The organism is Pseudomonas sp. 8209 (assembly GCF_028682105.1).
GTDB lineage: Bacteria > Pseudomonadota > Gammaproteobacteria > Pseudomonadales > Pseudomonadaceae > Aquipseudomonas > Aquipseudomonas palmensis.
In genome coordinates this window covers 1-57,671 of sequence record NZ_JANIAH010000004.1, presented here as the reverse complement: position 1 = coordinate 57,671, position 57,671 = coordinate 1, and the positions used below count along the sequence as shown (strand labels likewise).

The following is a 57,671-nucleotide window of genomic DNA, read 5'->3' as shown; positions in this document are numbered from 1 at the left end:
GGACGGATTGCGTCACCAACGGTACCCAGGTGGTAGGTGGCGTCCAGCTTGGCCTTGGAACCTTTGATGTCCTTGTTGAACACGTCGCCACGAGCGTTGTGAGTCTCGTTGTAGCCCAGGTCCAAGGACACGTCGTCGGTCAGGAAGTAACCGAGGCGAACACCAGGATTGGTGCCGTCGTTCTTGAAGTTACGCTCGCTGTCGTAGTACTGCTTGGTGACGTTGCCTTCAATTTCGACTGCGCCTTGGCCTTGTGCCAGAGCGCCGAAGGAAGTTGCGGCAACAAAAGAACCAATGGCCAAGCCCAAGGTGTTTTTCAATTTCATCCGTTAAATCCCCATCTGGTGATTGTTAAGTAGTCCCACCAAACCCGGGGGACAACTCGTCGACAAGTTTAGCAGACCTTGTCGATACGTTAGAGATATTTGCGACTCACTAAGTTTCGGTGAGGCCCGCAAATTTCTCGCGTAGCTTGTCGAGCGCACGCTTGTAGCGCATTTTCGTGGCGCTCAGGCCCATGTGCATGATGTCGGCGATCTCCTGGAACTCCAGCTCTGCGACAAATCGTAGCACCAGGATTTCGCGGTCGATCGGGTTCACATGAACCAGCCATTTATCCAGCCCGCCTTTCTCTTCCGGTTTGGGGGCCTTCTCTTCAGAGGCCTCCTCGAGCGGATCGAGACTTAGCGCATCCATCAAACGACGTTTGCGCCGCTCCTTGCGGTACTGGGTGATGCATTCGTTGTAGGTGATGCTGTAGAGCCAGGTCTTGAATTTCGACTTGCCTTCGAAATTCTTCAGGCCGTACAGCACCTTCAACATCACCTCCTGACAGACATCGTCAGCATCCCGATCGTTCCCCAGATAACGTGCACACACGTTAAAAAGGGTCCGCTGGTAGCGCCGCATGAGCTCTTCATAGGCGCGAGTAACATGAAAAAGCTCCTCATGCGAACGCGCCACCAACTCCTCATCAGTGAGCTCGCGGGGGTCGTAACGCATGGGCAGCGAGTGAACTTTATTCAAAACAAATCTGGCCGACAGTCAGGTCATTGTCGCCGCTCGCCCTGCCTGGGCGATTTTGCGGCGGCATACATTAGCAGGATTTGCCCGGTTAGCGGCTACTGACCCGCTGCTCCAGGAGGATCCGGTTCGACAGCGATACCAGTTCACCCTCGTCGGTGAGCACGGTCGTCTTGACCGTGCCGATCTCTTCGATCTGCCCCTCGACCTCGCCAATCTGGACCTGCTGGCCGACCTGATAGAGCTCACGTACGTAAATTCCAGCCAGGATCTGCCCGGCGATTTCACGGCTGCCCAGGCCCATGGCCAGCGCAACTGCCAGACCAACGGTAATCAACCCGATGACAATCACGTGGTTGAGCAGGTCGGTCTTGACCTCCAACTGGCTGATGGCCACCGAAATGCTGATGATGATGACCAGGCCCTGGGCGATACGCCCGACCCCTGCGGCGTATTCCAGGCCGATGCCCTCGGCGGCACCGCGCACCAGGCCGTTGACGATCTGGGCCAGCAGCACACCGGCCAGCAGCACCAGCGCACCGCCAAACACCTTGGGCAGGTACAGCGCCAGCATGTCCAGGGTCGCCGAAACACGTTCAAGCCCCAGGGATTCGGCGGCCGAAACCAGGAAGATCAGCAGCACGAACCAGTAGACGATCTTGCCGATCAGCGTCGAGATCGGCACCTGGATGCCCACCCGGCTGAGCATCTTGGTCAGGCCGGTGCCGCCCATCAGGCGATCCAGGCCAAGCTTGGCCAGCAGCTTGGACAACAGGGTATCGAGCAGCTTGGCAACCACAAAGCCCAGCAGCACCACCACCAGCGCCCCAAACAGGTTGGGGATGAAGTTGGCGACTTTGGTCCACAAGGCGGTCATCGCCGCCACCAGGCTCTGGGTCCAGAGATCAAGTTCCATAATCAATCAGCCTTATCAGCTTTACGGGCAGAAGCGTTACGACGCACCGGCGCGACATGCGCCGAGCCATTGTTCACTGCGATCATCAGCGCCTGGCTCCAACGGCCGAGCAGGCTGAACAGATCGCCCGCGCCTACCTGACGGTTGGCGGTCTTGAGGACCCGGCCCAGGCAGGCGTCGTCGTCGCGGTCTTTGCCGGACGGCGAGGCCTTGAGCAGGTCCCGCAGGGATTCTTCAAACGGATCGTGCATGGGCACCTCGCGCAATGTCTGTCAAAGACGAGACGCTCATAGGGCGGGTCACATGAACAATCTGCGCAAATGTTGTAGGAAATTTCAAGAAAGTGCCCCTATACCCAGCGAAGACGGCGAAACAGCCACCATTGGCCCAGGGCCAGCACGAGCACCAGCAAGCTGGCATAAAGGAAACCATAGGGATTTTCCGAACCCGGAATGCCCCCCACGTTGATGCCCAGCAAGCCGGTCAAAAAGCTCATGGGCAGGAAGATACAGGTGATGATTCCGAAGCGGTACATGGTCTTGTTCATGCGTTCGCTCAGGCGCCGGTCCTCGCTTTCAAGCACCAGCGCCACGCGCTCGCGGGTCAGTTCCAGCTCTTCAAGGTAGCGGATCAGGCTGTTGTTGAGCTCGTTCCAGTAGTCGGCATCGTCCGGCGCGAACCATGGCCATTTGTTGCGCGCCAGCTGCGCATAGATTTCCCGCTGCGGCGCCAGGAACCGACGCAGGCCGGCGGCGCGCCGCCGCATCTGCTGCAGGCTGCCGTGCTCAGGCGTATACCGTTCGTCGGATTCGAGTTTTTCTTCCTCTTCATCCACCACTTCGGACAGGTCCGACACCAGCGCCTGGACCTTTTCGGTCAGCAACTGGGCCAGGCTCAGCAACAGCTCGGAGGCCGTGGTCGGGCCACGCCCCTCGTCCAGTTGCTGAAGCAGCTCGTCGGTGGCCCGCAGCGGCCGCAGGCGCAGCGAAATCACCCGCTGCGCCTGGGCGAAGATACGCACCGACACCATGTCTTCGGGTTCGGCGCCCGGGTTGAGGTTGACCCCGCGCAGAAACAGCAACATCTGCGCGTCCGGTAAAGGCACCAGGCGCGGCCGGGTGTTTTCCTCCAGCAGCAGGTCACAGGCGAAGGGGCTCAGGCCGCTGTCATGGCGCAGCCAGGTCTGGGTTTGCGGGTGGCTGCGATCCCAGTGCAGCCACAGGCTCTGCTCCGGCTGCAACTGCAGATCGTCCAGTTCGGTTCGAGCGATCGAACGCGCACCGCCCTTGCCATCGAGTACCAGGGCATGCACCAGCCCCCACTGCGCGTTTTCTTCCTCGAACATCCCTACCCCACGCACCGTCAGCGAAAATTACTCGGGCATCTTCAACGGGCTGGGCGACACGATGACACCGTTGTTGTCAGCGTACACGTACTCCCCCGGCCGGAAGGTCACACCAGCGAACGTGACCACCACATTCAGGTCACCAATGCCGCGCTTGTCGGTCTTCATCGGGTGGCTGGCCAGCGCCTGCACACCCAGATTGGTTTGCGCCAGCGCATCCACGTCACGCACGCAACCGTAGATCACCAGCCCTTCCCAGCCATTCTTGGCGGCCTTCTCGGCAATCATGTCACCCAGCAGTGCCCGGCGCAGCGAACCGCCGCCGTCGACCACCAGCACCTTGCCCTTGCCATCCAGGTCGGCTTGCGCCTTTACCAGCGAGTTGTCCTCGAAGCACTTGACGGTGACGATCTGACCGCCGAACGAATCGCGGCCGCCGAAGTTGCTGAACATCGGCTCCAGCACCTGCACCAGGTCCGGGTAGGCGTCACACAAGTCGGGGGTAAGGTAATGCATGGGAAACTCCTGTCGATGGCCAATTGAATGGAAAGCGGATTTCACACGTTCACTGAAAAGACGAAGCCGGCGCACCGGCGTTTAACCAAGGCTACACGCCGACGGGCTGCGGGTCACCTGTCTCGGCCGGGGCCAGCATGGCCTGCGGGTCGCTCAGCCAGCGCTCCACCAGCGGCCACACCTGGGCCTGGGCCGGTTTGCTGACCAGCATATCGACATGACCGAAATTGTCGAAGCCTTCCTCGCGCCCCAGCCGCACGAAACGCTTGTGCTCGCTGCCTATTTGCTCGAACAACTTGCGACAGGCCCACACCGGGTCCTGGTGATCTCCGGCCCCAGCCACCGCCAGCACCGGCACGCGCACCTCGGCAAGCCCGGCCCACCAGTCGCTCTGCTTGTCGCCAAAGCGTCCGAACAGGCCGAACCAGCGCATGCTTTCCAGCGCCAGGCCGATGGGCTCATCTTCGGGCCCGCGCTTGAGCCGCGAACCTGACAGGTGTGCAAAGCGCCTGAGCAGCAGGCGCCCGCCCCACTCCACCGGTGGGATTTTCAATGGCCAGTAGGTTCGGCTGACCTGGGTGCCGAAAAAGGCCACACTGGCGACCTGCTCCTGGGCCAGGTAAGCCCCGCCCAATGCTGCCGCCAGCGTGGTACCGCCCAGCGAGTGGCCAAGCCAGTGCGGGGTGCGCCCGCTCACCTCGCACACGAACGCGGCAATTGCCGGCAGATCGTAACGGGCATAGTCCGCCACACGGTTGTGGCGGTAGTCGCGGTTGCGGGGTGACAGCCCATGGCCGCGCATTTCCGGTATCCACACGTCGAAACCGGCGCGTGCCAGGGTCGCGCCCAGGCCGATACCGCGCGGCGAGAACCAGAAGCGCCGGTTGGAAAAGCTGCCATGCAACAGGATGACCGGGGCACCGCGCACCTCGCTCTGGTCGGCCATGCCAAGGCGTGTCAGCGCCAGCTCGACCGTACGGTCGGGGCTGTTGCCGGCCTTGAGCCGATACACGTCTTCGCTGAGGTCGCCGCGCCGCTCGGCACTGAGCAGGGCAACGGGAAAAAGAGTACTGCTGCTTTGCATAGGTTACTTGCACAAAAAAGGGCGAGCCCATCACTGGATCACGCCCTGAAAATCCGTTGAAGCGGCCGCCCGACGCCTCCTGGCTGGCGGCCGCTCCTCTTCAGCGCATCAGGCCTGGGCCTGGCCCTCGGCCAGGAAGAACCAGGTTTCGAGCACCGAGTCAGGGTTCAGCGAGACGCTTTCGATGCCCTGCTCCATCAGCCACTTGGCCAGGTCAGGGTGATCGGACGGGCCCTGGCCGCAGATACCGATGTACTTGCCGGCCTTGTTGCAGGCCTGGATGGCGTTGGCCAGCAGCTTCTTGACCGCAGGGTTACGCTCGTCGAACAGGTGCGCAATGATGCCGGAGTCGCGGTCCAGGCCCAGGGTCAGCTGGGTCAGGTCGTTGGACCCGATGGAGAACCCGTCGAAGTACTCGAGGAACTCATCGGCCAGGATCGCGTTGGAGGGCAGCTCGCACATCATGATCACACGCAGGCCGTTGACGCCACGGCCCAGGCCGTTCTCGGCCAGCAGGTCGACCACCTGGCTGGCTTCGCCCAGGGTGCGTACGAACGGCACCATGATCTCGACGTTGGTCAGGCCCATTTCGTCGCGCACGCGCTTGAGTGCACGGCACTCGAGCTCGAAGCAGTCACGGAACGATTCGCTGATGTAGCGCGAGGCGCCACGGAAGCCCAGCATCGGGTTTTCTTCTTCCGGCTCGTACAGCTTGCCGCCGATCAGGTTGGCGTACTCGTTGGACTTGAAGTCCGACAGGCGCACGATGACCTTCTTCGGCCAGAACGCTGCGGCCAGGGTGCTGATGCCCTCGACCAGCTTCTCGACGTAGAAACCGACCGGATCGCCGTAGCCGGCAATGCGCTTGTCGACGCTTTCCTTGAGCTCGGCCGGCAGGCCGGCATAGTTGAGCAGTGCCTTGGGGTGCACGCCGATCATGCGGTTGATGATGAATTCCAGGCGCGCCAGGCCGACACCGGCGTTGGGCAGCTGGGCAAAATCGAATGCGCGATCCGGGTTGCCGACGTTCATCATGATCTTGAACGGCAGGTCGGGCATGGCATCTACCGAGTTCTGGCGAATGTCGAAGCCCAGCTCGCCTTCGAAGATGAAGCCGGTATCGCCTTCGGCGCACGACACGGTCACGCCCTGGCCATCCTTGAGCAGCTGGGTGGCGTTGCCGCACCCGACCACCGCTGGAATGCCCAGTTCACGGGCAATGATCGCGGCGTGGCAGGTACGCCCGCCACGGTTGGTGACAATGGCGCTGGCGCGCTTCATCACCGGTTCCCAGTCCGGGTCGGTCATGTCGGACACCAGCACGTCGCCTGGCTGGACCTTGTCCATCTCCGACACGTCCTTGATGATCCGCACCTTGCCGGCACCGATGCGCTGGCCGATGGCACGGCCTTCCACCAGCACGGTGCCGGTTTCCTTGAGCAGGTAGCGCTCCATGACGTTGGCCTGGGCGCGGCTCTTCACGGTTTCAGGGCGCGCCTGCACGATGTACAGCTTGCCGTCGTCACCGTCCTTGGCCCACTCGATGTCCATCGGGCACTTGTAGTGCTGCTCGATGATCATGGCCTGCTTGGCCAGCTCGCTGACTTCTTCGTCGCTCAGGCAGAAACGGGTGCGGTCAGCCTTGTCGACATCGACGGTCTTGACCGAACGACCGGCCTTGGCCTCGTCGCCGTAGATCATCTTGATGGCCTTGCTGCCCAGGTTGCGGCGCAGGATGGCCGGGCGCCCGGCTTGCAGGGTGCCCTTGTGCACGTAGAATTCGTCGGGGTTGACTGCGCCCTGCACGACGGTTTCGCCCAGGCCGTAGGCGCCGGTGATGAACACCACGTCACGGAAACCCGACTCGGTGTCCAGGGTGAACATCACGCCGGCGGTGCCGGTTTCGGAACGCACCATGCGCTGCACGCCGGCCGACAGGGCCACCAGCTTGTGGTCGAAGCCCTGGTGCACGCGGTAGGAAATGGCGCGGTCATTGAACAGCGAGGCGAACACTTCCTTGGCCGCGCGGATCACGTTGTCCACGCCGCGGATGTTCAGGAAGGTTTCCTGCTGCCCGGCAAACGAGGCATCCGGCAGGTCTTCGGCAGTGGCCGAGGAACGCACGGCGACAGCCATGTTCGGGTTGCCCTGGGACATTTCGGCGAAGGCGGTACGGATTTCGGTGTTCAGCCGCTCGGGGAATTCGGCTTCCATGATCCACTGGCGGATCTGTGCGCCGGTGCGGGCCAGGGCATTGACGTCATCCACATCCAGCGCGTCGAGGGCGGCATGGATCTGGGCGTTCAGGCCGCTCTGCTCGAGAAAGTCACGATACGCCTGAGCCGTAGTGGCAAAGCCGCCGGGGACCGATACACCGGCGCCCGCGAGATTACTGATCATCTCTCCGAGGGATGCGTTCTTGCCCCCCACATGCTCTACATCATGGACGCCGAGCTTATCGAGGGAAACTACGTACTCTACCAAGGTGATCTCTCCACTAACTGTGTTGGAAAAGCTCATGACGCCGGTCAGTTCGCTGTGACCGTACCGGGCGTTTGTGGCCTGGACCTGGAAAATAAGTGAGAATGCCGACCAGGGATGTTCGGCAAACCGAACGTATCATATCCAAGAATCGTCACCAGCTTAAGGCCCAAGGCGCAAATGAAACGATCTGCTTTCTTTATTTCCGACGGCACCGGCATCACTGCCGAAACGCTGGGACAAAGCTTGTTGGCACAATTCGAGAGCATCGGGTTCAACAAGTTCACGCGACCGTACATCGACACCGTGGACAAAGCGCGCACCATGGTACAGCAAATCAATACCGCCGCAGAACGCGACGGCGTGCGCCCGATCATCTTCGACACCATCGTCAACCAGGATATCCGCGAGATCCTGGCTACCTCCAACGGCTTCATGATCGACATCTTCTCGACCTTCCTGGCGCCGCTGGAACAGGAGCTGACCGCCCATTCGTCGTATTCGGTGGGCAAATCGCACTCGATCGGCGGCAACTCCAACTACATGGAGCGCATCGAGGCGGTGAACTTCGCCCTGGACAACGACGACGGTGCGCGCACCCACTACTACGACAAGGCCGACCTGATCCTGGTGGGCGTATCGCGCTGCGGCAAGACCCCCACCTGCCTGTACATGGCCATGCAGTTCGGCATTCGCGCAGCCAACTACCCGCTGACCGAAGACGACATGGAGCGCCTGCAGCTGCCACCGGCCTTGAAGAACCACCAGCACAAGCTGTTCGGCCTGACCATCGACCCCGACCGCCTCACTGCCATTCGCCACGAGCGCAAGCCCAACAGCCGCTACGCCAGCTTTGCCCAGTGCGAGTTCGAGGTGCGCGAAGTGGAGAACCTGTTCCGGCGCGAGAACATTCCCAACATCAACTCCACGCATTTTTCGGTGGAAGAGATATCCGCCAAGATCCTGGTGGAGAAAGGCGTGGAGCGGCGCTTCAAGTAAGCCGCCCGGCCGGCCTTGCCGGCGCAGCGGCCCACCCCGCCAAAAGAAAGCCCCGGCACAGGCCGGGGCTTCTTTTTACCTGCTACACACTCACGACGGCACCGCCGCCGACTGCCCGCTCAGCGCCAGGTCAACCAGCTCGCGGTTGGCCACCGCGTACATGGCGTAATCGGTGCCGGTGGCCGCACGCAGCTCATCGAGCATCGCGCGCCAGCGCTCCACCATCACCGCATGCTGCGCCAGCCACAAGGCTACCCGCGCATCCATGTCGGCAGGCGCATCGACCATCTGCAACACGGAGATGGTGATGGCGCGCTGCTGCAGGTCGATGTCATCGCGAAACGCTTCACGTGCCAGTGCCTGCCAGTTGTTCTCCACCGGCAGGTTGCTGATTTCCTGCAGGTACCAGGTCAGGTCCAACGCGCTGCCGACGGCGAAGAACGCCTTGGCCACCTCGGCCGGGTCCTGGCCGGTCACATCGGAAGCCTCGATGATCGGCAACAGGGTGTACAGGTGCGTAGTGCCAGCCACCATGCGCGCCAGCAGCTCCGGCACGCCGGCTTCGACGAAGCCCTGGTAGCGGGTCATCCAGCGCTCGCGGGTCGGCCCCTCCAGCAGTTCGTCCAGCTTGAGCCCCAGCGCCGCGATCTTGGGCCCGAAGTGGGCCACGTCACGCCCGGCATCCTGCTCGTTGCGACGGCTGCGCAGGAACCAGCGCGTGGCCCGGCGGCCCAGGCGCATCAGCTCGTCCATCAGCGTCAGCTGCACTTCGGCGGGCACCAGGTAGTCCAGCGCCTCGATCTGGCGGAACCAGTGCGGCAGGTGGAAGATGTCGCGCACGATCACGTAGGCACCGGCCACGTTCGCCGGGCTCATGCCCGTGGACTCCTTGAGCCGCTGCACGAAGGTGATGCCCATGTTGTTGACCAGGTCGTTGGCGATCTGGGTGCTGACGATCTCGCGCTTGAGGCGATGGCGGCGCATGGCCTCGGCGAACTTGTTCACCAGCGACGGCGGGAAGGCCGTCTCCATGTCGCGGGTCAGGTAGTCGTCATCCGGCACCAGCGACTGCAGCAGGGCTTCCTTGAGGTCGATCTTGCTGTACGAGATCAGCACCGACAGCTCGGCCCGGGTCAGGCCCTGGTTGGCCGCAATGCGCTCGGCCAGTTGCTCTTCGGTAGGCAGGAACTCGATGGCCCGGTCCAGCTTGCCGCGACTTTCCAGGTCGGCCATCAGGCGCTTGTACTCGGAAATCCGCTCACGCGCCCGGCGCGCCGCCAGCGACAGTGCCTGGGTCTGCTTGTAGTTGTTGCCCAGCACCAGCGCAGACACTTCGTCGGTCATGCTGCCCAGCAACTGGTTGCGCTGCTTCTCGGTCATGTCACCGGCCTGCACCACCTCGTTGAGCAGGATCTTGATGTTGACCTCGTGGTCGGAGCAGTCCACGCCACCGGCGTTGTCGATGAAGTCGGTGTTGGTCGCGCCGCCGTTGAGGCCGAACTCGACCCGACCCAGCTGGGTCATGCCCAGGTTGCCGCCCTCGCCCACCACCTTGCAGCGCAGCTCGTTGCCGTCCACGCGCAACGCGTCGTTGGCCTTGTCGCCCACATCGGCGTGGCTCTCTTCGCTGGACTTGACGTAGGTGCCGATACCGCCGTTCCACAGCAGGTCGACCGGCGCCTTGAGCAGCGCATTGAGCAGCTCGGTCGGGGTCAGCTTGTCGGCCTCGATGGCAAAGCGTTCCTTCATCTGCGGGCTGATGGCGATACTCTTGGCACTGCGCGAGAAGATCCCGCCACCTTCGGACATGATGCTGGTGTCGTAGTCGCTCCAGGCCGACCGCGGCAGGTCGAACAGGCGCTTGCGCTCGGCAAAGCTGCTGGCAGGCTCCGGGTTTGGGTCGATGAAGATATGCAGGTGGTTGAAGGCAGCCACCAGTTGCAGCTTGTCGGACATCAGCAGGCCGTTGCCGAACACGTCGCCGGCCATGTCGCCCACACCGACCACGGTGATCGGGTCCTGCTGCACGTTGATGCCACGCTCGCGGAAATGGCGCTGCACGCCAACCCACGCACCACGGGCGGTAATCCCCATCTTCTTGTGGTCGTAGCCGGCCGAACCGCCCGAGGCAAAGGCGTCGCCCAGCCAGAAGCCGTAGTCGATGGCGATGCCGTTGGCGATATCCGAGAAGGTCGCGGTGCCCTTGTCGGCCGCGACCACCAGGTACGGGTCGTCATCGTCGTGACGCACCACGTTGACCGGCGGCACCAGCACGCCGTCCTTGAGGTTGTCGGTAATGTCCAGCAGGCCGGAAATGAAGATGCGGTAGCAGGCGATGCCTTCGGCCTGGATATCGTCGCGGCTGCCGCCCAGCGGCAGGCGGCGCGGCAGGAAGCCACCCTTGGCGCCCACCGGCACGATCACCGAGTTCTTCACCTGCTGCGCCTTCACCAGGCCCAGCACTTCGGTACGGAAGTCCTCTTCGCGGTCCGACCAGCGCAGCCCGCCGCGTGCCACGTTGCCAAAGCGCAGGTGCACGCCCTCGACCCGCGGCGAATACACGAAGATCTCGAACTTGGGCACCGGCTTGGGCAGCTCGGGAATCAGCCTTGGGTTGAACTTGAAGCTGAAGTACGACTTGGCCTGGCCATTGGCGTCGGTCTGGTAGAAGTTGGTGCGCAGGGTGGCCTTGATCAGGTCCAGGTAGCGACGCAGGATGCGGTCTTCGTTGAGCACCTGCACATCGTCCAGCGCGCTCAGGATCGCCTGTTCCAGGCGTTGCTGTTTGTCGTCCAGGTCATCCCCGGCCAGCTTGCGCGCCAGGTAGAAGCGGGTCTTGAACAGCCGGGTCAGCTCGCGGGCGATGTCGGTATGGTTGTTCAGGGTGCTGGCGATGTAGCCCAGGTCGAAGCCCAGGCGAATCTGCTTGAGGTAGCGGGCATAGGCGCGCAGCAGCGCCACGTCGCGCCACGGAAGGCCGGCGGTCAGCACCAGACGGTTGAACGCATCGTTTTCGGCGTCGCCGTTGACGATGTGCACGAAGGCATCCTGCAGGGTGTCGTTGAGCTGCTGGATATCCAGGTTCAGGCCTTCGCTGTAGGTGAAGGCAAAGTCATGAATCCAGAATTCGCGGCCATTGCTGTGGCGAAGGCGGTACGGGAACTCGCCCAGTACGCGCAGGCCCAGGTTTTCCAGGATCGGCAGCACGTCCGACAGCGCCAGCGGGGTGTCGGCGTGGTACAGCTTGCAGTGCAGCTGCTGTTTGCCGGCCTGGGTCAGCGGCTGGTAGAAGCTCATCACCAGCGGCTTGCTGTCGGACAGGGTCAGCAGGTGCTGCATGTCCACCACCGCCGAATGCGCGGCAAAGCGCTCGCGGTAGCCGGCCGGGAAGCCTTTGGGGAAGTCGGCCAGCACATTGGTGCCCTGGGCCTCGCCGAAGCTCTCGACGGTCAGGCTGGCATAGTCGTCCTGCCACGAACGGCAGGCCTGCACCACTTCGTTTTCCAGCTGCTGGGGGTCGATGTCGATGCGGTTTTTCGGATCGACCCGCAGAATCAGTTGCACGCGGGCCAGCACCGACTCGGAGAAGAAGGTCCAGAACTCGCAGTCGCTGGCCTTCAGGCGCTCCATCAGCACCTGCTGGATCTTCTGGCGCACCTCGGTGGAATAGATGTCGCGCGGCACATAGGCCAGGCAATAGCAGAAGCGCCCGTAGGGGTCCTTGCGCAGGAACACGCGAATCTTGTTGCGCTCCTGGATCTGCACGATCGACATCACGGTGCTGAACAGCTCATCCACCGGGGTCTGGAACAGGTCGTCGCGCGGCAGCACCTCGAGTACCTGGGCCAGCTCCTTGCCCAGGTGGGCCTTGGCGTCGAAGCCCGAACGGCGCTCCACTTCGGCGACCTTGCCGCGAATGTACGGGATCACCCGCACACTTTCGCCATACACCGACGAGGTGTACAGGCCCATGAAGCGGCATTCCTTGATCACCTTGCCGTCGGCGTCCAGCTGGCGGATCGACACGTAGTCCGGGTAGGCCGGGCGGTGCACGCGGCTGGGGTGCGCGGCCTTGGCGAACGACAGCAGCAGCGGCTCGTTGAGGTAATTGACGGCGTAGTCTTCGATGCGCAGGTCGTCGGCGCTTAGGCCGCTGCGCAGGCGGCGGGTCAGGCCGAGGAAGGACTGCTCGTCATACTCCAGCTGGCCGCCCTGGGCGTCGGCCTTGACCACGAACTCTTCGTAGCCCAGGAAGGTGAAATGGTTGCTCACCAGCCATTGCAGGAAGCTCTTGACCTCGTCCTTCTCGGCAGCGGCCGGGGCGTAGGCCGTGTGGTCGATCAGCTCGAGCAGCTCGCGCACCTTGGCCTTCATCGGCTCGAAATCGGCCACCACCACGCGCACTTCGGCCAGCACCTGCTCCAACTCGCGGGCCAGCAGGTTGAGCTCGGCGGCATTGGCGCAGCGGTCGATCTCCAGGTACATCAGCGATTCCTGCAGGATGCCCTCACCCTGGGTGCCCTTGGGCAGAATCTCCAGCAGCTCGCCCTTGGCCCCGCGACGCACGCTGAGCACGGTGGTCTGCAGGGTATGGATGCTGTAGCCGCGGCGGTTGAGCTCGGTACGCACCGAGTCGACCAGAAACGGCAGGTCATGGTGCAGCACTTCCACGGCCGTGTGGGTGGACTGCCAGCCGTGGCGTTCGTAATCGGGGTTGTAGACCCGAACCTGGGGTTCGGTGTGGTCGAAGCGTTCGATGATGCGCCAGGCCGAGAGGGTGCAGCCGGCCAGGTCGGAGAGGCGACGCTGGGTCAATTCGTCAAGAGAGATGATGCCAAAGAACTGCTCGGCAAACAGCGCCACTTGTGGCAGTGCCTGTTCCCCGATGTGCTGCGCCAGGGCCGCCTGCAGTTGATGCTGGAAGTCGGCTTTGCTGGCTGCGGTGAAAAACGCCATCTGTGGTACTCCGCTTGGGCTTGTTATTGAGTGAAGCGTCGCGCACATGCCGTCATGCTCGGATCAACCATAGCCAACCACACGCTGGGTGTCGTCGGGTTGTCCATCGACAGGGCAGCTTAACGACTGGCCGGTCACCCCTGCTTGCGATGCTGCGACATATTCGGTCAATCAGCGGCAGGCGGCGATTTATCCATTGACCGAAGACTGGCACACTCGCGTTTCACTTCTTGACCACCGAGCCGTCCATGCAACTGACCACCCCCCTGCTCTTCGCCACCCCCTGCGATGATGAAGAAGACAACATGGCCACCCTGTGCTGCCACAGCGACAAGGGCCAGATGTTCCTCATGACCCGCTACCCGGACGAAGACACGGTGGACATCACCCTGGATGACGAACCGAGCACACTGGACGGCATCAAGGTCACCCTCAGTGCCAGGCGCCTGCTGATCGAAGTGGCGCCGGGAGACGCCGACGTGTTCAACGGCGCCGATCATCTGGAAATCACCCTCAGCAGCGACGGCACCGACCTCGCCGAAGTCGAGCAGACCCTGCAGAACATCCTCAAGGGCACCGGCACCTACGTCAGCGAGCTGTAACCCCGTCAAGGAGCCCCCATGCCCCAGCCGATCTTCGACGCCCACTGCCACATCATCGACCCGCGCTTCGCGCTGGTGCCCAACAACGGCTACCTGCCCGAGGCCTTCACCACCGAAGACTACCTGGCGGTCGTCACGCCGCTGGGCATCTGCGGCGGCGCGGTGGTGTCGGGCTCGTTCCAGGCCTTCGACCAGGGCTACCTGCTGGCCGCCTTGAAACAGCTGGGCCCAGGCTACGTGGGGGTGACCCAGGTGCCGGCCGGCATCAGCGATGCCGAGCTGCTCGCGCTGGATGCCGCCGGCGTGCGTGCGCTGCGCTTCAACCTCAAGCGCGGCGGCTCGGCGCAGGCCGATCAGCTCGAAGCCATGGCCCTGCGCGTGTTCGAGCTGGCCGGCTGGCACGTCGAGCTGTACGTCGATTCGCGCGAGCTGGGCGAGCTGACCCCGCTGCTGCGCCGCTTGCCGGCGGTGAGCATCGATCACCTGGGCCTGCGCCGCGACGGCCTGCCGGCGCTGCTGCAACTGGCCGAGGCAGGTGTGCGCATCAAGGCCTGCGGCTTTGGCCGGGTCGATTTCGATGTGGCCGCTGCCTTGCGCGACATCGATGCCGCCAACCCCCACGCCCTGATGTTCGGCAGCGACCTGCCCTCCACCCGCGCACCGCGCCCGTTCGACCCGGCCGATATCCAGCTGATCCGCCACACGCTGGGCAGCACCAGTGTCGAGCGCGTGCTGTGGGGTAACGCACGGGCGTTCTATCGCCTGCAACCCCAGGCACATTCTTGACAACATGCAACTGCACGGGCATTGTCTGACAACCTGACCTACTGGCTTTATCCTTCATGCTCGAGCTTCAACGCCCCGACACCCTGGTGGAACGCGTCGTCAGCGCCATCCGCACCGAGATCGACTCGGGGCGCCTGGCTGCCGAAGCACGCCTGCCCACCGAGCAGCAACTGGCCGAACAGCTGAATGTCAGCCGCTCGGTGGTGCGCGAGGCGATCTCCCAGCTCAAGGCCGATGGTGTACTGATCGCCCGGCGCGGGCTGGGCTCGTACATTTCGCAGAATCCGACCGGCACGGTGTTCCGCTTCCCCAGCAACAACGGGCGCAGTGCCGACCTGGTGCAGATGTTCGAAGTGCGCCTGTGGATCGAAACCCAGGCCGCTTCGATTGCCGCCCAGCGCCGCGACCAGGCAGACCTGGCGCGCATGGCCAAGGCCCTGCAGGAAATGATCGACAAGCGCAGCCAGTTCGACGTGGCGGCGGCTGCCGACGTGGAGTTTCACCGCGCAATTGCCGAAGCCAGCAAGAACGACTACTTCGTCGCCTTCCATGACTTTCTGCGCGGCCAGCTGGCTGCCGCGCGCAAGACCGCGTGGGAGAACTCGGCGGCGCATTCGGTGGGCGGCTCGGCCGACGCCAATCGCGAACACCAGGCGCTATACCAGGCGATTGCCGACGGCGACCGCCAGCGCGCCGCGGCCTGCGCCGAAGCGCACCTGCGGGCCTCGGCCAAGCGCCTGAAGCTGGACCTGCCAGCCATGGAATGAACATCACGTGACGGGCGCTGCCGGTCAGCGCCCTTTTCTTCGCACTACTTAGTCTGACAACCTGATAACCAGATAAGAATACCAAGGTGACCCCTGCATGATTTACGACTACTGCATCATCGGCGGCGGCATCGTCGGCCTCGCCACCGCCATGGCGCTGCTCAAGCGCCAGCCTGGCGCCTCGCTGGTCATCCTGGAGAAGGAAACCACACTGGCCCGGCACCAGACCGGCCACAACAGCGGGGTCATCCACGCCGGCATCTACTACGCACCCGGCAGCCTCAAGGCCGACCTGTGCAAGCGCGGCGCCCAGGCCACCAAGGACTTCTGCGACACCCACGCCATCAAGTACGAGGTGTGCGGCAAGCTGCTGGTGGCGTCCAACCCGCTCGAGGTGCAACGCATGCAGGCGCTGTACGAGCGCTCGCAGCAGAACGGGCTGAAGGTCGAGCGCCTGGATGCCGCCGAACTGCGCCGTCGTGAGCCGAACATCGTCGGCCTGGGCGGGCTGTTCCTCGATGCCACCGGCATCGTCGACTACAAGCAGGTGTGCCAGGCCATGGCCAAGGTCATCCAGGCCGCCGGCGGCGAGATCTGCCTGGACACCCGCGTGGCGGCGATCGCCGAAAGCGGCGACAGCGTCACCATCAGCAGCGAAGACCGCGTATGGCGCGCCAGGCAGCTGGTCGCCTGCGCCGGCCTGCAGTCGGACCGCCTGGCGGCGCTGGCCGGGGTCAGGATCGACCACCAGATCATCCCGTTTCGCGGCGAATACTTCCGCCTGCCAGCCACCAAGAACCAGATCGTCAATCACCTGATCTACCCGATCCCCGACCCGGAGCTGCCGTTTCTGGGCGTGCACCTCACCCGCATGATCGACGGCAGCGTCACTGTCGGGCCGAATGCGGTGCTGGGCCTGGGCCGCGAGAACTACGGCAAGTTCTCGATCAACTGGCGCGACGTGGCGCAGTACGCCCGCTTCCCCGGCTTCTGGAAAACCCTGTGGAACAACCTCGGTTCGGGCACCACCGAGATGAAGAACTCGCTGTTCAAGCGCGGCTACCTGGAACAGTGCCGCAAATACTGCCCTTCGCTCGAGGTCGACGACCTGCTGCCCTACGAGGCGGGCATCCGCGCCCAGGCAGTGATGCGTGACGGCACCCTGGTGCACGACTTCCTGTTCGCCGAGACCCCGCGCATGGTCCACGTGTGCAACGCACCGTCGCCGGCAGCCACCTCGGCCATCCCGATCGGCGAAATGATCGCCGACCGCCTGCTCACACCACGCTGATCCGCATTGCTGCACGGGCGCCCGCCGCCCGCTTGAAAATAACTACAAAGACCAACAAGGAATCTCTCGATGTCGGTACATGAAGCGGTCACCTCCGCAACCGAAACCCCGGAACAGAACAGGAAGCGCCTGCGCAAGGTCGCGGCGGCCACCATCTTCGGCTCGATGCTGGAGTGGTACGACTTCTACCTGTACGCCACCATGGCGGCCATCGTGTTCTCGAAGATCTTCTTCGACGCCAGCAACCCTCAGGTTGCCTCGCTGCTGGCCTTCTCCACCTTTGCCATCGGCTTTATCGCCCGTCCGTTCGGCGGCGTGCTGTTCGGCTACCTGGGCGACCGTTTCGGGCGCAAGCAGGTACTGGTGGTGACCTTCTGCATGATGGGCCTGTGCACCACGCTGATCGGCCTGATCCCCAGCTACGCCAGCATTGGCATCTGGGCGCCGATCATCCTGGTGCTGGTGCGCATCATCCAGGGCCTGGGCGCGGGCGCCGAGCTGTCCGCCGCGGCCGTGACCAGCTACGAACATGCCAGCGAAGGCAAGCGCGGCAGTCAGGGTGCCTGGCCTGCGCTGGGGCTCAACCTGGGCCTGCTGCTGTCGTCGCTGACCGTGTACCTGCTGACCATGAACGGCAACGACTTCCTGCTCTCGGGCGGCTGGCGCATCCCGTTCATCTGCAGCATCGTGCTGGTGGGCGTGGGCTTCTGGGTACGCCGCAGCATTCCGGAAACCCCGCAGTTCGCCGAACTCGAGCAGGCGCCGAAAAAAGCCAAGGTGTCGCCGCTCAAGGCGCTGTTCAAGAACGACCTCAAGGGCCTGGCCGTGGTGTTCTTCGTGGCCATCGGCTACAACGCCCTGAGCTATATCTTCAAGACCTTCTCGCTGGCCTACCTGACCCAGTTCAAGGGTGTGGAGGCCCACGTGACCTCGCTGTCGGTGACCATTGCCAGCCTGGTGGCGATCGTGGCGGTGCCATGCTTCGGCTGGTTGTGCGACAAATGGAGCAGCAAGGCCGTGCTGATCATGGGCGGTCTGTTCTCGGTACTGTTCGCGTACCCGTTCATGGCCCTGCTCAACACCGCCGAGCCGCTGATGATCTACATCGCCATCGCCATTGGTACCGGCCTGCTGGCGCCGATGATGTTCGCCCCGCAGGGTTCGTTCCTCAGCCGCCAGTTCCCCACGGCCACGCGCTCATCGGGCTTTGGCACCGGGCGCGAGATCGGCACCGCGGTGGCCGGTGGCCTGGCGCCACTGGGCGGCCTGGCACTGGTGGCCAGCTCGCCGACCCATTCGACCGACGGCGTGGTGGCGATCCTGGCGATTGCCGCAGTGTTCGTGGTGGTGTTCGCCCTGTGTGACCAGGGGCGCAAGCACTCCAGCTTCAAGAACTGACTCGCCTGGCTAATCATCGCGGGTCAAGCCCGCTCCCACAAGAACAGCGCCGACCTTGTGGGAGCGGGCTTGACCCGCGATGGCGGCACCGATGATTTGTGATCTGCGCTCAAATTTACCCACCCACCATTAGTCGCCGCACCCCCGGATGGATTAAAGTATCAGCCCCTGCCCGGGCGTTGTTGCCCTCCCCCCGGGCGCACGCCCAGGAACCGTCCCGATGGAACATCGTGAAGCGCTCATCGCGCTGCGCACCTTTCTCTCCACCCAGATTCTTGGCCAGGAAAAACTGGTCGAGCGCCTGCTCATCGTGCTGCTCGCCGATGGTCATATGCTGGTGGAGGGTGCGCCGGGCCTGGCCAAGACCAAGGCCATCAAGGAACTCGCCGAAGGCGTCGAGGCGCAGTTCCACCGCATCCAGTTCACCCCCGACCTGCTGCCCGCCGACATCACCGGCACCGAAATCTATCGCCCTGAAACCGGCAGCTTCGTGTTCCAGCAGGGTCCGATCTTCCACAACCTGGTGCTGGCCGACGAAATCAACCGCGCCCCGGCCAAGGTCCAGTCGGCCCTGCTCGAGGCCATGGCCGAGCGCCAGGTCAGCGTGGGGCGCAGCACCTACGAGCTGTCGCCCCTGTTCCTGGTGATGGCCACGCAGAACCCCATCGAGCAGGAAGGCACCTACCCGCTGCCCGAAGCCCAGCTCGACCGTTTCCTGATGCACGTGAAAATCGGCTTTCCCGATGCCGCCGTGGAGCGGCGCATCCTGCAGCAGGCGCGCGGCGAGGCGCTCAACGGCGAAACCAAGCCCGAACGCCGGGTCAGCCAGCAGGCGATCTTCGCCGCACGCAAGGAGATCCTCGGCCTGTACATGGCCGACGCAGTGGAGGAGTACCTGGTGCAACTGGTGATGGCCACCCGCACCGGTGCCAAGTACGACGCCGAACTCGGCGACTGGATCGCCTACGGCGCCAGCCCGCGCGGCTCCATTGCCCTGGACCGCTGCGCACGCGCCCACGCCTGGCTGGCCGGACGCGACTTCGTGAGCCCCGAAGACATCCAGGCGGTGCTGTTCGACGTGCTGCGCCACCGCATCATTCTTTCGTTCGAGGCCGAAGCGGCCGGTATCGACCAGGACCGGGTGATCCAGCGCATCCTCGACGTCGTCGCCGTGGCCTGAAGCCATGCCTCTTTCAGCGCAGGCCGAGCCCGGCATCCGCATCGGCCTTTCCGAGCTGATCGAGATGCGTCATCGCGTGCGCGAGGTGCAGCTGTTCTCCGCCCCTGGGCAACGCAGCCCGCTGGTGGGCCTGCATCACTCGCGCCTGCGCGGGCGCGGCGTGGACTTCGACCAGGTGCGCGTTTACCAGGCCGGCGACGATGTGCGCAACATCGACTGGCGAGTCACCGCCCGCACCCAGGAACCCCACACCAAGCTGTTCCACGAAGAGCGCGAGCGGCCTATCTTCATTTTGGTCGAACAGAGCCGACGCCTGTTCTTCGGCTCCGGGCTGATGTTCAAGTCGGTACTTGCCGCCCAGGCCGCCGCCCTGATCGGCTGGGCCGCGCTGGGCCACAACGACCGCATCGGCGGCCTGGTGTTCGGCGATAACGAGCACTATGAAATCAAGCCACGGCGCAGCAAGCAGAGCCTGCTGCAACTGCTCAACCGCCTGGCGCGGGTCAACCAGTCGCTGCACACCGAGGCCCAGCCCCAGGGCGACAACCTCAACATCGCCCTGCGCCGCGCCCGCGAAGTGCTGCGCCCGGGCAGCCTGGCCATCGTGATCTGCGACGAACGCGCGCTCACCCCCGGGGTGGAGCAACAGATGAGCCTGCTGGCGCGCCACTGCGACCTGCTGCTGCTGCCGGTGTCCGACCCACTCGACCACGCCCTGCCCGCCGCCGGCTTGTTGCGCTTTGCCCAGCGCGGCGCACAGCTGGAGCTCGATACCCTGGATGCCAACCTGCGCAAGAGCTATCGCCAGCAGAGCGAGGCACGCATCGAACGCTGGGAACTGCTGGCCCAGAAACTGCGCGTGGTGCTGATGCCCTTGAGCACCCAGAGCGAAATGATCGAGCAACTGCGCGAATACCTCGACCCGCAACGCTCGGGTAAAAGCCGATGAACCCACTGGACGCACTGCAACCGCTGATCGCCCCCGCCCCCATCGGCGCGTGGCCGCCCGCGCCGGGCTGGTGGGTGCTGCTGGCATTGCTGCCCGTGCTCGCCTGGGGCCTGTGGCGGCTGCGTCACTGGCGCCCGCGCAAGGCCCCGCTGCCACGCGCCGAACAACCGCTGGAACCGATCCGCATCGCCGCCCTGGCAGAGCTGGCGGCGCTGCCCAAGCCCTACGACGGCGCACCGGCCGGTGCCTGGCTGCAGCAGATCAACGCCCTGCTCAAACGCCTGTGCCGCAACCACTACCCCGACAGCCACAGTCACACCCTCAACGGGCGCAAGTGGTTGGCGTTTCTCGACAACCGCTGCCCGGCCGCCGGCCTGACCCGCTGGATGGTACTGGTGGAAGGCGCCTACAAGCCCGAGTGCCGGCTTGACGACAAGGCCATCGCCGGGCTCAACCAGGCGGTCGACACCTGGATTCGCAAACATGTTTGAACTGGCCTGGCCGTGGGTCTTCGCGCTGTTGCCGCTGCCGTGGCTGGCCCGTCTGCTGCTGCCGGCCGCCGACAGCGGCGAACCGGTGCTCAAGGTGAGCTTTCTGGACGAACTCGAAGGCCTGGCCGGGCGTCGCGCGCGGCTCAACCTGCCGACCTGGCGCCAGCAGGCGCCGTTCGTGCTGGTGTGGCTGCTGTTGCTGTGCGCCGCCGCGCGCCCACAATGGCTGGGCGAGCCGCTGCCGGTGGCCGCCAGTGGGCGCGACCTGCTGGTGGCGGTGGATGTATCCGGCTCGATGGACTTCCCCGACATGCGCTGGGACGACGAGGACGTCAGCCGCCTGACCCTGGTCAAGCAACTGATGGGCGACTTTCTGCAAGCGCGTGAAGGCGACCGCGTGGGGCTCATCCTGTTCGGCAGCCAGGCCTACCTGCAGGCCCCGCTGACGTTCGACCGACGCACCGTGCGCAGCTTTCTCGACGAGGCGCAGATCGGTATCGCCGGCAAGAACACCGCCATTGGCGATGCCATCGGCCTGGCGGTCAAGCGCCTGCGCATGCGCCCTGCGCAAAGCCGCGTGCTGATTCTGCTGACCGATGGCGCCAACAACGGCGGGCAGATCCATCCGCTGACCGCCGCGCGCCTGGCCGCCCAGGAAAGCATCAGGATCTACACCATCGGCATCGGCGCCGACCCAGACGAAACCGGCACCGCCGGCATGCTCGGGCTCAACCCGAGCCTGGACCTGGACGAAGCCTCGCTCAGGGAGATCGCCGAGGTCACCCACGGCGCCTACTTCCGCGCCCGCGACGGCAACGAACTCAACGCCATCGGCCAGACCCTCGACCGCCTCGAGCCGGTAGCCCAGCAACCGACCCAGGCGCGTACCGCGCATGCCCTGTACAGCTGGCCGCTGGCCCTGGCGCTGGGCCTGAGCGTACTGCTGGTGGTGCGCGATCGCTGGCCCGACAATCTGCTGCAACGCCTGCTGCGCCGGCCGCACTTTCTGCAGCCGCACCCCGAATGGCGCGAGCGCCTCAAGCGCCTGCGCCTGCGGAGGCGTCGATGATCGAGCTCTGGCCCCAATGGTTGCGCCCGGCCTGGCTGTTGCTGCTGCCGCTGCTCGGCTGGCTGCTGTGGAAGCTGTGGCACCGACAAAAGCGCGCCGGACGCTGGCAGATGATCCTGCCCGCGGCGTTCCATGCCGTGCTGCTGGGCGGCGGCAATGGCCGCGACAGCAAGCTGCCGTGGATCGCCCTGGGCCTGGCCTGGCTGCTGGCCGTGCTGGCCCTCGTCGGCCCCAGCTGGGAGCGCCTGGAAGAGACCCGCCAGCGCGCCGCCGACCCGCTGGTGGTCATGCTCGAACTGACCCCGCAGATGCTCGCCGACGACACCCCGCCCAACCGCCTGCAGCAGGCCAGGCGCAAGCTGCTCGACCTGCTCGAACACCGCCGCGACAGCCAGACCGCGATCATCGTGTATGCCGGCAGCGCACACACCCTGGTGCCGCTGTCCGACGACCTGGCCACCAGCCGCAACCTGCTCGACGCCCTGGACCCCGCCATCATGCCGCAACCCGGTCAGCGCGCCGACCTGGCGGTACGCAAGGCGCTGGCACTGCTGGCCCAGGGCGCGCTGGGCCAGGGGCGCCTGCTGCTGATCGGCTCCTCGCTCAGCCCGCAGGAACGTCAGGGCATCACCCAGGCACTGGGGCGTCATGGTCCCAAGCTGCTGATGCTGGGCGTGGGCACCCCCGAAGGCGCGCCGGTCAGGCAGACCAACGGCGAATACCTCAAGGACGCGGACGGGGCAATCCTGGTTCCGCGCCTGGACAGCGCCGAGCTCAAGGCCTTCATCAACAGTACCGGCGGGCGTTACCGCAAGGCGCGCATCGACGACCTCGACCTGCGCGGCCTGGGCCTGTTCGACAATCCCCAGGCGCTGCGCGCCGACGGCCAGACCCTGCAACTGGACAGCTGGGCCGACCAGGGCTACTGGCTGCTGATCCCGCTACTGCTGCTGGCCGCGTGCGCTGGCCGGCGTGGCTGGCTGTTCTGCCTGCCGCTGCTGCTCGGCCTGCTGCCGCAACCGAGCCATGCCTTCACCTTCAACGACCTGTGGCTGCGTCCCGACCAGCAGGGCCAGCGCCTGCTCGAACAGCAGCGTCCGGCCGAGGCCGCCCGCCACTTCGAAGACCCGCAATGGAAAGGCATGGCGCTGTACCAGGCTGGTGACTATGCTGGCGCCGCCCGTGAATTCGCACGGGCCAGCAGCGCCAGCGCCCATTACAATCGCGGCAATGCCCTGGCCCGCAGTGGCGAACTGGAGGCGGCCGTGGATGCCTGGGAGCAGGCCCTGGAGCTGGAGCCCGAGCTGGAAGCGGCCCAGGCCAACAAGGACCTGGTCGAGCAGCTGCTGCGCCGCCAGCCCGAACAGCCCCAGCAACCGCCGGCCACCGAAGACCCGCCTCAGGGCCGGCCCGACCTGCCGACCGATTCGGCCAGCAACGGCCAGCAATCGAACAGCAGCGACAGCAGCCAGGGCGATGCCAAGGCCGGCGCCGGCGAAGACACCGCCACCGCGCCAGAGCACGCGCACAACGCCAGCGAGCCGCCGGACGAAGACACCACCCGGCCACCGCAGCGCCCCGTCGACAGCACCCTGGATGCCGAGCAGCGCCAGGCCCTGGAACAATGGCTGCGCCAGATCCCGGACAACCCGTCCGAGCTGTTGCGCCGCAAGTTCTGGTACGAACAGCAACTGCATCAGGAAAGCCCCAAATGATCCGCGTCTGCGCCCTGGTTTTCAGCTTCTTGTTCGCCCTGCAGGTGCAGGCGGCGACGCTGCTCGCCAGCGTCGACCGCAGCCGCCTGATCGCGGGCGAAACCCTGGAGCTGACCCTGGAAATCGAAGACGTGACCCAGTTCGGCAAGCCCGACCTGACCCCGCTGCAGGCCGACTTCGAAGTGCGCGACACGCGCCAGGTCAACAGCCTCAAGAGCCTCGACGGCCAGACCCAGGCCAATACCCGCTGGATCATCACCCTGCGCCCGCGCCAGAGCGGCACGGTCCAGGTGCCGGTGCTGCACCTGGGCGAGGCGCAGAGCCAGCCGGTGACGTTGCAGGTACTGCCGGCCGAGGCGGCCAGCGACATCAGCCAGGCGCCGGTGAGCATCGATGCCAGCCTGGACGCAGACAGCGTGTACGTGCAGGCCCAGGCCGTACTGACCCTGCGCATCTACCACTCGGTGTCGCTTTACGATGACAGCAGCCTCAGCCCGCTGGTGATCGCCAATGCCCGGGTCGAACCGCTGGGCGAGTCGCGCACCTATGAAAAACTGATCAACGGCGTGCGCTTTGGCGTGATCGAGATGCGCTACGCGATCTTCCCCCAGCAAAGCGGCGCACTGAGCATACCCGCCCTGACCTTCAGCGCCACCAGCGCCGACGAGCCGGCCCAGGGCGACAGCGGCGCGGCACGTGGCAAGCAAGTACGGGTCAGTTCCACGCCGCTGCCCTTGCAGGTGCTGCCGATACCGGCCGAGTACCCCGCCGACCAGCCGTGGCTGCCGGCACGCAGCCTGAGCCTTGAGGAACGCTGGAGCCCGGACCCTGCGCAGACCCCGACCCAGATCGGCGATTCGCTGACGCGCAGCGTGATCCTCAGCGCCGACGGGCTGTCCAGTGCGCAACTGCCACCGCTGCCCGCCACCGAAGTCAACGGCCTGCGCCGTTACCCGGATCAGCCGCAACTGCGTGAAGAGGTCAGCGAACGCGGGCTGGTAGGCCTGCGCGAGGAACGCGAGGCGCTGGTGCCGACCCACAGTGGCGCACTGGAACTGCCGAGCCTCGAGGTGGTGTGGTGGAACACCCGCGAACAGCACGTGGAGCGCACCAGCCTGCCGGCGCGCGGGTTGAAGATCGAAGACAACCCCGCCCTCACGGCAGACACCCCGGCCAGCGTCGTCAACCTCGAGAACCGGCCGCTATGGCCGTGGCAACTGAGCACGCTGCTGCTGGCCCTGACCACCCTGCTCGGCTTCGCCCTGTGGTGGCGCGCACGCTCGCAGCCGGCGGTATTGCGTGCGGCGCAGAGCGGGCCGAGCCCGCGCACCCTGCTCGACGACCTCAAGCGTGCCTGTCAGGCCAACGACCCGCAGGCCACCCGCCAGGCGCTGGATGCCTGGGCCCGCCAGCAGCCCGAGACCCTGGCCGAGATGGCGGCGCGCTTCGTGCCGCTGTCGGATGCGCTGGACGGGCTCAACGGCGCGCTGTACAGCGAGAGCGGGCAATACTGGCAGGGCGATGAACTGTGGCGGGCGATCGGCACCATTCCCGCGGCCGAGCAGGCGCAGCCGAGCGCCGCCGAGAACGGCAGCCTGCCGCCGCTCTATCCCAAATAACGCGGCGCCTGCGCAGGGGTTATCACAGCCCCCAAAACCTGCCACCCGCGTTACCATAGCCGGCTACCGGCTCGACCTTCACGGGACTTCCAATGCGTCTGTTTCACACCTCCGACTGGCACCTGGGGCAAACCCTGCATGGCCAGGAGCGCGACTTCGAACATGCCTGCTTTCTCGACTGGCTGCTCGGCCAGCTCAAGCTGCGCCAGCCTGACGCGCTGCTGATTGCCGGCGACATCTTCGACACCGTCAACCCGCCGGTCAAAGCCCAGGAGCGCCTCTACGACTTCATCGTCCAGGCCCACGAACAGCAGCCCAGGCTGAACATCGTGATGATCGCCGGCAACCACGACTCCGGCTCGCGCATCGAATTGCCCGCACCGCTGATGCGCCGTCTCAGGACCTACGCCCTGGGTCGCGTGCACTGGCTCGACGACGGCCAGCTCGACAGCGAGCGCCTGCTGGTGCCGCTGACCAACGCCAAGGGCAAGGTGACCGCCTGGTGCCTGGCCCTGCCCTTCCTGCGCCCGGCCGAAGTCACCGGTGCGCACCTGGGTGACGACTACCTGCGCGGCATCGGCCAGGTGCACGAATGGCTGATCGAGGCCGCCCTCAAGCAACGCAAGCCTGGCCAGGCGCTGATCGCCGTGAGCCACGCACACATGGCCGGTGGCTCGGTATCGGAAGACTCCGAGCGCAGCCTGATCATCGGCAATGCCGAGGCCCTGCCCGCCAGCCTGTTCGGCAGCCAGATCAGCTACGTCGCCCTGGGCCACCTGCACAAGCCGCAGAAGGTCAACCGCGAAGACCGCATCCGCTACAGCGGCTCGCCGATTCCGCTGTCGTTCTCCGAAATCGGCTATCAGCACCAGATCCTCGAAGTCGAACTCGACGGCGCCACCCTGACCAGTGTCGAACCGCGCCTGATACCGCGTGCCGTGCCCCTGCAACGCCTGGGCCCGGCGCCGCTGGTGGAGATTCTCGAACAACTCGGGCAACTGCCCCAGGTCGACCTGCTCGACGACCCGCAACGCCAGCCCTGGCTGGAGGTGCGGGTGCGCCTGGACGAACCGCAGCCCGACCTGCGCCAGCAGCTCGAAGCCTGCCTGCAAGGCAAGGCCGTGCGCCTGGTACGCATCGCCGCCGAATACGCCGGCACCGGCGCCAGCGACGGCGAGGACGACACCCGCCTGATCGAGCTGGGCCAGCTCAGCCCCCACGACCTGTTCAGCCGTGCCTGGGAACAGGCCTACGGCACCAGCGTCGACGAACAGACCCTGGCCGACTTCGCCCTGCTGTTGCAGGACGTGCAGCAGGAGGAGGAACAGCCATGAAGATTCTTGCCATTCGCCTGAAGAACCTCGCCTCCCTGGCCGGCCCGTTCGAGATCGACTTCACCTGCGAGCCGCTGGCCAGCGCCGGCCTGTTCGCCATCACCGGGCCGACCGGGGCCGGCAAGAGCACCCTGCTCGACGCCTTGTGCCTGGCGCTGTTCGGCGCGGTGCCGCGGCTGAACAACATCGGCCGCGAGACCAAGCTGCCCGAGGTCGACAGCGAAATACTCACCAGCGACCCGCGCACCCTGCTGCGCCGCGGCACCGGCAGCGGCTTTGCCGAAGTCGACTTCGTCGGCATCGACGGGCGCCATTACCGCGCCCGCTGGGAAGCCAACCGCGCCCGTGACAAACCCACCGGCAAGTTGCAGGGCAGCCGCCAGAGCCTGCACGACCTGGACAGCAACCAGTTGCTGAGCAACCAGAGCAAGCGCGAATACGAGCAGATGATCGAGGCCCGCCTGGGCCTGAACTTCGAACAGTTCACCCGCGCCGTGATGCTGGCGCAGAGCGAATTCAGCGCGTTCCTCAAGGCCGACGACAAGGAACGCAGCGAACTGCTCGAAAAGCTCACCAACACCGCCATCTACAGCCAGCTGGGCCGGCGCGCCTACAGCAAGAGCAAGGAGGCCGAAGAGGCGCACAAGGCGCTCACCGACCAGGCCCAGGGCGTGATGCCGATGGCCGACGAGGCACGCGCCGAGCTCGACCAGCGCCTCGCCGAGGCGCAGCGCCAGCTCAAGGCCGAACAGGCCCACCTGCGCCTGCTCGAACAGCAGCGCAGCTGGTTCGCCGAACTCAAGCAGCTGCAGGACCAGCAGGCCGCCGCCAGCGAGCAGTTGCACAGCGCCCAGCAACAGTGGGCGCAGTTGCAGGGCGAACGCCTGAACCTGAGCCGCCTCGAACAACTCGCCCCGCAGCGCCATCAGTTCGCCCGCCAGCGGGAACTGGCCAGCCAGCTCAGCCCACTGGCAGCGAGCATCCAGCAGCAACGCCAGCAGCAGGCCGAGTTGCAGCAACGCCTGCAGCAGCTTGAACAGGCGCAGCAAGCCGCCGGTGAGCACCTGGCCACAGCCCTGGCCCGGCAGACCGAGTGCGCGCCGCTACTGCGCCAGGCCTTCGCCGAGCAGCAGACGCTGGCGCGCCTGGAGCAGGAACTTGACCAGCGCAACGTTCAATGTCAGCAGGCCGAACAAGCCAGTCGCCAAGGCCAGCAGCAGATCCAGGCGCTGATCGAGCGCCAGCAGCTCACCCACCAGCGCCTGGCGCAGGTCGACGAGCAGTTGAGCCAGAGCGCTCACCTGGCCAGCATCGGTGATGCCTGGAACGCCTACCGCGCCCAGTTGCAGCAACTGATGCTGGTCGGCAACCGCCTCAGCCAGGGCCGCGAGGAGCTGCCCGGCCTGCAGCAGCGCGCCGATGAGTGCGCACGCCAGTTGCAGGCACACCGTGAAAGCCTGGCCCTGCTCTACCACGAGGCCGGCGCCGAGCCCGAGGCGCTGGCCGAACAGATCGACCTGCTCGGCACCCTGCTGCAGGACAACCGCAAGCAGCAGCGCGCCGTCGAAGAGCTGTCCCGCCTGTGGGCCAGCCAGCAGGAGCTGACGCAACGCGCCCAGGCCCTGCGCGAGCGCCAGCAGGCAGCCCAGCAACAGCGTGAAGGCCTGATCGCCGAAGGCCTGCAGGGCAAGACCGAGCTGACCGCCGCCGAACAGGCCCTGCAGGTCACCCGCCAGGTGCTCGAACGTCAGCGCCTGGCCCGCAGCGCCAGCGTCGAGGAACTGCGCGCGCAGTTGCAGGACGACCAGCCCTGCCCGGTGTGTGGCAGCCAGGAGCACCCCTATCACCAGCCCGAAGCCCTGCTGCAAAGCCTCGGCCGGCACGACCAGACTGAAGAGGCCGGCGCCCTGCAGGCGGTGGAGGCGCTCAAGCTCAAGCTCGACGAACTGCGCAGCACCCTGGGCGGTGTGAATGGCCAGATCAAGGAGTACCTGCACCAGCACGAACAACTGGCCCTCCAGCAGCAGGCACTGGCTCCTGGCCTGGAGGCGCACGCGCTGTATGCGCAACTCTCGGCACAGGATGTGGGCGAGCGCTCGGCCTGGCTGGAGCATCAGCTACGCCGCCTGAACGACGACATCGCCCGCGACGAGCAACGCCTCGCTACCCTGCTGACCCTGCAGAAAGACGCCGCCCGTGTGCAGCAGCAGGTGCAGGCGAGCGTCGAGGCGAACCAGCAGGCCGCGCAGCACCTGAGCCAGCAACAGCATGCGCTGCAGGCCGACGACGAACACCTGGAGCAGGCGCTGGCCGGCTTCGCCACGCTGCTGCCAGGCGACATTCTCGACGCCTTGCGCCAGGAGCCCGCCGCGACCTTCCTGCAACTGGACCAGCAACTGGCCCAGCGTCTGGAGCTGCTGGACCGGCAAAAGGACGAGCAGCAGGAGCACGCCGAGCGTCAGCAGCAGCTTGAAAAGACCCAGGTGCAGCAACAGGCGCTCGAACTCAGCCATCAGGCCGTGCAGCAACAGGTCGATGCACTGCGCACCCAGCAGCAACAGGCCCGCGACGCCCTGACCGCGCTGATTGGCGAGCATGCCGGTGCCGAGCACTGGCAGCAGCACCTGGAACAGCAGGTCGAGGCAGCGCGCAGCGCGCAGGCAACGACCGGCCAGCAGTTGCAGCAGGCCCAGGCCCAGGCCATCGAGCGGGCTGCCGAACTCAAGGCAGACGAACAGCGTCTGGGCGCCCTGGAGCAGGAAAGCCAGCAGCTCGACCACGCCATCGGGCAATGGCGCCAGGGTCACCCGGAACTCGACGATGCCGGGCTGGACCAGCTGCTGGCGGTGGATGACGAGCAGGTCAGTCAACTGCGCCAGCGCCTGCAACAGGCAGAAAAGGCCATCGAGCAGGCCGGCGTGCTCGTCGCAGAGCGCGAACAGCGCCTGCAGCAGCATCAGGCCCAGGCCAGCGGCGAGGTACCCGCCGAGCAGCTGGAGCAGGCGCTGAGCGAGCTGCAGCAACACCTGGTGATCAGCGAACAGCAGTGCGCCGAACTGCGCGCCGAGCAGGCCGACGACCAGCGCCGGCAACTGGCCAACCAGGCCCTGGCCGAGCGCATCGCCCAGGCCTATGCCCAGTGGCAGCGCTGGGCACGCCTGAACGCGCTGATCGGCTCGGCCACCGGCGACGTGTTCCGCAAGATCGCCCAGGGCTACAACCTCGATCTGTTGGTGCACCACGCCAATGCCCAGTTGCGCCAGCTGGCGCGGCGCTACCGGCTCAAGCGTGGCGGCAGCGCGCTGGGGCTGCTGGTACTGGATACCGAGATGGGCGACGAACTGCGTTCGGTGCACTCGCTGTCCGGCGGCGAGACCTTCCTGGTGTCGCTGGCACTGGCGCTGGGCCTTGCCTCGATGGCCTCGAGCACCTTGCGCATCGAGTCGCTGTTCATCGACGAAGGCTTCGGCAGCCTCGACCCGGAGTCGCTGCAACTGGCCATGGACGCGCTGGACGGTCTGCAGGCCCAGGGCCGCAAGGTGGCGGTGATCTCCCACGTGCAGGAAATGCATGAGCGGATCCCGGTGCAGATCCAGGTGCGGCGCCAGGGCAATGGGTTGAGCACGGTGGAGGTCAGCGGATGATCCTGTATTCGTTCCGCCGCTGCCCCTACGCGATGCGTGCGCGCATGGCCTTGCGCTACGCCGGTTGCCCGGTGCAGATCTGCGAAGTGAGCCTGAAGGCCAAGCCGGCCGACATGCTGGCGCTGTCGCCCAAGGGCACGGTGCCGGTGTTGAGCGTGGACGGTGAGGTACTGGAGGAAAGCCTGCAGATCATGCACTGGGCGCTGGCCCGGCATGATCCGCAAAACTGGGCGCTGCGGGACGACCCGAACGCAGCGCAGCAGGCCACGCAACTGATCGAGCGCAATGACACGCTGTTCAAGCAGCAGCTCAATCACTACAAGTATGCCGAGCGTTACCCGGAGCAGTCGCGCGAGACGTATCGTGCGCTGGCCGAGGCGGTACTGCTGGACCTGGAACAGCGCCTCGAGCGGCAGGCCTACCTGGTGGCGGCGCACCCGAGCATTGCGGACGTGGCGCTGATGCCATTCGTTCGCCAGTTTGCCGGGGTCGAGCCTGACTGGTTTGCCACAGCGCCCTACCCGCGCTTGCGCTTGTGGTTGCAGGGGTGGCTGGAGTCGGCGCTGTTCAAGGCGATCATGGCACGCTGACCAGCGAAGGGGCCGGTACTGACGCTACAAGGTCAGCACCGGAAACGATCAGTGCTGGACCTTGTGATCCAGCGCCGCATAGAAATTCGCGCTTTGCTGCAGATACTTCTGGGTGTAGCTCGGGGTGGAGGTTTTTTTCTCGCGGATCTCGACCTGGGCGCCGGCAGGCAGCACCACGGAGGCAGAAATGGCCGAAGCCGCGATAACCGAAAAAAGATTGAAGTTCATGGCAATGCCCTCGAAAGCGTCAGGTTGAAGTGGCCGGTTGGGCCGTGGTTCAAACCTACGCCGCTGCCGGCGCACTGAAAAATTCATTGCGCCAGTAGCGAATATCAAGGCGATTGATAGTTCAGTCGACGAACTTGAGGTCCGAAGGCGATTGCAGTGCCAGCGTCTGCACCACCTCGCCCAGCAGGCCGGTCTGCGCATCGCGCCGGATCACCACGATCTGGTTGCTCTGCTGGTTGCCGACCAGCACGTAGCCCCCGGTCGGGTCCAGGGTGAACTCGCGCGGGTGATCACCCTCCACCGAACGGCGCTGCACCTGGCGCAGGCTGCCATCCTGACGGTCGATGGCGAACACGATCAGTTCGTTGCGGGTGCCGCGGTTGCTCACGTACACGAAGCGCCCGTCGGCGGACACATGCACCGCGCTGGCCGCCTTGGCCGCGGCATCGGCCTGTTCGGTCAACGGCAGGATCTGGCGCTGGCTCAGCGTGCCGTCGTGGTAGTCGAACACCACCAGCTGTGCACTCATTTCCAGGGTCAGGTAGGCATGCTTGCCGTTTGGACCGAACGCCAGGTGACGCGGCCCGCTGCCCGGCGGCAGGACGACCGGGGTTGCCGCGCCCAGTGGCCGGGTCGGGGTCTGGGGCTGGTAGCGGTAGCCGATCACCTGGTCGGCGCCAAGGTCGCTAGCAAACAGGTATCGCCCGTCCGGGGACGGCACCACCGAATGCACATGCGGCCCGGCCTGGCGCTCGGGGTTCACCCCGCTGGCCACATGGCGCACCTGCTGCACCGACGCCGACAAACGGCCATCGGCGGCGACCGGCAACACGCTGAGGCTGCCGCCCGGCTCAGGCTTGACGCCGTAGTTGGCCACGAACAGATAACGCCCATCCAGGCTCAGGCTCGAGTGGGTCGGTTCGTCACCGTCGCTGGACACCTGGCTCGACAGGCTCAGTTCACCGCTGTCATGCGCCCGGGCAAAGCTGCTGACCTGGCCCTGGCCGTCACCGTTCTCGTTCACCGCGAACACGTTGCGCCGGTCCGGCGACAGCGTCAGCCAGGACGGGTTGCTGCTTCTGAGCACTTGCAGGGGCGTGGGGTCGAGCTGGCCGCGCTGGCTGTCGAAGCGGTAGCGGTAGATCCCGTCATGGGTGCCCACCAGCAGTTCATGGCCGTGGGCGTTGAGCGTCAGCGACATGGCACTAGCGGTCAGCAGGGACATCAGCTGGCGTTTCATCGTCGTCCTCTTCAGAAGCGCGCAAGGCACTCATGCAGACTAGTTGATGCTCGCCCGTGTCGTCGCTGAGCTGCCAGTGCTCGCCGGCAAGCGTCGCGTTGCCGATCTGCTCGGGGCTGAACTGCCATTTCTTCAACGCACGGCCGTCCATCAATTCGATGCGCAGGCCCGTATCGTCGAAGGTGAAGTCGAATGCGTGCAGGCCATCGATCAACAGCATGTCGCAGGATTCAAGGGCTTGGGCAAGGGTGGTCATGGGGGGGTATCCCTGATTAAACACGCATGATACCCCAACCTTAAAAGCATCGCGGGTCAAGCCCGCTCCCACAAGGACCGCGGTAGTCATTGTGGGAGCGGGCTTGACCCGCGATGAAAACGACGCAGTGTGTCAGTGCGCGAAAATCGACTTGCTCTGGGTGCCCGCCATCTTCTCCGGCTTGATCAGGAAGCGTGCCAGCGCCGGCAACAGCCACAGCGCGCCGAACATGTTCCACAGCAGCATGAAGGTCAGCATCAGGCCCATGTCGGCCTGGAACTTGATAGCCGAGAAAATCCAGGTGCACACCCCGATCGCCAGGCACAACCCGGTGAACAGCACCGCCTTGCCGGTGGAGCGCAGCGTCTGGTAGTAGGCCTCCTGCAACGGCAGGCCGGCGCGCAGGAAGCTCTCCAGGCGGCTGTAGATGTAGATCCCGTAGTCCACGCCGATGCCCACGCCCAGCGCCACCACCGGCAAGGTCGCGACCTTGACGCCGATGCCCATGAACGCCATCAGCGCGTTGCCCAGCACCGAGGTCAGCACCAGCGGCAGCACGATGCACAGGGTGGCAGCAAACGAGCGGAAGGTGATCATGCACATCACCGCCACGCACAGGTACACCAGGATCAGGATGGTCAGCTCGGCCGACCGGATCACCTCGTTGGTGGCCGCCTCGATCCCTGCGTTGCCCGCCGCCAGCAGGAACTCCAGGCCCTCCTGGTCATGCTCGGCAGCGAATGCCTTGACCGCATCCACCACGCGGTCGAGGGTCTCGGCCTTGTGGTCGTTGAGGAACACCAGCACCGGCGCCAGCGAACAGTCGGCGTTGTACAGGCCCTCGGCACGCGACACCGAGGTGTTGAGGATGTCCGGGTTGCGCGACAGGCTTTCCCATTTCAGGTTGCCCTCGTTCATGCCCTTGATCATCTGCTTGGACACGGTCACCAGCGAGATCGCCGACTGCACCCCGGGGGTGTTCTCCATCTTCCACATCAGCTCGTCGACCGGCGCCATGGTCTTGTACACCGAGCAGCCTTCGGTCGGGGTCTTGACCATCACCACCAGCACGTCGGAGCTGGTGGAGTAGTTGTCGATGATGAAGGCGTTGTCCTTGTTGTAGCGCGAATCCGGACGCAGCTCCGGCGCACCCTGGTCGAGGTCGCCGATCTTCAGGTTCTGGCTGTACCACAGGCCGCCACCGAACATCGCCAGCGCCAGCAGCACCGACACCGGCGCCACCTTGGGGCTGGCGAAGCTGGACAGCAGGCGCCAGAACGGATGCTCGCGGGTCGCATCCTTCTTGCTGCGCTCGATGGCCTTCTTGCTGATGCCCACATAGGAGATCGCCACCGGCAGCAGGATCAGGTTGGTGAACACGATCACCGCCACGCCGATCGAGGCACCGATGGCCAGTTCACGGATGACCCCGATGTCGATGATCAGCAAGGTGATGAAGCCCACCGCATCGGCCAGGATGGCGATCATGCCCGGCAGGAACAGCTGGCGGAAGGTACGCCGCGCCGCAGTCAGCGCGTTCTCGGCCTCGCTGGACTGCAAGGCGATGCCGTTGATCTTCTGCACCCCGTGGGAGATACCGATGGCGAAGATCAGGAACGGCACCAGCATCGAATACGGGTCGAGCCCGAAGCCCACCGCGTGCATCAGCCCCAGTTGCCACACCACCGCCACCAGGGTGGTGATGAGCACGGCAATGGTGCTGCGGATGCACCAGGTGAACCAGTACAGCAGCACCCAGGTGATCACCAGGGCGATGCCGAAGAACATCACCACCATCATCAGGCCGTCGATCAGGTCGCCGACCTTCTTGGCAAAGCCCACGATGTGGATCTTGACGTTGGGGTTCTGCGCCTCGAACTTGTTGCGGATCAGGTCTTCGAGCTGGTGCGAGAACGCCTGGTAGTCGAGCTTGATCTGGCGCCCCGGGTCGTTGGGGTCGGGGTAGGATTCGAGCAGCGGCACATCGACGATGCTCGACTTGAAGTTGTTGGCCACCAGCCGGCCGACCTGACCGGACTTGAGCACGTTGTTGCGCAGTTGCTCCAGGCTGTCGGGCGAACCGTCGTAGGTCTGCGGGATCACCTCGCCACCGGCGAAGCCCTCCTCGGTCACCTCGGTCCAGCGCACGCTGGGGCTCCACAGCGACTTGAGCGCCGAACGATCGACGCCAGGAATGTAGAACACCTCGTCGTGGATCTGGCGCAGGGTCTCCATGTATGCCTTGCTGAAGATGTCACCGTCCTTGGCCTCCACCGAGATCCGCACGGTGTTGCCCAGGTTGGCCAGGTCGTTGCGGTGCTCGATCATGTTCTGGATGAACGGATGCTCCAGCGGGATCATCTTCTCGAAGCTGGTGGACGGGCGAATCAGCATGGCCTGCCAGAACAGGAACAGGCTCACCAGCACACAGATGCCGATCACCGCCGGGCGGTTGTTGAATATCAGGCGCTCGAGCAGGCTCGCCTTGTCCTGGTTGTGCTGCATGTTGAACGACTCCTGACTGCTCATGGTTGCGCCCTCGCGGCGCCGGTGGCGGTAGCCAGGCGTGCCCCGCCCTGGCCGACCAGGATCAGCTGTCCATCGGCCTGGCCACTCACGCCCGAAAGGGCGATGCGGTCGGGCCGGTTGAACACGCTGAAGCTCTGGCCGTCATCGGTGCTGCGCAACACGCTGCCGCCGTTGCCCACCAGCACCAGGCTGCCGTCTTCGAGTAGCGTAGCGCTTGCAAGGCCGAATTCGAGCGCACCGCGCTCGCCCTGGAGCGCGATGGCCTGCCAGGTGCTGCCGAAATCGCTGGAACGGTACAGGTTGCCGCGCAGGCCGTAGACCAGCAGGGTATCGGCGCGGGCGGTACCGATCGCTCCGAACAGCGAGCCCTCGTAGGGGCCGTCGAGGTGTTCCCAGGTCTGCCCGGCATCGCGGGAGCGGAACATGCTGCCCTGCTCGCCCACGATGAACAGGCCCGCGTCCTTCACGGCAGCGATGCCGTTGAGGTGATACTGATCAGGGTTGTCGAGGCGCTCTGCGACGTCCTGCCAGTGCGCGCCGCCGTCGGTGGTTTCGAACAGGCTGCCATAGGCCCCCACGGCCAGCCCGTGCCGGGAGTCCAGGAACCAGACATCCAGCAGCGGGGATTCGCGGGACGGGTCTTCGAACTGTTTGCTCCAGGTGGCGCCGCCGTCGCTGCTGGCGAGGATCTGCGCATCATGGCCCACCGCCCAGCCGTGCTTGGCATCGGCGAAGTACACGGCAGTGAGCAGTTGGCGGCTGGGGACGCGGGCCTGGGTCCAGCTCTGGCCCTGGTCGTCGGAGAAGAGGATATGCCCGCGTTCGCCCACCGCCACCAGGCGCGGCCCGGCCTTGGCGATGTCGATCAGCAGGCTGTGGGAGGCCTTGTTAGAGGTCTGTGAATACACCGTCTGCGGTGTCGGGCCGTCATCGGCAGCCCCGGCGGTTGCGGCGAACAGCCCCAGGCCCAGGCTCAGCAAGACGCTGGCCGTGAATACATTCATAGTCCTCTCCCACATTATTGTTATTCGGTGCTACTGGCGGGGCTGGAAGCGGCAATCTAGAGCCCCGCGAATGCTGGCCTCAAGCTAGCAGGCTTTGGAAATGGATGACAACGTACAACGCGTTATGTTTTGTTAAGCGCGGCCTCTGGGTCGTGGATGTCGCGTTGTCCGCCCGCACCTTCATCATAAAAAAGGGGGCTGCCCCGAAAAGGCCAGCCCCCTGTTCAACCTGCCCTCAACCTCAGGCCAGGCTCTTGCTCACCACCTCGAACACATCGCTGGACAGCCCGCCCGAGCCGCGGATGCGCTCCAGCTCGGCCTTCATCAGCGCCTGGCGCGCGGCATCGTACTTGCGCCAGCGGGTCAGCGGCGCCAGCTGGCGCGAGGCGATCTGCGGGTTGAAGCCGTTCAGTTCGATCACCAGGTCCGCCAGGAAGCGATAACCCGAGCCATCGGCCGCATGGAAGTTGACCAGGTTCTGCCCGGCGAACGCACCGATCAACGCGCGCACCTTGTTCGGGTTCTTCAGGGTGAACGCCGGGTGCTCCATCAACCCACGCACTCGCGCCAGGCCGCCCGGCAACGGGCTACCCGCCTGCACGCTGAACCACTGGTCCATCACCAGCGGGTTGTCCTTGAAGTGCTCGGCAAAACTTTGCAGGGCCCTGGCGCGCTCTTCCTGGAACGGCGAATTGACCAGCACGGCCAGTGCGGTCAGGCGTTCGGTCATGTTGTCGCACGCCTCGAACTGCTCGAGCGTCGCCTCCAGCACCTGCGCCCGGCCCGTGAGCATCAGGTACGACAGCGCGATGTTCTGCAGGCTGCGCCGGGCAAAGTGCTCGGCCTCGGCCACATAGGCGGTTTCGCGCGAGACCGCACGGTTGGCCTGGTAGCGCGCCCACAGCCCGTCGAACAGTTGCTCGGCCAGTTGCTGGCGGGCAAAGTCGCGGGCCGCGTGAATCGCGTCCACATCGGCCACTTCGCTGATTTCGGTGAGGTAGGCCTCACTCGGCAGCGAGAGCATTTCGGCGACCATGGCCTGGTCGAGTGCCTCGTTGGCCAGCACGCTGCCCAGGGCAGTGACCAGGCGCTGATCGAGCACCAGGGCTTCACCGCGCTGATGCTGCGCGATCAGTTCCTGCAAGACCTGAACCGACAGTTGCTGGCCGGCTTCCCAGCGATTGAAGCCATCGCTGTCGTGCTGCATCAGGAACATGAGTTGGTCGCGGTCGTACGGGAAGCTCAGCTTGACCGGCGCACTGAAGCCGCGCAGCAGCGACGGCAACGGCCTGGCGGCCACGTCGACGAAAGTGAAGGTCTGCTCGGCCTCGGTCACCGACAGCACCCGCGTGGTCGCGCCCGCCTGCGTTTCGCCTTGCAGGCGCAGGGCAATGTCGTTGCCCTGGGCATCGAGCAGGCCCAGTTCGACCGGGATCACGAATGGCTGCTTCTCGACCTTGTCCGGGGTTGCCGGGCAGCTCTGGCTGAAGGTCAGGCTGTAGGTCTGGGCAGCGGCGTCGTACGCCTCGCTAACGTTCAGGCGCGGCGTGCCGGCCTGGCTGTACCAGCGCTTGAACTGGGTCAGGTCGACGCCGTTGGCGTCTTCCATGGCCTTGATGAAGTCGTCGCAGGTCACGGCCTGGCCGTCATGGCGTTCGAAGTACAGGTCGCTGCCCTTGCGAAAGCCCTCGGCACCCAGCAGCGTGTGCACCATGCGCACCACTTCCGAGCCCTTCTCGTACACGGTCAGGGTGTAGAAGTTGGAAATCTCGATGAAGCTGTCCGGGCGCACGGCGTGGGCCATGGGGCCGGCGTCTTCGGCGAACTGGTGGGTACGCAGGTAGGCCACGTCCTCGATGCGCTTGACCGTGCGCGAGTTCATGTCGGCGCTGAACTCGGAATCGCGGAACACCGTGAAGCCTTCCTTGAGCGACAGCTGGAACCAGTCGCGGCAGGTCACGCGGTTGCCCGACCAGTTGTGGAAGTACTCGTGGGCCACCACCGCCTCGACCCGCTGGTGCGCGGCATCGGTGGCGGTCTCGGCACGCGCCAGCACGCAGCTGGAGTTGAAGATGTTGAGGCCCTTGTTCTCCATGGCGCCCATGTTGAAGTCGTTGACCGCCACGATCATGAAAATGTCCAGGTCGTATTCGCGGCCATACACCTCTTCGTCCCAGCGCATGGACTTCTTCAGGCTGACCATGGCGTGCTGGCACTTGTCGATGTTCTCCGGCTCGACATAGATGCGCAGGGTCACGTCGCGCCCCGACTGGCGGGTGAAGGTGTCTTCGACGCACCACAGGTCGCCGGCCACCAGTGCGAACAGGTAGGCCGGTTTCTTGAACGGGTCTTCCCAGGTGGCCCAGTGCCGACCGTCCTGCTGCGGCCCGCTGCCGATGGGGTTGCCGTTGGACAGCAGGACCGGGTAGCGATGCTGCTCGGCGATCACCGTGGTGGTGAAAGTGCTCATCACGTCCGGGCGGTCGAGGTAGTAGGTGATCTTGCGAAAGCCCTCGGCCTCGCACTGGGTGCAGAACATGCCGCCGGACTTGTACAGGCCCTCGAGCGCGGTGTTGGTCTCGGGGTGGATCTTCACGCTGGTGTCCAGGGTGAAGCGCTCGGCAGTGGGCTGCAGGGTCAGGTGGCTGTCGTCGAGCTGGTAGTCGTCAGCGCCCAGCGGCTGGTCGTCCAGCGCCACGCTGAGCAGTTCCAGCTGCTGGCCGTCGAGCACCAGCGCCGGCAGGCCGGCACCGCGCGCCGGGTTGCGGCGCATGACCAACTGCGCGTGGACCAGGCTGTGGTCCTCGAACAGTTCGAAGGTCAGGTGCGTCTCGTCGATCAGGTACTCGGGTGCCTGATAGTCCTTGAGGTAGATCACTTGCGGCTGTTCGGTACGCATGTGGCGGTCCTTTTACTGATGCACGGCCAGCTGGTAGGCCGTGTACTTGCGAATATTGATCACGCCGGTATCGAAAATCAGGTACTGGCCCTTGATCCCCAGCAGGGTGCCTTCGGCGACAGGGTTCTTGTCCAGGTTGAAGCTCACGATCTTGCTCGGGTACGCCTCTACCGGGTAGCTGATTTCAATCGGCTCGACGTCGGTCAGCGGCTGGATCGCCTGCAGGCCGAAGCGGTCCTGCAGGCCCTTGAAACCTTCACTGCAGCTGTCGAACAACTGCTCGCGCACGGCCACCAGGTCGACCGCCTCGGCGTTGCCCTTGAGCAGTGCGCGCCAGTTGGTGCGGTCGGCCACCTGGCTGCGGAACAGGTCCTCGACCAGCCCGGACTGCTGCCGGGTGGCCACCCGCACGATCGGCAGGGCCTGGCTGGCGCCCTGGTCGAGCCAGCGCGTGGGCAGCTGGGTGGCGCGGGTGATGCCGACCTTGATACCCGACGAGTTGGCCAGGTACACCACGTGGTCGGTCATGCAGAACTGCTCGCCCCAGGCCGGGTCACGGCAGGTGCCGTGCTCGTAGTGGCAGCGCTCGGGGCTCATGATGCAGGTGTCGCATTGCGCCAGCCTGGTCATGCACGGGTAGCAGTAACCCTGGCTGAAGCTGGTCTTGGTCTTGCGCCCGCAGTGAGTACAGTGGATCGCGCCCAGGTATTCGAGACGCACGGTCTTGCCCAGCAGGGGGTTGACCGGCACTTCGACGTCGCCCAGGCGAAACGCGTATTGCACGACCGGCTGCTCGAGGCGCGCCGTCATCTTGCTGATGGAACCACGGCCGAGTTCGATCAATGGATCGCGTCCGACTTGAACAGGATGTTGGGCACCGGCGCAGACTTGGAGGCGCATTCCTGCGGGCCCATGTAGCCGGTACGCTGGTCTTCGGGCAGGTTCTGCATCTCCCAGGCGATCACGGCCTGCAACGACAGCTCCTTCTGCTCGGCGGTGAGCTTGCGCCCGTCGGACCATTTGCCGATTTCCACGGCCAGTTTCAGGCTGGCGTAGATCTCCGGGGTGATGTTTTCGATCATTTGCGCAAAAGTGGACATAGCGTCTCCAAAAATCAAGCTGACAGTTTACGCCGGGCCAGTGCCCCGCCCAAGAGCCCGCTGAGGCAGCCGACCAACAGCCCACCCACGTGGGCGGCGTTGGCGATGGCGCCGAAGCCGAGCAGGGTGATCAACCCGGACAGGCACAGCAGCAGCCATACCAGCATCATCACCAGCACGCCACGCGGCATGCGATACACCGGGTTCGGCGCCAGCCACTGGTACAGCCAGATGTGCCCGAGCAGGCCGTACAGCACCCCGGACAAGCCGCCGAACAGGCTGGGCCCGCCGAACACGAACTGCGCCACGTTCGACACCAGGCTGAACAGCAGGGTCAGCGACAGCAAGGCCAGGGTGCCCTGACGCAGCTCGATGCGCCGCCCCAGCTCCCAGTACCACAGGCCGTTCATGGCCAGGTGCAGGATGCCGAAGTGCACCAGCATCGGGCTGAACAAGCGCCACCACTGGCCTGCATCGAGGCTGGTCAGCAACGGGGTGAAATACAGGTAGTCGCCCTGTACGCGAAAATCCAGGAAGGTCAGCCAGCTCAAGGTGGCGAAGTTGTCGCCCAGGCCGGTCAGTGCCGCCACCACCACGCACAGCAGCAACACCGCTGCAGTGGCCTTGCTGGCCTTCGCCTGCGCGGCCAGGCTCGGGCGCGGTGGGGCCGGGGGCTGCGCCAGGGGCGGCAGTTGCACATCGGCATTGCCCTCCGGATAGCGCTGGTACAGCTGGCGAACATCTTCCACCAGGTAGTCGGCGGTCCACAGTACCTGCTCCTCGCCCTCCTCCGAGACCCGGTGCGGCACCTGCAGGCGCTTGAGCAGCTCGACAAAGCCGTTGAGGTCGACGCTCAGGGGCAGGCGCATCACCATTGCCGCACTCATTGACTGGCCTCCGGCCGTTCGACATCCACCCATACGAACTTGTGCGGGTCGATGCGGATTTCATCATCCAGCCGATAGGCCACCAGCTTCCCGTAGAGCACCGCACTGTAGTCCAGGCACGCCAGGTTGGCGCGGATGGGTGCGGGCCGGCCGCTGCGCCAGTAATGGCCGACGAACAGCAGCGGCTCGTCGTCACCGTAGCGCAGCAGCGCGTTCTTCTGGCTGCGACTGAGCGGCGCATTGGCCACTTCGGCCGGCAGCGCATCGGGCTGGAACACGATATCGCCGTAGGTCTGCGGGTCTTCCTCCCAGAACTTGGTGCGAAAGAATGCGCGGGTCAGGCCGTCGCCGCCGGTCAGGGTGAGGCCGTCGGGCAGGCGCATGTCGGTGCCGCGCAGCAGCCGGTTGCACACGGTGTGGGCAAAGCTGCCGGCCACGGCCGAGGCCTGCACGAAATGCTCGTCGATGCGCCCGTCCGGATGCTGCTGGCGCAGCGGCTCGATCAGGCGCGCGTCCCAGCAGGCATGTACCACGCGAAAGCGTCCGGCATCGATGAACAGCGGCAGCTCGTAGAACCAGCCGAGGAAGTCGTGCCAGTCGTGGGGGTGGTCGGCGAACTGGGTCAGTGTCTCTTCGATCAGCCGCGCATGGCGCGGGTTGTGCTCGCGCACGAACTGCTTGCCGCTGCCCGGCAGCGCCGGCGTGGTCCAGCCCAGTGCGCTGAATTCGTGGTTGCCCATGATGCAGTGGGCCTGACCGGCTTCGACCATGTCGTGCACGATGTGCAGGGCCTCGCGAATGCGCGGGCCGCGGTCGATGATGTCGCCAAGGAAGATCGCCTGACGCTGCGCATGTCGCCACACCCCGCTCTGACGCTTGTACCCCATGGCGTCGAGCAGACGCTCCAGGGTGTGGGCACAGCCGTGGACATCGCCGATCAGGTCGTAACTGCGCGCGGGATCGAGCATCAGTCGCCTCCACCACCCAGACGGCTGCCCCAGCCGAGCTTGGTCCGGCAGACCTCGTAGTAGTTGTGGTCCAGCGGGTGGATCAGGCGCAGCTTCTGCGGCTTCTTGTTCACCGTGATGGTGTCGCCGGGGGCACAGGTGAAATGGTTCTGGCCATCGCACGAGACTTGCGGGTACAGCTGCAGGTCACGCGATACCACGATCTTCAGCTCGCTGTTGCCATCGACCACGATCGGGCGTCCCGACAGCGTGTGCGGGTACATGGGCACGATCACGATGGCGTCGAGCTTGGGGTGCATGATCGGTCCGCCGGCCGACAGCGCGTAGGCGGTCGAGCCGGTCGGTGTGGCGACGATCAGGCCGTCGGCCTTCTGGCTGCACACGAACTGGCCGTCGATGTAGATCTCGAACTCGATCATGCGGTTGGACTTGCCAGGGTGCAGCACCACGTCATTGAGCGCGTCGCCCTGGCCGATGGCCTCGCCGTGGCGGCGGACTTCGGCCTGCAGCAGGAAGCGGTTTTCCACCAGGTAGTGGCCGTCGAGCACTTCGGCCACCTTGACCTCGAGCTCGTCGGGGCGAATGTCGGTGAGAAACCCCAGGCTGCCGCGGTTGATGCCCAGTACCGGGATGTTGTGGCGCGCCAGTGCGCGGGCGGCGCCCAGCAGGCTGCCGTCGCCGCCGACCACGATGACCATGTCGCACACCTCGCCCAGCAGCTTGCGCGAGGAGGTCTGCAGGCCGTGGCCGGGCAGCACGTCGGCGATGGTGTCCTCGAGGATCACGTGCAGGTGCCGCTCGAGCAGGAATTTTTTCAGTCGGCGAATGGTATCGAGCACCTGCGAACTGCCAAGGCGGCCGATGATACCGATATTGCGAAATTGCTCCATGGGGCTCCTGCGGGGCACTGCGGCGTTGAATGGGCCGGTTGGCCAAAGCGTTGATTATGGGCGAAAGCGCCGGGCAGCGGCAAACGCCGCAGTTTTTTGCACAAGGCGCCGGGGCGGGCGGCTATGCTCGCAGGATGATGCCCTTTACCGACCTTTGCGACCTGCCCAACCGCCTGCGCCAGCCCCCGGTGCGGGACCTGGCGTGGGTAATCCTTGCGCCCCCCATGCTCGCAGTGACGCCCTGGCCGCAACGCCACCCGTTGGCCGGCAGCGACTGGGTGGCCGCACCGGCGCTGCTGCGCGACTGGCTGCTGGCGCTGGACCACGACAGCCGTGACCTGCAGACCTGGCTGGCACAGGCCGCCAGCCGGCGCCTGGGGTTGTATTACGAGCGGCTGTGGCAGTTCGCGTTGCGCCATGCTCCGGGGGTGGAGCTGCTGGCGGCCAACCTGCCGATCCGCGACGGCGGGCACACCCTGGGCGAGCTGGACATCCTGCTGCGTGACCGCGACGGGGTGCATCACCTGGAGCTGGCCATCAAGCTGTACCTGGGCCCGCAGCACGGTGACGGGCGTAACCCGGCGCAGTGGCTTGGGCCAGGCTGCCATGACCGGCTGGACCGCAAGCTGGCGCACCTGAACGACCATCAACTGCCGATTTCGGCGCGGCCCGAGGGGCGCGAGGCGCTGGCGGCGCTGCACATAGACAGCTTCACGGCTCAGCTTTGGCTGGGCGGGTATCTGCTGTATCCATGGCCGGGGACGGCGCAGCCTCCGGCGGGTGCGCACCCGCAGCACTTGCGCGGGCGCTGGCTGCATCAGCGCGACTGGGCCCGGTTTGCGGCGCAGGCCGACCCCGGGCGCTGGCAGCCGTTGCCGCGCCAGGCATGGCTGGCGCCGGCGCGGTACACGCAGGAACAGGCCTGGGGCACGGAACAGTTCCAGGCCTGGCTGCAAGCGCTGGACCCGATGGCCCCCGCGCAGTTGCTGGTGCGGCTGGTGCCAGGGGATAGCGGGGATTGGGTAGAGGCCCAACGCTTGTTTCTGGTGGCCGATGCCTGGCCGAACCTGGCGGGTTAGCATGCACTGGCTGGGCCGGCCCCCACATGAACGTACGCCCCCGTGGGAGCCGGCCTTGCCGGCGAAGGGGCCAGCGCTGACAACATTCTGCTAACCTCGCCCCCCTCACCCAGCACCCGCACAAGGAACCCACCCGTGCCCGGCAATCTTCTCGCCCTGGCGCTCGCCGTCACCCTGGCCTGGCCCGCAAGTGCCAGCGCAGCGCCTGCCCCAGGTCTGGACCAGGACAACGACCTCGCCCTGCTGAGCGACAGCTTCTGGCGCCAGGCGACGCCCACCGACCTGGACACGTGGCTGGCCCCGCGCAGCCAACCCGGTGAGTATCCACCCGGTGTGGTCACCCGCAATACCACGGCCTTTCACCTCGCACTCGAAAACAACGCCTCGCTGGCCATGCTGCAACACCTGCGTGCCGCGCTACCGGCCATGGTCGGGCTCGGCGACTACCCCGAATCGCTGCTGTCCACGGCCATCAAGCACAACCACCCCACTGCCACCATCGAATGGCTGCTGGCCCAGGGCGCGCCGGTGGAAGCCGGCGACTACCACAACCCACGCCCGCTGCTGCTGGCCATCGCCCAGGGCGCCGATGCCTCGCTGATCGACGCCCTGGTCAAGGCCGGCGCCGACACCTCCTACTTCACGCGCAGCGACAGCAACATGGACGCCTTCGACGCCGCAGTGCTGACCGAGCACAGCGCCACGCGCCGGGCCGTCGCCCGCCATCTGCCACTGCCCGAGGCCGGCAGCGAAACCATGGAAGCGATCCTGGTCGAGCTTTCGCGCCAGGGTCGCGACGGGCCCCACGCCCCGCACGTGAGCTACGACATCCTCAGCGTGCTGCTCGAGCGCGGCATGAGCAGCACCGGCACCTACTGCGACCCGCACAAACCCTACTGCCTGGCCGACGACAGGAGCGACCTGATGGACCTGGCCATCCGTATCGAGGACCCGCAACTGGTCGACTACCTGCTCGGCAAGGGTCTGAAGGCCCGCTAGCACACTTTTTTGCCCCAGCGCAGGTGCAGGGCACGCGCAAGCGATTAGAGTTATCCGCACAGCGCCATCAAGAGCGCGGCCATTGACCTGATTGACCGATATGAGGAACCACCATGACCCTGACCAATACGCAGGCACGCTACGGCAGCCTGTCGATCGCCCTGCACTGGCTGATGCTGATTCTGCTGGCGGTGGTATACGCCTGCATCGAACTGCGCGGCATCTTCCCCAAGGACAGCGCCGAGCGCGACCTGATGAAAAGCCTGCACTTCATGCTCGGCCTGAGCGTGTTCGTGCTGGTATGGCTGCGCCTGATCCTGAAGGTCACCCACCCCACCCCGCGCATCGAACCCAAGCCGCCGGCCTGGCAGACGGGTCTTGCGCACCTGATGCACTGGGCGCTGTACGCCCTGATGATCGGCCTGCCGCTGGCCGGCTGGGTGATCCTCAGCGCGGCTGGCAAGCCGATCCCGTTCTTCGGCCTGGAGTTGCCCGCCCTGGTAGCACCGGACACCGACCTGGCCAAGTTCGTCAAGGGCTGGCACGAGTGGTTCGGCGCACTGGGCTACTGGCTGATCGGCCTGCACGCACTGGCCGGCCTCTACCATCACTACGTGGTCCGCGATAACACCCTGCTGCGCATGCTGCCGCAAAAAGGTGACTGACTAGGCGAACCCGCGGCGGCCCTGCAAGCCGCCGGTGTGAACGAAGATCAGCCGCGTGCCGGCCACGAACGCGCCAGCCAGCACACGCTCCTGCAGGGCCAACAACGCCTTGCCGGTGTACAGCGGTTCCAGTGGCAGGCCCGATTCGGCCTCGCTGGCCTGGATGAATGCCAGCAAGGCCGGGTCGACCTTGGCAAAGCCGCCCCGGCTGGCGTCGTGCAGGCGGTAAGTGCCCGGCGCCAGCACCTCGACCTCACCTTCCACCCCATGCCCCGGCGGCACGGCCAGCGCGCCGTGCACCGGGTGGGCGCCCGCTTCGGCCTGGGCCAGCCCCACCAGCGTGGTACCGCTGCCCACCGCCAGCCACCAGGCGTCGTAATCGGCCCAGCCCACGGCCGCCAGCTGCGCCCGCGCCTGGGTCACGATCTGTGCGCAGCCTTCGGTGCCCAGTGGTCCCGCGCCGCCTTCGGGCACGCAATGCCATGCCGGGTAGAGGGCTTGCCAGGGCTGCCAGAAATCCGCCTGATGCCGCGCCCTGTAACCGGCGTACCCCAGCCAGTGCAGATGCATGCCCAGTGCTTGCAGGTCGTGCACGGTGGGGTTGCTGTGCGGGTGCCCACGCAACAGCCCGGCCGTGGCAAAGCCGAAGCGCTTGCCGGCCGCCGCCAGGGCATGCAGGTGGTTGGAATAGGCGCCGCCCAGGCTGATCACCCCCGGGGCACCACGGGCATGGGCAAGGCGCAGGTGCCCCTGCAGCTTGAACCATTTGTTGCCGCTGATCAGCGGGTCGATGAGGTCCAGACGCAGCACTGCCACCTCGACCCCGGCGCGCGCCAGCCAGCCTAGGGCCAGCGGTTGCAGGGGTGCCAGTGGCAGGTCATCGAAAGCGGCAGACATCGAACAGGCTCGGCAGAACGGGAGCGCGCAGTCTACCAGCGCACCCGCGCCACCGCTTTACAGCTCGGCCGCCAGGCGTGAACCCTGGTTGATCGCGCGCTTGGCGTCCAGCTCGGCGGCGACGTCCGCGCCGCCGATCAGGTGCACCGACTGCCCGGCGGCCAGTAGGCCATCCTGCAGCTCGCGCAGCGGGTCCTGGCCGGCGCAGATCACCACGTTGTCCACCGCCAGTACCTGCGGCTCGCCTTCGGCGATACGGATATGCAGGCCGGCGTCGTCGATCTTCAGGTAGTCGACGCTGTTGAGCATCTGCACCCGCTTGTTCTTCAGGCCTGTGCGGTGGATCCAGCCGGTGGTCTTGCCCAGCCCGTCGCCAACCTTGGTCTTCTTGCGCTGCAACAGGTACACCTGGCGCGCCGGAGCATGGGGCTCGGCCTGGATGCCCGCCACGCCGCCGCGCGCTTCGAGCCGGGTGTCGATGCCCCACTCCCTCCAGAACGCCTCGCGGTCCTGGCTGGTGGCAACGCCCTGGTGCACCAGGAACTCCGACACATCGAAGCCGATGCCGCCGGCACCGATCACCGCGACCTTCTGCCCCACCGGCTTGCGCGCCAGCAGCACGTCCAGGTAGCTCAGCACCTTGGCGTGATCGATACCGTCGATGGCCGGCAGGCGAGGCGCGATGCCGGTCGCAAGGATGATCTCGTCGTAGCCGCCCTCCACCAGTTGCTCGACATTGACGCGGGTGTTCAGACACAGCTCCACGCCGGTGGTCTGCAGCTTGCGCTTGAAGTAGCGCAGGGTCTCGAAGAACTCCTCCTTGCCCGGCACGCGCTTGGCCACGTTGAACTGCCCGCCGATCTCGCTGGCCGAGTCGAACAGGGTCACCTGGTGGCCACGCTCGGCGGCCACGGTAGCGGCGGCCAGGCCGGCCGGGCCGGCGCCGACCACGGCAATGCGCTTGGGCTGGGCCACCGGCAGGTAGTTGAGTTCGGTTTCATGACAGGCCCGCGGGTTGACCAGGCAACTGGTCAGCTTGCCGCCGAAGGTGTGGTCCAGGCAGGCCTGGTTGCAGCCGATGCAGGTGTTGATCTCGTCGCCGCGCCCGGCGGCGGCCTTGTTGACGAAGTCCGGGTCGGCCAGGAATGGGCGTGCCATCGACACCATGTCGGCGTCGCCTTCGGCAAGGATCTGCTCGGCGACTTCCGGGGTGTTGATGCGGTTGGTGGTGATCAGCGGGATCTGCACCGCGCCGCGCAACTTGGCGGTGACCTTGCTGAACGCGGCACGCGGCACCTTGGTGGCGATGGTCGGGATACGCGCCTCGTGCCAACCGATGCCGGTGTTGATCAGCGTGGCGCCGGCCTGCTCGATGGCCTGGGCCAGCTGCACGATCTCCTGCCAGTTGCTGCCGCCTTCCACCAGGTCGAGCATCGACAGGCGGAAGATGATGATGAAGTTCGGGCCGACCGCTTCGCGCACCCGGCGCACGATCTCCACGGCCAGGCGCATACGGTTCTCGTAGCTGCCCCCCCAGCGGTCGGTGCGATGGTTGGTGTGGGCGGCCAGGAACTGGTTGATGAAGTAGCCTTCGGATCCCATGATCTCGACGCCGTCGTACTCGGCGCTCTGGGCCAGCGTGGCGCAGGTGACGAAGTCCTGGATCTGCTTCTCGATGCCCTCTTCGTCCAGCTCGCGGGGCTTGAACGGGTTGATCGGCGCCTGGATCGCGCTGGGGGCCACCTGCTTGGGGCTGTAGGCGTAGCGCCCGGCGTGGAGGATCTGCATGCAGATCTTGCCGCCAGCCTCGTGCACCGCCTGGGTAACGATACGGTGCTTCTGCGCTTCTTCGGCCGTTGTCAGCTTGGCCGCGCCGGAGTATACCCCGCCCTCTTCGTTGGGCCCGATGCCGCCGGTGACCATCAGGCCGACGCCACCACGGGCGCGCTCGGCAAAGTATGCCGCCATGCGCTCGAAACCGCCGGGCTTCTCTTCCAGGCCGGTGTGCATCGAGCCCATCAGGGTGCGGTTGCGCAGGGTGGTGAAGCCCAGGTCCAGCGGGGCAAGCAGGTGCGGGTATTGAGCGGCGGTCATGGTGAACTCCACAGCGAACTGATCACGGAATGCGGGCGCCTCGCTGCGTGCAGCGGGGCCCGTCGGTTATCTGTGAGGGACAGTAATGCGCCTGGAAGTGAGGCTCAATGACCGAAAGTTACAAGTTAATGACCGTAACTGACAGTGCGTGAGGCGCTGGCCTGTTCACGGATGCAGGCAGCGTTCGGCCAGTTGCCGAGCCTGATCGTGGGTGATGCCGGTGTTTTGCTGCAGGGCGAGCGGGTGATCGCCCGCGTCCACGAACACCAGCGGGCGGTCGCCCAGGGCCTGGGTCTGCAGCGTAGCCTTGAGGTTGAGGGTCGAAACCTCATAGGGGAACTCGCTTTGCACACGTGCCGCATACGGTGGTTCGCGCTCGCGACCTGGGGTTTCCCACAGTTCGCTGGTGCGGTAGAAATCCGCCTCGCTGACCGTCACCCAGGTCAGCCACACGAACGGCTCGGGTGAGCCGATGATCGGGATTTCCAGGCGCCCGAGCACGAAGTGGTGGGTGTCATCGATGATGCACTGATCGCTGGACAGTGGCGCACGCTGCTCGCGCTCTGCCTCCGGCAGGTCATACCAGGCGGCAGGGGCTGGCGCGCCGAAGGTGGTGGGCAGATCGTCGTGATACTCGCCACAGGTGGCGCAATGGAAGCCTTGCATGGTGGGTGCTCCTTGACACTTAAGGCCGGATCAAGCCGCGCGGCGCGCAAACGGCAGCGTCATGTTACAGGCCCAACAGTGCCTTGAGCGCAGGCATTACCCACTGGGGGTGATCCTCGTGCGGCGAATGCCCGGTAAACGGGATGTTCAGCAATTGCGCATTCGCCACCCGATCGGCCAGCTCGCAGGCGTTGGCCCGCGTTACCAGGCGGTCTTGATCGCCATGAATCACCAGCAAATCGGCGGTGATGCCGCACACCGTTTCATTCGGGTAGCCCTGCTCGCCTGAATCCAGCCACAGCTCGCGCAACGCCACGGCCAGGCGGTCGAAATCGGGTTCGGGGTTCAACTGCAGGTAGCGCTCGTAGCTGTGCGGGAACAGCTCACGCCAGCGCGCGCCGGTCACGCGGCTGTACATGCCGCGCACGGGATCATCCGCTTTCAGTTGCCAGTGGGCACCGATCGTCACCAGTTTGTCGATGCCAGCACTCCCGGCAGCCGCGATGCGCAGCGCTGCAATGCCGCCATCGCTGTGGCCGACGAGGCTGAAGCGCTCAAGCCCCAACTGCCGGGCAACCGCCTCCACATCCAGTTGCAAACGCTGGTAGGTCAGCGGCAGGTGCCCCAGGGTCGATTTGCCCTGGCCGCGGCTGTCGATGCCGATCAGGCGATAACGTTCGGCCAGGGCTGGCGTGATGGCATTGAAGGTTTCGATGTCGCCAAAGCCACCGTGCAGAAAAACCAGTACCGGGCCCTGTGGGTTGCCTTGCTGTTCACAATAGAGGCGTGCCCCGGCAACTTCGACGTACTGGCCGTCCTGGTGAGTGAATGTCGTCATTTGAGGGTCCCTTGTTTGTGTCGCGGTGGCGGTTGTCGGCGGCAGTTTAATGCGTTGCGCCTTCGACGCGGTACCCCCGATGCCCTCATTGCCATGTATGAAGTCCTTTGCTTAACGCATCGTCCTGTCATTGATCGGAAAAACACAACCCTTACTCTGCCCCCAAAGGGTCAGTACGAAAATAGCGACAATCATGAGTGCCCCGCCATAGGTTGCAGTCAACATGATGAATGACAGCTTTTTATGCTCAAACTTGAAAACCATCGCCCACATTTCAAGCATGCCAGAAAAAGTATTCATGTTGATGCCTTTTTTCTTGCAGCATTGGTTTGCGTAAATCACCGCAACCGCCATGAGCAGACCACAAAAAACAAACAAAAAAATGCGAAAAAACTGGATCATGCTACACATTTATAATGGCACACCCTAAACAATATATAAACTTTCAGTACGCCCAAGCTCGCCCACCAAGATAGAACATTGACCATAAAGCGAACTGCGTTACATCACCGCATGGCACTGCTGAAATATGGCCCACCCACCAAACCAGCCATCAACTACAAAGCACAGACTTAAAGCACAGTTCTTCGGCGCCAAACACGCACCAGCAAAAGCACTTGCCGAGCCAAACTTCAGCTCTTGTTTCCACTTCCACTCACCCTAAGTGAACCACTACATCAAGCGCGCACCCCTGAGATCGCGCGTAAAACACCAGAGAAGCTAGCCCGACTCCTGCGGCTGCTCCGCCGTAAACAGTTGTAAGGACCACACACGAAAGCATCTTATTTTTAAATGAAAAAGCATGCCTATAAATCTCAAAAAGCCCTGCTAGGGTATTCATATTTATGCCATTACGCTTGCAGTAAGAATTCGCATAAAAAACCGTTAAAAAAACCACCCCAAACAAAAACCAGAAAATTGTTTCTATCAATAAAGCCATCCAAAAACACACAATACACCCTCAATCCTTCAGTGGAATTATTACAGTGAGGAATAGAGGTGCGCCCCAGCAACTTCGACGTACTGGCCGTCCTGATAAGTGAATGTCGTCATCTAAGGGTCACTTGTTAATGTAGCAGTGGCGGTTGTCGGCGGCAGTTTAATGCGTTGCGCCTTCGACGCGGTACCTTCGCCTAAACCTGATCAGGATCATGCGCCCTCGGCAACTACCTAAGCCCCTACCTACACTCCGCCTTTCATCAACTTGATTGCTTACCGCATTGATCTATAATTAAGTTTAAAGTCGCACCCATGGCTCTGCCCCCATACTGTCAACGCAAGAGTAACGATACCTATAGCTGCCCCCCCATAGGCCGCAGTCAGCAGGAGGATGGACAGCTTCCTGCTCTCAAACTTAAAAACCTTGCCCCACACCTCTAACATACCTGAGAACGTACTCATGTTGATGCCATTTTTTTTACTGTACGCGCTTGCATACAACACAGCAGAAACCAACAAAACCCAACAAATAACAAACAAAAAAATCCGAACGAACTGTATTACGCCGCACATAACCTACTACCTAAAAAACGTAACACCTGGGCCGGCAGGAGCTTTAACTTCAGGGCCACCCCTATAAACATAAAGCTCGGACTGGTTGAGGGTTGCCTAAAACAACCCTGAATCAACGCCATTCCTACTCCCACACCTACGTTGACTCCTTTGCATCAGGATCAGAAAACTCCAAACCACATGATGGCTTCCGGTCCATATGCTTAACGCATTGATCTGTCATTGATTGGAAAAATGCACCCCTGGCTCTGCCCCCACAAAGTTAACACGAGAATAATGACTGCTACGCACAGCCCCCCAAAGGCGGCTGTCAGCATCAATATCGACAGTTTTTTGTTTTCAAACCTAAAGACCATGCCCCACATTTCAAAAAGGCCTGAAAAGGTATTCATATTGATACCTTTTTTCTTGCAACAATGATTGGCATAAATGACGGATGCCGCCACAAACACCCCACCGAGGACAAATAAAAAAATACGGAAGAACTGCAATACATCACACATAAACCACCTAGAACAATGGAATTGAAACAGCGGGGCTGGCAGGCGTCTTGATCTCAGGCCCCACTCCTGCCCCGAAACCTACATACAGTTCTGGCCACGTCGAGGTCTGCGTGACATCAATCTGGATGATACCTAGCGCTACCCCAACTCCCGCCGCCGCCGGCAACGACTTCGAGTCAGGATCAGAGAATTTGAAACCGCAACTAGCAGTCGCACGAGCACCTACACTCATAACGGGTATAGCCACCTGCCCCGCCGCACCGGTTTTTTCGTTTGCACTCATACCGAACGAGACGCCCGTGCCTACCGCAGCAGTAGCAGAAGCCCTACACTCCCCAGTCATAATAGGTTTGGCCCGCGGCGGCGCCATCGCCCGGGAAACCTCATCCGGTGTCGCACCATTCTGCAACATCCAACTTCCCAGTGAAGCGCGCTCCGCGACGCCGGGCATGTTCAGGTCGAACAGCCCCAACGGGTCAGCCCGCATAACAGGCTTGTTGCTCACATAGCTGTACACGTTCAACCCACCCAGCATCCCGATCGGGTCTCTCGACACATAGCGCGCCATGCGGGGTTCGTAGTAACGGAATCGGTTGTAATGCAGCCCCGTTTCAGGGTCGTGGTATTGCCCCTGAAAACGAATCGGATTGCCCACGCCATGCTGCGCGGCCCACGACGAGCGCTCTTCACGAACCTCACCCCACACCTTGTACTGCCCCGTCCAGGCAACATTGCCGTTGTGGTCGGTGATCTCCATTGGCGTGCCCAGGTGGTCGCAGTGGTACCAGGCAATGACGTCGAACGCTGGCGCAGTGGGCAGTGCCTGCCAGAGCGGGTCCTGGTCGATGTCGTATTGACGGCCCTGCCAGTCGGGTTGCCTGAGCAGGCGTATCGAGCGCTTGTGCAACGCTTGAGCCACCGGCACGAAGCGACCCGGTTCGTAGAGGTAGTGAACGGTACGGCCTGTGTCGCCCTCGTCGAGGGGCAATGCGCTTTCCCAGGCCAGGGTTTCGCCGTCCCATCCGTACAGCGTGGAACCGCAGTGCAGCTCGCGCTGACGCTTGCTGCGCTGCATTGCATTCCAGCCGGTGCCGGCCTCGGGCTTGTCCTTGTAATGGGCGACGGCATGCTTGTGCAACCGCCGACTAAGGGCGTCATAGCTGTATTCCACACTGAGCCTGTCGTCGCTGTAGCGCACCAGGCGATTGAACAAGTCCCAGCTGAAGTGGGCAGGCACACCGTTGTGCAAGCGTTGCACAAGGTTACCGCGCTCGTCATACGTGTAGTGGTTGCCCGCGTATTCGCGCAGCACGTTGTCCATCACCTTGTGGGAGCTGGCATCGTTATCCAGCGGGCGATGCAGTTGCCGCGCCTTGTCCGTCAGGTTGCCGGCCGGGTCGAAGGCAAAGGTTTCTTCACCCAGGCGGCTGTTGGCCTGCAGCAGGCGGCCTAGCGGATCGTACTGGTAGGCCAGGTGACCACGACGGGTATCGAGGATGTCTGTCAGTTGACCGGTCGGGTCGTATTGATACTCGCGCTTGCACAGAATGGATTGGCCGTCATGACTGGTGAGCAACTGTTCTTGCGGACGCCCTAGCGCGTCCCATACCTGCGTTTGCGTCAGTTTGTTGCCCTGATGGCGGGCGACTTCGCGATGCAGATCGTCGCGCTCGTAAGCCAGTATTTCGTGCTGGTCAAGTCGCATGCCCAAGAGATGGCCGCTGCCGTAAGTCAGCCAGCTGACCTTGTGGCCATCCGGGCGCGTGGTGGCGATTCGCTGGTTGAGTGCGTCGTACTCGTGCAGCCACACCGCTACCATCGGCGTACCCGTTGCCAGGTAATGCTGGTGCTCACGGGTCAGGTTGCCCGCGTCGTCATAGAACCATTGCAGTGTGCTGGAGTCGTTGATCGCCTGCAGCACCTTGCCATTGCCGTCGTAGGCAAAGCGCTCTGTTTGGCGCTGATCGCCAAGGTGCGCTGTGCGCTCGATCAACCGGCCCATGCGGTCGTGGTGCAAATCGATGCGGCGCTGCCCCACCTGGCTGCTCGCCAGGCGCCCAGTGCAGGGGTCGTACCGATAACGGACGGTCACACCATCGAAGCCGGTTTCTGCCACTCGACGTCCCATGGGATCGTACTGGTAAAACGCGCACTGCTCGTTCTGGTTCTCCAGGCTGAGCAACCGCCCCAGCCTGTCCCACTGGTAGCGCAACGTGTGCTCCTTCGCATCCACCCGTTCAGCCAACAGACCGGCAGCCGTATAGGACCAGGTAGTACAGCGATCCAGCGCATCCAGGTGCGCGAGCAAGCGTCCTTCGGCATCACGCTCGAAGCGCTCTTCGGTTTTGTCTGGATGAATCACCTTGGCCAACTGCCCCGCCTTGTATTCGTACTGCGTCTTGTCGCCCGCCGCATTCGCGGTTTCCACCAGTTGCCCGAATTCGTTGTAGTGCCACTGGCTGGTCTTGCCCGAACAGTCGGTGTATTCGAGCATCTGCCCGGCCTCGTTGTACCCGAGTTTTTTCTCGTTGCCGTGAGCATCCTTGATTGCCTTGACCTGGCCTGTGGCGGTGTAGGCAAACTCGGTCTTGTTGCCCAGCGGGTCGACCGTCTCTACCAGGTTGCCGCGCTCGTCGTAGTCCCGTCGCCACAGCCCACCTTCAGCATCCCGAACCTTGATCAGCTGATCATCGTCGCTGTACGCGTAATGCACCACGCTATGGTCGGCACGAATGTGTTGCAGCCGGTTGCTTCGCTCGTCGTAGGCAAAACGATCCTGGCTGCCGTCGGCATGAAGGTGGCGAATCAGGTTCTTGCGCTGGTCGCGAAACAGCCACTCCGAGCGCCCATCCGGGTACTCGATACGATAGGTGTAGCCCTGCGCATCGTAATAGTGACGGGTCTGCTGGCCATACGCGTCAGTCACCGTTGTCAGGCGAATGTGTTCATCCCAGGTGAGACGAGTCTCGAAGCTGCCGTCGTCTGCCCATTCGTGCACGGCCCTGGCGCGAGGGCCGCTGCCGTCCCAGCGCAAGTTGAGACCACGACCGGTACGGTCGGTATAACGCGTGATCAGGTGGTGCTGGTACGCGTACTGCCAGGCAGCGCCATGCTCGTCCTGGGCGCTTACCAGGTCGCCAAGCCGGTCGTGGTGATAAGCGCAGAGCTGGCGCAGCGGCTTGCCATCGACCACCTGCCAGAGCCCCTGGATACGGCCATGCCCGTCAAGCACGGTGCCGAGTTGCAGGTGTACCTTGGCAGGGTCATTCTCCTGGTAGGTGTTGATGTCCGAGAGTACCGGGCGCCCCTGATGACGGTGCTCGTAATGCAGCATGGCTCCTGCACCACTGCGCAGCACGATATGCGTGAGGAGGAAGCGCCCCCCTGCCCGCTCATAGGTTTCCCTGCGCCCCAGCCCGCGCATGAGAATCAGCTGACTGTCGGTGGTGCGTACCAGGGCGTTGTACTCCACCGGGTCATAGTGCGACATACCGATCTTGGGCAGCGGGTAGGCATGGCTGCGGCCATCCACGTCGTGGAACAGCACGCCGTCATCCAGCACATCGATGCACGTGGTGAATTCGGTGATCCAGCGTGCGCCCAGGCTGGCGCTGTCGAGGGCATCGAGGCGCGAATGATAGGTACGCGTCCACACGATCGGAAACGGCCCCGGCAGGCTGAAGTCGGTGTGCTGAAGCGTCTCGCTACCCGAGGCGAAGTTGATGCGGTTGCACGTGCTGGTGGGCGCGCCATTCTTGCACTGGTTGGCCTCCAGGCTCGCCGGGCTCTGCATCTTCTGCGTTTCGACCTTACCGTCGGCAGCCTGGTGCTGGGCCGTGCTGATGGCTGCGGTCTTGACGTTGGCCACCACAACCTGGGGGTTGCGCGTGCGCCATTGCTCTACGCTGCTGGCCAGCTTCATGCGCAGGCCTTCAATGGAGCAAGGGCGGCCGGGATCGGAAAGTTCAAGGATTTCAGCACGCACCTGTGGCGCCAGTTCCCGCAGGCGCGCAATCTGCGCCAGTAGGCCAGCTTTGCCCTCGTCCCCCAGTGCAACGCTCACAGCAGCACTGGTCATGCCTTTGCCGGCCGCCTGGTAGGCATCAAAGGCTGCCCGGAGATAGTTGTCGATGCTCGCCGTCGGGTCGTGGACAAGCCGGCTTCCAGCTGGCGCCGAGACCGGGCTGGCCACACCCACAGCAGTGCCGGCAACCAAAGCACCGAGGCCTGAGGCGATGTCGAGAATGATCTGTTCGCCCAGGATTGCTGCCTGGGCCAACGCCTCCTTGAGATTGCCCTGGGACTGCTCGACGAAGTCATCCAGGCTACCGACGATGTCAGCATTCAAGTGGCCCGCCATCAGCTCCATCAGCGCATCACCCAGCGCCCGCTTGCCCTCCTGGCGCACGATGAACAACATCGGGCGCAAGGCCATGCGTGCTGCGGTCATGCTCGCAGGGGAAGCCACCAGACCGATCAGGTTGAGCCCGAAGCTCGCGCAATCAAAGGGCTCAGGTACGTTGCTGCGCGCCAGCGCGACAACATCACCCAGCGCGTCGACCAAGGCAATGATATTGCCTGCCATGGGCACACTGCCGGCGACACCGCTGATGCGCTCGAGGGTGGCAAAACTGGCACTGACCTCACGTAGCCAGGCATCGAAGACCACGGCGCCACGACCAACGTCTTCTATGTGGATTTCGCGAAGCGGGGTGATGGCTACCTGCGAGGCGCGGGAGTGGTCGTCGCAAGCGTAGGTATGTTCAGTCATGAGATCAGTTCACCTGGCAGCAAATCGGTAACAGTGTTCAGGCTGTGAGCCTTGAGTTCAGCCAGCTTGGGTACTGGCAACCTTGGCAGGCCGGCCAGGCCCGCCGCACTCAGCGCGGCCGAGGCGGCAGGCAGCGTAGAACCGACGGCACTGGAAGCGCTGACCCGCTGTGCCAGCCCACCCATGCCGCCCTGCATTGCGCCCCGCATCTGCTGCATGCCTTGGAGCGCGCTTTGGCCGGTGTTGAGCAAGTCACTGCCGGCCTTTGCTGCATGCATGCCCTTGCCGGCGAGTTGCTTGGCCTCTTCGATCAGGCTGCCGCCAACATCAGGCTTGAGCTTGTCGAGCATCGCACCGAGCATCGACGGCGTGCCCTCTTCGAGGGCCGACAGGCTCGGCCAGGGCAGGCCCTTGGTAAAACTGCCAAGGCTCCAGGTGTTGACCGTATCGAGACCAAACCTGACCCACGCCGGCCCCGGTGCCACACCGGATACGGCATTGAACCCCTGGCCATCGAGGCTGCCCTTGAGCACCGTGCCCAGCGCATCGGTCACTTCGTAATCGCCGGCCTGGATGCCCTTGGCATTGGCGTACAGGTTGAACAGCTCCAGGTTGCCCTTGCCCGGTTTGGGCGGCTCGGGAAAGGTCCCGGCCAGGCTCTTGGGCCCCACATGGGCGAAGTTCGCCGCGTGCGCGGTGTACGGCCCGGTGGTCACGTGGGTGATGCCACTGGCGTTGTAGGTGGTGGCACTGCCGCCGCCCTGCACCACCAGTTCGGTCTTGGCGGTGAGGGTGATGCGGTCGGCATTGGCGTTGATGTCGAGCTTGGCCAACAGGTTGATGCTGTCTTTCAGCGCTTTGATATCGATATCGCCCGACGCCGCCACCAAC

General features: G+C 64.5%; 46 protein-coding genes (1 of these 46 running past the window's edge). 18 read left to right on the top strand and 28 right to left on the bottom strand.

Features of this window, described 5'->3' with window-relative positions:
- From NP552_RS09470 to ppsA, 8 genes are all read right to left on the bottom strand, one after another.
- Positions 1–326 carry the start of an OmpA family protein gene (locus NP552_RS09470; protein ID WP_043864608.1) on the bottom strand. The gene continues 718 nt to the left of window position 1, outside the view, so the window shows 326 of its 1,044 coding nt (coding positions 1–326); its start codon is at positions 324–326; its stop codon lies off the left edge, out of view.
- Between the two features lie 109 nt (positions 327–435).
- Complete coding sequence (gene sigX, locus NP552_RS09465) at positions 436–1,002, bottom strand: RNA polymerase sigma factor SigX (RefSeq protein ID WP_010223317.1); 567 nt, start codon at positions 1,000–1,002, stop codon at positions 436–438.
- 112 nt (positions 1,003–1,114) lie between these two features.
- The gene (locus NP552_RS09460; protein ID WP_043864609.1) at positions 1,115–1,939 is read right to left on the bottom strand and encodes a mechanosensitive ion channel family protein; all 825 of its coding nucleotides are present in this window, start codon (positions 1,937–1,939) and stop codon (positions 1,115–1,117) included.
- Positions 1,940–1,941: 2 nt separating this feature from the next.
- Positions 1,942–2,190 carry a hypothetical protein gene (locus NP552_RS09455; protein ID WP_043864610.1) on the bottom strand — a complete coding sequence of 83 codons (249 nt, stop codon included), beginning with the start codon at positions 2,188–2,190 and terminating at the stop codon, positions 1,942–1,944.
- Between the two features lie 98 nt (positions 2,191–2,288).
- Entirely contained in the window at positions 2,289–3,284 is a 996-nt protein-coding gene (locus NP552_RS09450; protein WP_043864611.1) for a zinc transporter ZntB, read from the bottom strand.
- A 27-nt stretch (positions 3,285–3,311) separates the two neighbouring features.
- On the bottom strand, positions 3,312–3,800 hold the full coding sequence (gene rraA, locus NP552_RS09445; protein ID WP_043864612.1) for a ribonuclease E activity regulator RraA: 489 nt from the start codon (positions 3,798–3,800) through the stop codon (positions 3,312–3,314).
- Between the two features lie 91 nt (positions 3,801–3,891).
- Positions 3,892–4,884 carry an alpha/beta fold hydrolase gene (locus tag NP552_RS09440; RefSeq protein ID WP_274096672.1) on the bottom strand — a complete coding sequence of 331 codons (993 nt, stop codon included), beginning with the start codon at positions 4,882–4,884 and terminating at the stop codon, positions 3,892–3,894.
- Positions 4,885–4,992: 108 nt separating this feature from the next.
- The gene (ppsA, locus tag NP552_RS09435; RefSeq protein WP_043864614.1) at positions 4,993–7,368 is read right to left on the bottom strand and encodes a phosphoenolpyruvate synthase; all 2,376 of its coding nucleotides are present in this window, start codon (positions 7,366–7,368) and stop codon (positions 4,993–4,995) included.
- Positions 7,369–7,545: 177 nt separating this feature from the next.
- On the opposite strand from ppsA, the gene ppsR reads away from it, so the two are divergent.
- A complete protein-coding gene (ppsR, locus tag NP552_RS09430) occupies positions 7,546–8,364 on the top strand; it encodes a posphoenolpyruvate synthetase regulatory kinase/phosphorylase PpsR (RefSeq protein WP_043864615.1) in 819 nt (272 codons plus the stop codon).
- 90 nt (positions 8,365–8,454) lie between these two features.
- On the opposite strand, the gene NP552_RS09425 is transcribed toward ppsR, so the two are convergent.
- Positions 8,455–13,320, bottom strand: coding sequence for an NAD-glutamate dehydrogenase (locus NP552_RS09425; RefSeq protein WP_054916210.1), 4,866 nt, complete (start codon positions 13,318–13,320; stop codon positions 8,455–8,457).
- Between the two features lie 248 nt (positions 13,321–13,568).
- Between NP552_RS09425 and NP552_RS09420 the strand changes: the two genes are divergently transcribed.
- The 14 genes from NP552_RS09420 to NP552_RS09355 all read left to right on the top strand — a co-directional run bounded on the left by NP552_RS09420 (position 13,569) and on the right by NP552_RS09355 (position 30,755).
- Positions 13,569–13,922 (top strand): hypothetical protein, encoded by a 354-nt coding sequence (locus NP552_RS09420; RefSeq protein ID WP_043864617.1) that lies wholly within the window; start codon positions 13,569–13,571, stop codon positions 13,920–13,922.
- Positions 13,923–13,940: 18 nt separating this feature from the next.
- Positions 13,941–14,708, top strand: coding sequence for an amidohydrolase family protein (locus NP552_RS09415; RefSeq protein WP_274096671.1), 768 nt, complete (start codon positions 13,941–13,943; stop codon positions 14,706–14,708).
- Positions 14,709–14,764: 56 nt separating this feature from the next.
- Positions 14,765–15,475 carry a FadR/GntR family transcriptional regulator gene (locus NP552_RS09410; protein WP_043864619.1) on the top strand — a complete coding sequence of 237 codons (711 nt, stop codon included), beginning with the start codon at positions 14,765–14,767 and terminating at the stop codon, positions 15,473–15,475.
- Positions 15,476–15,572: 97 nt separating this feature from the next.
- Positions 15,573–16,766, top strand: coding sequence for an L-2-hydroxyglutarate oxidase (gene lhgO / locus NP552_RS09405; RefSeq protein WP_054916212.1), 1,194 nt, complete (start codon positions 15,573–15,575; stop codon positions 16,764–16,766).
- 69 nt (positions 16,767–16,835) lie between these two features.
- Positions 16,836–18,164: an MFS transporter gene (locus tag NP552_RS09400; RefSeq protein WP_258659454.1), complete on the top strand. Its 1,329-nt coding sequence runs from the start codon at positions 16,836–16,838 to the stop codon at positions 18,162–18,164.
- 220 nt (positions 18,165–18,384) lie between these two features.
- Positions 18,385–19,344, top strand: a complete 960-nt coding sequence (locus NP552_RS09395) for an AAA family ATPase (RefSeq protein WP_043864622.1) — start codon at positions 18,385–18,387, stop codon at positions 19,342–19,344.
- A 4-nt stretch (positions 19,345–19,348) separates the two neighbouring features.
- A complete protein-coding gene (locus tag NP552_RS09390; protein ID WP_054916213.1) occupies positions 19,349–20,293 on the top strand; it encodes a DUF58 domain-containing protein in 945 nt (314 codons plus the stop codon).
- The gene (locus NP552_RS09385) at positions 20,290–20,784 is read left to right on the top strand and encodes a DUF4381 domain-containing protein (RefSeq protein ID WP_043864624.1); all 495 of its coding nucleotides are present in this window, start codon (positions 20,290–20,292) and stop codon (positions 20,782–20,784) included. Before NP552_RS09390 ends, NP552_RS09385 begins: the two co-directional genes overlap by 4 nt.
- Entirely contained in the window at positions 20,777–21,853 is a 1,077-nt protein-coding gene (locus NP552_RS09380) for a vWA domain-containing protein (RefSeq protein ID WP_054916214.1), read from the top strand. Before NP552_RS09385 ends, NP552_RS09380 begins: the two co-directional genes overlap by 8 nt.
- Complete coding sequence (locus tag NP552_RS09375; protein WP_088514245.1) at positions 21,850–23,568, top strand: vWA domain-containing protein; 1,719 nt, start codon at positions 21,850–21,852, stop codon at positions 23,566–23,568. Before NP552_RS09380 ends, NP552_RS09375 begins: the two co-directional genes overlap by 4 nt.
- Positions 23,565–25,187 (top strand): BatD family protein, encoded by a 1,623-nt coding sequence (locus tag NP552_RS09370; protein ID WP_043864627.1) that lies wholly within the window; start codon positions 23,565–23,567, stop codon positions 25,185–25,187. Before NP552_RS09375 ends, NP552_RS09370 begins: the two co-directional genes overlap by 4 nt.
- 92 nt (positions 25,188–25,279) lie before the next feature.
- Entirely contained in the window at positions 25,280–26,521 is a 1,242-nt protein-coding gene (locus tag NP552_RS09365) for an exonuclease SbcCD subunit D C-terminal domain-containing protein (RefSeq protein WP_078479577.1), read from the top strand.
- Positions 26,518–30,165: an AAA family ATPase gene (locus NP552_RS09360; RefSeq protein WP_274096670.1), complete on the top strand. Its 3,648-nt coding sequence runs from the start codon at positions 26,518–26,520 to the stop codon at positions 30,163–30,165. The genes NP552_RS09365 and NP552_RS09360 overlap by 4 nt, the downstream gene beginning before the upstream one ends.
- A complete protein-coding gene (locus NP552_RS09355) occupies positions 30,162–30,755 on the top strand; it encodes a glutathione S-transferase (protein ID WP_058541345.1) in 594 nt (197 codons plus the stop codon). Before NP552_RS09360 ends, NP552_RS09355 begins: the two co-directional genes overlap by 4 nt.
- 48 nt (positions 30,756–30,803) lie before the next feature.
- On the opposite strand, the gene NP552_RS09350 is transcribed toward NP552_RS09355, so the two are convergent.
- From NP552_RS09350 to NP552_RS09300, 11 genes are all read right to left on the bottom strand, one after another.
- Positions 30,804–30,983 carry a hypothetical protein gene (locus NP552_RS09350; RefSeq protein WP_058541346.1) on the bottom strand — a complete coding sequence of 60 codons (180 nt, stop codon included), beginning with the start codon at positions 30,981–30,983 and terminating at the stop codon, positions 30,804–30,806.
- A 121-nt stretch (positions 30,984–31,104) separates the two neighbouring features.
- Positions 31,105–32,223: a lactonase family protein gene (locus tag NP552_RS09345; RefSeq protein WP_274096669.1), complete on the bottom strand. Its 1,119-nt coding sequence runs from the start codon at positions 32,221–32,223 to the stop codon at positions 31,105–31,107.
- Positions 32,189–32,479 carry a DUF5629 family protein gene (locus NP552_RS09340; protein ID WP_058541348.1) on the bottom strand — a complete coding sequence of 97 codons (291 nt, stop codon included), beginning with the start codon at positions 32,477–32,479 and terminating at the stop codon, positions 32,189–32,191. The genes NP552_RS09345 and NP552_RS09340 overlap by 35 nt, the downstream gene beginning before the upstream one ends.
- 132 nt (positions 32,480–32,611) lie before the next feature.
- Positions 32,612–35,008 carry an efflux RND transporter permease subunit gene (locus NP552_RS09335; RefSeq protein WP_043864634.1) on the bottom strand — a complete coding sequence of 799 codons (2,397 nt, stop codon included), beginning with the start codon at positions 35,006–35,008 and terminating at the stop codon, positions 32,612–32,614.
- Positions 35,005–36,012 (bottom strand): WD40/YVTN/BNR-like repeat-containing protein, encoded by a 1,008-nt coding sequence (locus tag NP552_RS09330; RefSeq protein ID WP_274096668.1) that lies wholly within the window; start codon positions 36,010–36,012, stop codon positions 35,005–35,007. Before NP552_RS09330 ends, NP552_RS09335 begins: the two co-directional genes overlap by 4 nt.
- Positions 36,013–36,253: 241 nt before the next feature.
- The gene (gene pepN / locus NP552_RS09325) at positions 36,254–38,911 is read right to left on the bottom strand and encodes an aminopeptidase N (protein ID WP_274096667.1); all 2,658 of its coding nucleotides are present in this window, start codon (positions 38,909–38,911) and stop codon (positions 36,254–36,256) included.
- A 12-nt stretch (positions 38,912–38,923) separates the two neighbouring features.
- The gene (locus tag NP552_RS09320; protein WP_043864637.1) at positions 38,924–39,754 is read right to left on the bottom strand and encodes a DUF2797 domain-containing protein; all 831 of its coding nucleotides are present in this window, start codon (positions 39,752–39,754) and stop codon (positions 38,924–38,926) included.
- Complete coding sequence (locus tag NP552_RS09315; RefSeq protein ID WP_054916681.1) at positions 39,751–40,011, bottom strand: YeaC family protein; 261 nt, start codon at positions 40,009–40,011, stop codon at positions 39,751–39,753. Before NP552_RS09315 ends, NP552_RS09320 begins: the two co-directional genes overlap by 4 nt.
- Before the next feature lie 14 nt (positions 40,012–40,025).
- A complete protein-coding gene (locus NP552_RS09310; protein WP_274096666.1) occupies positions 40,026–40,898 on the bottom strand; it encodes a rhomboid family intramembrane serine protease in 873 nt (290 codons plus the stop codon).
- Complete coding sequence (locus tag NP552_RS09305) at positions 40,895–41,866, bottom strand: metallophosphoesterase (protein ID WP_274096665.1); 972 nt, start codon at positions 41,864–41,866, stop codon at positions 40,895–40,897. The genes NP552_RS09310 and NP552_RS09305 overlap by 4 nt, the downstream gene beginning before the upstream one ends.
- On the bottom strand, positions 41,866–42,756 hold the full coding sequence (locus NP552_RS09300; RefSeq protein WP_043864641.1) for an NAD(+) kinase: 891 nt from the start codon (positions 42,754–42,756) through the stop codon (positions 41,866–41,868). The genes NP552_RS09305 and NP552_RS09300 overlap by 1 nt, the downstream gene beginning before the upstream one ends.
- 134 nt (positions 42,757–42,890) lie before the next feature.
- Here NP552_RS09300 and NP552_RS09295 point away from each other — a divergent pair, with 134 nt between their 5' ends.
- The 3 genes from NP552_RS09295 to cybB all read left to right on the top strand — a co-directional run bounded on the left by NP552_RS09295 (position 42,891) and on the right by cybB (position 45,499).
- Complete coding sequence (locus NP552_RS09295; RefSeq protein WP_274096741.1) at positions 42,891–43,835, top strand: DUF1853 family protein; 945 nt, start codon at positions 42,891–42,893, stop codon at positions 43,833–43,835.
- 135 nt (positions 43,836–43,970) lie between these two features.
- Positions 43,971–44,834, top strand: a complete 864-nt coding sequence (locus NP552_RS09290) for a hypothetical protein (RefSeq protein ID WP_274096664.1) — start codon at positions 43,971–43,973, stop codon at positions 44,832–44,834.
- A gap of 113 nt (positions 44,835–44,947) precedes the next feature.
- Positions 44,948–45,499: a cytochrome b561 gene (gene cybB, locus NP552_RS09285; RefSeq protein WP_058541353.1), complete on the top strand. Its 552-nt coding sequence runs from the start codon at positions 44,948–44,950 to the stop codon at positions 45,497–45,499.
- Here the strand turns inward: cybB and NP552_RS09280 are convergent, their stop codons facing one another.
- The 8 genes from NP552_RS09280 to NP552_RS09245 all read right to left on the bottom strand — a co-directional run.
- Complete coding sequence (locus tag NP552_RS09280) at positions 45,500–46,396, bottom strand: 1-aminocyclopropane-1-carboxylate deaminase/D-cysteine desulfhydrase (protein ID WP_054916685.1); 897 nt, start codon at positions 46,394–46,396, stop codon at positions 45,500–45,502. It lies immediately after the preceding gene.
- A 57-nt stretch (positions 46,397–46,453) separates the two neighbouring features.
- Complete coding sequence (locus NP552_RS09275; protein ID WP_054916686.1) at positions 46,454–48,490, bottom strand: NADPH-dependent 2,4-dienoyl-CoA reductase; 2,037 nt, start codon at positions 48,488–48,490, stop codon at positions 46,454–46,456.
- Positions 48,491–48,655: 165 nt separating this feature from the next.
- Positions 48,656–49,156, bottom strand: coding sequence for a DUF2199 domain-containing protein (locus tag NP552_RS09270; protein WP_043864646.1), 501 nt, complete (start codon positions 49,154–49,156; stop codon positions 48,656–48,658).
- A 64-nt stretch (positions 49,157–49,220) separates the two neighbouring features.
- Positions 49,221–49,994, bottom strand: a complete 774-nt coding sequence (locus tag NP552_RS09265) for an alpha/beta fold hydrolase (protein ID WP_274096663.1) — start codon at positions 49,992–49,994, stop codon at positions 49,221–49,223.
- A gap of 111 nt (positions 49,995–50,105) precedes the next feature.
- Complete coding sequence (locus NP552_RS09260) at positions 50,106–50,396, bottom strand: hypothetical protein (protein WP_274096662.1); 291 nt, start codon at positions 50,394–50,396, stop codon at positions 50,106–50,108.
- A gap of 1,313 nt (positions 50,397–51,709) precedes the next feature.
- On the bottom strand, positions 51,710–52,009 hold the full coding sequence (locus NP552_RS09255; protein WP_146095030.1) for a hypothetical protein: 300 nt from the start codon (positions 52,007–52,009) through the stop codon (positions 51,710–51,712).
- 7 nt (positions 52,010–52,016) lie between these two features.
- A complete protein-coding gene (locus NP552_RS09250) occupies positions 52,017–56,780 on the bottom strand; it encodes an RHS repeat-associated core domain-containing protein (RefSeq protein ID WP_274096661.1) in 4,764 nt (1,587 codons plus the stop codon).
- A partial coding sequence (locus NP552_RS09245; RefSeq protein ID WP_274096660.1) for a DUF2345 domain-containing protein occupies positions 56,777–57,671 on the bottom strand: 895 nt, incomplete at its 5' end. The genes NP552_RS09250 and NP552_RS09245, both read right to left, overlap by 4 nt.

Bases quoted from the DNA above. Each gene is read 5' to 3' on its own strand.
- sigX (WP_010223317.1), bottom strand. From the start codon at position 1,002: ATGCGTTACGACCCCCGCGAGCTCACTGATGAGGAGTTGGTGGCGCGT.
- NP552_RS09460 (WP_043864609.1), bottom strand. From the start codon at position 1,939: ATGGAACTTGATCTCTGGACCCAGAGCCTGGTGGCGGCGATGACCGCC.
- NP552_RS09455 (WP_043864610.1), bottom strand. From the start codon at position 2,190: ATGCACGATCCGTTTGAAGAATCCCTGCGGGACCTGCTCAAGGCCTCG.
- NP552_RS09450 (WP_043864611.1), bottom strand. From the start codon at position 3,284: ATGTTCGAGGAAGAAAACGCGCAGTGGGGGCTGGTGCATGCCCTGGTA.
- rraA (WP_043864612.1), bottom strand. From the start codon at position 3,800: ATGCATTACCTTACCCCCGACTTGTGTGACGCCTACCCGGACCTGGTG.
- NP552_RS09440 (WP_274096672.1), bottom strand. From the start codon at position 4,884: ATGCAAAGCAGCAGTACTCTTTTTCCCGTTGCCCTGCTCAGTGCCGAG.
- ppsR (WP_043864615.1), top strand. From the start codon at position 7,546: ATGAAACGATCTGCTTTCTTTATTTCCGACGGCACCGGCATCACTGCC.
- NP552_RS09425 (WP_054916210.1), bottom strand. From the start codon at position 13,320: ATGGCGTTTTTCACCGCAGCCAGCAAAGCCGACTTCCAGCATCAACTG.
- NP552_RS09420 (WP_043864617.1), top strand. From the start codon at position 13,569: ATGCAACTGACCACCCCCCTGCTCTTCGCCACCCCCTGCGATGATGAA.
- NP552_RS09415 (WP_274096671.1), top strand. From the start codon at position 13,941: ATGCCCCAGCCGATCTTCGACGCCCACTGCCACATCATCGACCCGCGC.
- NP552_RS09410 (WP_043864619.1), top strand. From the start codon at position 14,765: ATGCTCGAGCTTCAACGCCCCGACACCCTGGTGGAACGCGTCGTCAGC.
- lhgO (WP_054916212.1), top strand. From the start codon at position 15,573: ATGATTTACGACTACTGCATCATCGGCGGCGGCATCGTCGGCCTCGCC.
- NP552_RS09400 (WP_258659454.1), top strand. From the start codon at position 16,836: ATGTCGGTACATGAAGCGGTCACCTCCGCAACCGAAACCCCGGAACAG.
- NP552_RS09395 (WP_043864622.1), top strand. From the start codon at position 18,385: ATGGAACATCGTGAAGCGCTCATCGCGCTGCGCACCTTTCTCTCCACC.
- NP552_RS09390 (WP_054916213.1), top strand. From the start codon at position 19,349: ATGCCTCTTTCAGCGCAGGCCGAGCCCGGCATCCGCATCGGCCTTTCC.
- NP552_RS09385 (WP_043864624.1), top strand. From the start codon at position 20,290: ATGAACCCACTGGACGCACTGCAACCGCTGATCGCCCCCGCCCCCATC.
- NP552_RS09380 (WP_054916214.1), top strand. From the start codon at position 20,777: ATGTTTGAACTGGCCTGGCCGTGGGTCTTCGCGCTGTTGCCGCTGCCG.
- NP552_RS09375 (WP_088514245.1), top strand. From the start codon at position 21,850: ATGATCGAGCTCTGGCCCCAATGGTTGCGCCCGGCCTGGCTGTTGCTG.
- NP552_RS09370 (WP_043864627.1), top strand. From the start codon at position 23,565: ATGATCCGCGTCTGCGCCCTGGTTTTCAGCTTCTTGTTCGCCCTGCAG.
- NP552_RS09365 (WP_078479577.1), top strand. From the start codon at position 25,280: ATGCGTCTGTTTCACACCTCCGACTGGCACCTGGGGCAAACCCTGCAT.
- NP552_RS09360 (WP_274096670.1), top strand. From the start codon at position 26,518: ATGAAGATTCTTGCCATTCGCCTGAAGAACCTCGCCTCCCTGGCCGGC.
- NP552_RS09355 (WP_058541345.1), top strand. From the start codon at position 30,162: ATGATCCTGTATTCGTTCCGCCGCTGCCCCTACGCGATGCGTGCGCGC.
- NP552_RS09350 (WP_058541346.1), bottom strand. From the start codon at position 30,983: ATGAACTTCAATCTTTTTTCGGTTATCGCGGCTTCGGCCATTTCTGCC.
- NP552_RS09345 (WP_274096669.1), bottom strand. From the start codon at position 32,223: ATGAAACGCCAGCTGATGTCCCTGCTGACCGCTAGTGCCATGTCGCTG.
- NP552_RS09340 (WP_058541348.1), bottom strand. From the start codon at position 32,479: ATGACCACCCTTGCCCAAGCCCTTGAATCCTGCGACATGCTGTTGATC.
- NP552_RS09335 (WP_043864634.1), bottom strand. From the start codon at position 35,008: ATGAGCAGTCAGGAGTCGTTCAACATGCAGCACAACCAGGACAAGGCG.
- NP552_RS09330 (WP_274096668.1), bottom strand. From the start codon at position 36,012: ATGAATGTATTCACGGCCAGCGTCTTGCTGAGCCTGGGCCTGGGGCTG.
- pepN (WP_274096667.1), bottom strand. From the start codon at position 38,911: ATGCGTACCGAACAGCCGCAAGTGATCTACCTCAAGGACTATCAGGCA.
- NP552_RS09315 (WP_054916681.1), bottom strand. From the start codon at position 40,011: ATGTCCACTTTTGCGCAAATGATCGAAAACATCACCCCGGAGATCTAC.
- NP552_RS09310 (WP_274096666.1), bottom strand. From the start codon at position 40,898: ATGAGTGCGGCAATGGTGATGCGCCTGCCCCTGAGCGTCGACCTCAAC.
- NP552_RS09305 (WP_274096665.1), bottom strand. From the start codon at position 41,866: ATGCTCGATCCCGCGCGCAGTTACGACCTGATCGGCGATGTCCACGGC.
- NP552_RS09300 (WP_043864641.1), bottom strand. From the start codon at position 42,756: ATGGAGCAATTTCGCAATATCGGTATCATCGGCCGCCTTGGCAGTTCG.
- NP552_RS09295 (WP_274096741.1), top strand. From the start codon at position 42,891: ATGATGCCCTTTACCGACCTTTGCGACCTGCCCAACCGCCTGCGCCAG.
- cybB (WP_058541353.1), top strand. From the start codon at position 44,948: ATGACCCTGACCAATACGCAGGCACGCTACGGCAGCCTGTCGATCGCC.
- NP552_RS09280 (WP_054916685.1), bottom strand. From the start codon at position 46,396: ATGTCTGCCGCTTTCGATGACCTGCCACTGGCACCCCTGCAACCGCTG.
- NP552_RS09275 (WP_054916686.1), bottom strand. From the start codon at position 48,490: ATGACCGCCGCTCAATACCCGCACCTGCTTGCCCCGCTGGACCTGGGC.
- NP552_RS09270 (WP_043864646.1), bottom strand. From the start codon at position 49,156: ATGCAAGGCTTCCATTGCGCCACCTGTGGCGAGTATCACGACGATCTG.
- NP552_RS09265 (WP_274096663.1), bottom strand. From the start codon at position 49,994: ATGACGACATTCACTCACCAGGACGGCCAGTACGTCGAAGTTGCCGGG.
- NP552_RS09260 (WP_274096662.1), bottom strand. From the start codon at position 50,396: ATGATCCAGTTTTTTCGCATTTTTTTGTTTGTTTTTTGTGGTCTGCTC.
- NP552_RS09255 (WP_146095030.1), bottom strand. From the start codon at position 52,009: ATGTGTGATGTATTGCAGTTCTTCCGTATTTTTTTATTTGTCCTCGGT.
- NP552_RS09250 (WP_274096661.1), bottom strand. From the start codon at position 56,780: ATGACTGAACATACCTACGCTTGCGACGACCACTCCCGCGCCTCGCAG.